This window comes from Knoellia subterranea KCTC 19937 (genome assembly GCF_000768685.1).
GTDB lineage: Bacteria > Actinomycetota > Actinomycetes > Actinomycetales > Dermatophilaceae > Knoellia > Knoellia subterranea.
In genome coordinates, this window is the sequence record NZ_AVPK01000001.1 from 691,591 (window position 1) to 732,109 (window position 40,519).

General features: G+C 68.0%; 54 protein-coding genes (1 of these 54 cut by a window edge). 6 read left to right on the forward strand and 48 right to left on the reverse strand.

The genetic code is table 11. The annotated features are described in order from the left end of the window. Window positions 1-1,315 carry the start of a pullulanase X25 domain-containing protein gene (locus N803_RS03210; RefSeq protein WP_052111658.1) on the reverse strand. 1,772 nt of this gene lie to the left of the window's left edge, so 1,315 of the gene's 3,087 nt are visible here — the first part of the coding sequence; it begins with the start codon at window positions 1,313-1,315; the stop codon falls past the left edge of the window. 166 nt (window positions 1,316-1,481) lie between these two features. Here N803_RS03210 and N803_RS03215 point away from each other — a divergent pair, with 166 nt between their 5' ends. Beyond that, window positions 1,482-2,144 (forward strand): LmeA family phospholipid-binding protein, encoded by a 663-nt coding sequence (locus N803_RS03215; RefSeq protein ID WP_052111659.1) that lies wholly within the window; start codon window positions 1,482-1,484, stop codon window positions 2,142-2,144. Here N803_RS03215 and truA read toward each other — a convergent pair. Further along, window positions 2,134-2,979: a tRNA pseudouridine(38-40) synthase TruA gene (gene truA / locus N803_RS03220; RefSeq protein WP_052111662.1), complete on the reverse strand. Its 846-nt coding sequence runs from the start codon at window positions 2,977-2,979 to the stop codon at window positions 2,134-2,136. The two genes, N803_RS03215 and truA, sit on opposite strands and share 11 nt — an antisense overlap. Before the next feature lie 56 nt (window positions 2,980-3,035). On the opposite strand from truA, the gene N803_RS03225 reads away from it, so the two are divergent. Continuing rightward, entirely contained in the window at window positions 3,036-4,301 is a 1,266-nt protein-coding gene (locus tag N803_RS03225) for an MFS transporter (RefSeq protein ID WP_035902479.1), read from the forward strand. Between the two features lie 311 nt (window positions 4,302-4,612). Continuing rightward, on the forward strand, window positions 4,613-5,479 hold the full coding sequence (locus N803_RS03230; RefSeq protein WP_052111664.1) for a M23 family metallopeptidase: 867 nt from the start codon (window positions 4,613-4,615) through the stop codon (window positions 5,477-5,479). Between the two features lie 182 nt (window positions 5,480-5,661). Here the strand turns inward: N803_RS03230 and rplQ are convergent, their stop codons facing one another. The 7 genes from rplQ to infA all read right to left on the reverse strand — a co-directional run bounded on the left by rplQ (window position 5,662) and on the right by infA (window position 9,787). Then, complete coding sequence (gene rplQ, locus N803_RS03235) at window positions 5,662-6,390, reverse strand: 50S ribosomal protein L17, sunset domain variant (protein ID WP_035902480.1); 729 nt, start codon at window positions 6,388-6,390, stop codon at window positions 5,662-5,664. Between the two features lie 29 nt (window positions 6,391-6,419). Beyond that, window positions 6,420-7,460, reverse strand: a complete 1,041-nt coding sequence (locus N803_RS03240; protein WP_035902481.1) for a DNA-directed RNA polymerase subunit alpha — start codon at window positions 7,458-7,460, stop codon at window positions 6,420-6,422. Window positions 7,461-7,680: 220 nt separating this feature from the next. After that, window positions 7,681-8,289, reverse strand: a complete 609-nt coding sequence (gene rpsD / locus N803_RS03245; RefSeq protein WP_035902482.1) for a 30S ribosomal protein S4 — start codon at window positions 8,287-8,289, stop codon at window positions 7,681-7,683. Between the two features lie 39 nt (window positions 8,290-8,328). Then, window positions 8,329-8,733, reverse strand: a complete 405-nt coding sequence (rpsK, locus tag N803_RS03250) for a 30S ribosomal protein S11 (RefSeq protein WP_035902483.1) — start codon at window positions 8,731-8,733, stop codon at window positions 8,329-8,331. Then, complete coding sequence (rpsM, locus tag N803_RS03255; protein WP_035902486.1) at window positions 8,733-9,110, reverse strand: 30S ribosomal protein S13; 378 nt, start codon at window positions 9,108-9,110, stop codon at window positions 8,733-8,735. Before rpsM ends, rpsK begins: the two co-directional genes overlap by 1 nt. 246 nt (window positions 9,111-9,356) lie before the next feature. Continuing rightward, on the reverse strand, window positions 9,357-9,470 hold the full coding sequence (rpmJ, locus tag N803_RS03260) for a 50S ribosomal protein L36 (protein WP_009775928.1): 114 nt from the start codon (window positions 9,468-9,470) through the stop codon (window positions 9,357-9,359). Window positions 9,471-9,565: 95 nt separating this feature from the next. Next, window positions 9,566-9,787: a translation initiation factor IF-1 gene (gene infA, locus N803_RS03265; protein ID WP_006946284.1), complete on the reverse strand. Its 222-nt coding sequence runs from the start codon at window positions 9,785-9,787 to the stop codon at window positions 9,566-9,568. A 291-nt stretch (window positions 9,788-10,078) separates the two neighbouring features. Here infA and N803_RS03270 point away from each other — a divergent pair, with 291 nt between their 5' ends. Further along, window positions 10,079-11,332, forward strand: coding sequence for a CPBP family intramembrane glutamic endopeptidase (locus tag N803_RS03270; RefSeq protein ID WP_052111667.1), 1,254 nt, complete (start codon window positions 10,079-10,081; stop codon window positions 11,330-11,332). A gap of 110 nt (window positions 11,333-11,442) precedes the next feature. On the opposite strand, the gene meaB is transcribed toward N803_RS03270, so the two are convergent. The 4 genes from meaB to N803_RS03290 all read right to left on the reverse strand — a co-directional run bounded on the left by meaB (window position 11,443) and on the right by N803_RS03290 (window position 16,962). Then, window positions 11,443-12,426: a methylmalonyl Co-A mutase-associated GTPase MeaB gene (gene meaB, locus N803_RS03275; RefSeq protein WP_035902490.1), complete on the reverse strand. Its 984-nt coding sequence runs from the start codon at window positions 12,424-12,426 to the stop codon at window positions 11,443-11,445. Next, window positions 12,423-14,633: a methylmalonyl-CoA mutase gene (scpA, locus tag N803_RS03280; RefSeq protein WP_035902491.1), complete on the reverse strand. Its 2,211-nt coding sequence runs from the start codon at window positions 14,631-14,633 to the stop codon at window positions 12,423-12,425. Before scpA ends, meaB begins: the two co-directional genes overlap by 4 nt. Further along, window positions 14,630-16,342, reverse strand: coding sequence for a methylmalonyl-CoA mutase subunit beta (locus N803_RS03285; protein WP_035902492.1), 1,713 nt, complete (start codon window positions 16,340-16,342; stop codon window positions 14,630-14,632). The genes scpA and N803_RS03285 overlap by 4 nt, the downstream gene beginning before the upstream one ends. A 110-nt stretch (window positions 16,343-16,452) precedes the next feature. Next, window positions 16,453-16,962, reverse strand: coding sequence for a winged helix-turn-helix transcriptional regulator (locus tag N803_RS03290; protein ID WP_035902493.1), 510 nt, complete (start codon window positions 16,960-16,962; stop codon window positions 16,453-16,455). 112 nt (window positions 16,963-17,074) lie between these two features. Here N803_RS03290 and N803_RS03295 point away from each other — a divergent pair, with 112 nt between their 5' ends. Both N803_RS03295 and N803_RS03300 read left to right on the forward strand, forming a co-directional pair. Beyond that, window positions 17,075-17,722 carry a dihydrofolate reductase family protein gene (locus N803_RS03295; protein WP_035902494.1) on the forward strand — a complete coding sequence of 216 codons (648 nt, stop codon included), beginning with the start codon at window positions 17,075-17,077 and terminating at the stop codon, window positions 17,720-17,722. Next, the gene (locus N803_RS03300) at window positions 17,722-18,285 is read left to right on the forward strand and encodes a dihydrofolate reductase family protein (protein ID WP_035902496.1); all 564 of its coding nucleotides are present in this window, start codon (window positions 17,722-17,724) and stop codon (window positions 18,283-18,285) included. Before N803_RS03295 ends, N803_RS03300 begins: the two co-directional genes overlap by 1 nt. Before the next feature lie 63 nt (window positions 18,286-18,348). Here N803_RS03300 and map read toward each other — a convergent pair whose 3' ends face one another. From map to N803_RS03475, 35 genes are all read right to left on the reverse strand, one after another. Then, window positions 18,349-19,197 carry a type I methionyl aminopeptidase gene (gene map / locus N803_RS03305; protein WP_035902497.1) on the reverse strand — a complete coding sequence of 283 codons (849 nt, stop codon included), beginning with the start codon at window positions 19,195-19,197 and terminating at the stop codon, window positions 18,349-18,351. A gap of 67 nt (window positions 19,198-19,264) precedes the next feature. Further along, window positions 19,265-19,825: an NADPH-dependent FMN reductase gene (locus N803_RS03310; RefSeq protein ID WP_035902498.1), complete on the reverse strand. Its 561-nt coding sequence runs from the start codon at window positions 19,823-19,825 to the stop codon at window positions 19,265-19,267. A 146-nt stretch (window positions 19,826-19,971) separates the two neighbouring features. Further along, window positions 19,972-20,565 carry an adenylate kinase gene (locus tag N803_RS03315; protein WP_035902499.1) on the reverse strand — a complete coding sequence of 198 codons (594 nt, stop codon included), beginning with the start codon at window positions 20,563-20,565 and terminating at the stop codon, window positions 19,972-19,974. After that, entirely contained in the window at window positions 20,565-21,881 is a 1,317-nt protein-coding gene (gene secY / locus N803_RS03320; protein WP_035902500.1) for a preprotein translocase subunit SecY, read from the reverse strand. The genes N803_RS03315 and secY overlap by 1 nt, the downstream gene beginning before the upstream one ends. 191 nt (window positions 21,882-22,072) lie before the next feature. After that, entirely contained in the window at window positions 22,073-22,561 is a 489-nt protein-coding gene (rplO, locus tag N803_RS03325) for a 50S ribosomal protein L15 (RefSeq protein ID WP_052111669.1), read from the reverse strand. 2 nt (window positions 22,562-22,563) lie between these two features. After that, window positions 22,564-22,746, reverse strand: a complete 183-nt coding sequence (gene rpmD, locus N803_RS03330; protein ID WP_035902503.1) for a 50S ribosomal protein L30 — start codon at window positions 22,744-22,746, stop codon at window positions 22,564-22,566. Next, a complete protein-coding gene (gene rpsE, locus N803_RS03335) occupies window positions 22,746-23,417 on the reverse strand; it encodes a 30S ribosomal protein S5 (protein WP_035902504.1) in 672 nt (223 codons plus the stop codon). Before rpsE ends, rpmD begins: the two co-directional genes overlap by 1 nt. A 43-nt stretch (window positions 23,418-23,460) precedes the next feature. Continuing rightward, window positions 23,461-23,835: a 50S ribosomal protein L18 gene (gene rplR / locus N803_RS03340; RefSeq protein WP_035902506.1), complete on the reverse strand. Its 375-nt coding sequence runs from the start codon at window positions 23,833-23,835 to the stop codon at window positions 23,461-23,463. 3 nt (window positions 23,836-23,838) lie between these two features. Continuing rightward, window positions 23,839-24,375: a 50S ribosomal protein L6 gene (rplF, locus tag N803_RS03345; protein ID WP_035902507.1), complete on the reverse strand. Its 537-nt coding sequence runs from the start codon at window positions 24,373-24,375 to the stop codon at window positions 23,839-23,841. Window positions 24,376-24,386: 11 nt separating this feature from the next. Next, the gene (gene rpsH / locus N803_RS03350; protein WP_035902509.1) at window positions 24,387-24,785 is read right to left on the reverse strand and encodes a 30S ribosomal protein S8; all 399 of its coding nucleotides are present in this window, start codon (window positions 24,783-24,785) and stop codon (window positions 24,387-24,389) included. Between the two features lie 156 nt (window positions 24,786-24,941). Then, the gene (locus N803_RS03355; protein ID WP_035902511.1) at window positions 24,942-25,127 is read right to left on the reverse strand and encodes a type Z 30S ribosomal protein S14; all 186 of its coding nucleotides are present in this window, start codon (window positions 25,125-25,127) and stop codon (window positions 24,942-24,944) included. A gap of 1 nt (window position 25,128) precedes the next feature. Further along, window positions 25,129-25,689 (reverse strand): 50S ribosomal protein L5, encoded by a 561-nt coding sequence (gene rplE / locus N803_RS03360; RefSeq protein WP_035902755.1) that lies wholly within the window; start codon window positions 25,687-25,689, stop codon window positions 25,129-25,131. A gap of 5 nt (window positions 25,690-25,694) precedes the next feature. Beyond that, a complete protein-coding gene (gene rplX / locus N803_RS03365) occupies window positions 25,695-26,042 on the reverse strand; it encodes a 50S ribosomal protein L24 (RefSeq protein WP_035902512.1) in 348 nt (115 codons plus the stop codon). 2 nt (window positions 26,043-26,044) lie between these two features. Next, window positions 26,045-26,413: a 50S ribosomal protein L14 gene (gene rplN, locus N803_RS03370; protein ID WP_035902515.1), complete on the reverse strand. Its 369-nt coding sequence runs from the start codon at window positions 26,411-26,413 to the stop codon at window positions 26,045-26,047. Window positions 26,414-26,516: 103 nt separating this feature from the next. Continuing rightward, window positions 26,517-26,810 carry a 30S ribosomal protein S17 gene (gene rpsQ / locus N803_RS03375; protein WP_281174959.1) on the reverse strand — a complete coding sequence of 98 codons (294 nt, stop codon included), beginning with the start codon at window positions 26,808-26,810 and terminating at the stop codon, window positions 26,517-26,519. Then, the gene (gene rpmC, locus N803_RS03380) at window positions 26,807-27,055 is read right to left on the reverse strand and encodes a 50S ribosomal protein L29 (protein ID WP_035902516.1); all 249 of its coding nucleotides are present in this window, start codon (window positions 27,053-27,055) and stop codon (window positions 26,807-26,809) included. The genes rpsQ and rpmC overlap by 4 nt, the downstream gene beginning before the upstream one ends. Continuing rightward, complete coding sequence (gene rplP, locus N803_RS03385; RefSeq protein WP_009775958.1) at window positions 27,055-27,474, reverse strand: 50S ribosomal protein L16; 420 nt, start codon at window positions 27,472-27,474, stop codon at window positions 27,055-27,057. The genes rpmC and rplP overlap by 1 nt, the downstream gene beginning before the upstream one ends. Next, window positions 27,474-28,286 carry a 30S ribosomal protein S3 gene (gene rpsC, locus N803_RS03390; protein WP_035902518.1) on the reverse strand — a complete coding sequence of 271 codons (813 nt, stop codon included), beginning with the start codon at window positions 28,284-28,286 and terminating at the stop codon, window positions 27,474-27,476. The genes rplP and rpsC overlap by 1 nt, the downstream gene beginning before the upstream one ends. After that, a complete protein-coding gene (gene rplV / locus N803_RS03395; protein WP_084763971.1) occupies window positions 28,286-28,660 on the reverse strand; it encodes a 50S ribosomal protein L22 in 375 nt (124 codons plus the stop codon). Before rplV ends, rpsC begins: the two co-directional genes overlap by 1 nt. Window positions 28,661-28,692: 32 nt before the next feature. Next, a complete protein-coding gene (rpsS, locus tag N803_RS03400; protein ID WP_009775961.1) occupies window positions 28,693-28,974 on the reverse strand; it encodes a 30S ribosomal protein S19 in 282 nt (93 codons plus the stop codon). Window positions 28,975-28,992: 18 nt separating this feature from the next. Further along, window positions 28,993-29,829, reverse strand: coding sequence for a 50S ribosomal protein L2 (gene rplB, locus N803_RS03405; protein WP_035902520.1), 837 nt, complete (start codon window positions 29,827-29,829; stop codon window positions 28,993-28,995). A 31-nt stretch (window positions 29,830-29,860) separates the two neighbouring features. Continuing rightward, window positions 29,861-30,169: a 50S ribosomal protein L23 gene (gene rplW, locus N803_RS03410; RefSeq protein ID WP_035902521.1), complete on the reverse strand. Its 309-nt coding sequence runs from the start codon at window positions 30,167-30,169 to the stop codon at window positions 29,861-29,863. Continuing rightward, complete coding sequence (gene rplD / locus N803_RS03415) at window positions 30,166-31,128, reverse strand: 50S ribosomal protein L4, sunset domain variant (protein ID WP_035902523.1); 963 nt, start codon at window positions 31,126-31,128, stop codon at window positions 30,166-30,168. The genes rplW and rplD overlap by 4 nt, the downstream gene beginning before the upstream one ends. After that, a complete protein-coding gene (gene rplC / locus N803_RS03420; RefSeq protein ID WP_035902524.1) occupies window positions 31,125-31,781 on the reverse strand; it encodes a 50S ribosomal protein L3 in 657 nt (218 codons plus the stop codon). Before rplC ends, rplD begins: the two co-directional genes overlap by 4 nt. A gap of 10 nt (window positions 31,782-31,791) precedes the next feature. Next, window positions 31,792-32,100, reverse strand: a complete 309-nt coding sequence (rpsJ, locus tag N803_RS03425; RefSeq protein WP_009775966.1) for a 30S ribosomal protein S10 — start codon at window positions 32,098-32,100, stop codon at window positions 31,792-31,794. A 461-nt stretch (window positions 32,101-32,561) separates the two neighbouring features. Next, a complete protein-coding gene (locus N803_RS03430; protein ID WP_035902525.1) occupies window positions 32,562-33,152 on the reverse strand; it encodes a hypothetical protein in 591 nt (196 codons plus the stop codon). Between the two features lie 152 nt (window positions 33,153-33,304). After that, complete coding sequence (locus N803_RS03435; RefSeq protein WP_156969634.1) at window positions 33,305-33,649, reverse strand: hypothetical protein; 345 nt, start codon at window positions 33,647-33,649, stop codon at window positions 33,305-33,307. Between the two features lie 193 nt (window positions 33,650-33,842). Next, on the reverse strand, window positions 33,843-35,039 hold the full coding sequence (gene tuf, locus N803_RS03440; RefSeq protein ID WP_035902527.1) for an elongation factor Tu: 1,197 nt from the start codon (window positions 35,037-35,039) through the stop codon (window positions 33,843-33,845). A gap of 143 nt (window positions 35,040-35,182) precedes the next feature. Next, a complete protein-coding gene (gene fusA, locus N803_RS03445) occupies window positions 35,183-37,300 on the reverse strand; it encodes an elongation factor G (protein WP_035902757.1) in 2,118 nt (705 codons plus the stop codon). 135 nt (window positions 37,301-37,435) lie between these two features. Further along, on the reverse strand, window positions 37,436-37,906 hold the full coding sequence (gene rpsG, locus N803_RS03450) for a 30S ribosomal protein S7 (RefSeq protein ID WP_035902529.1): 471 nt from the start codon (window positions 37,904-37,906) through the stop codon (window positions 37,436-37,438). Next, the gene (gene rpsL, locus N803_RS03455; protein ID WP_035902530.1) at window positions 37,906-38,280 is read right to left on the reverse strand and encodes a 30S ribosomal protein S12; all 375 of its coding nucleotides are present in this window, start codon (window positions 38,278-38,280) and stop codon (window positions 37,906-37,908) included. Before rpsL ends, rpsG begins: the two co-directional genes overlap by 1 nt. Before the next feature lie 333 nt (window positions 38,281-38,613). Then, window positions 38,614-38,886, reverse strand: coding sequence for a choice-of-anchor P family protein (locus N803_RS03460; RefSeq protein ID WP_281174960.1), 273 nt, complete (start codon window positions 38,884-38,886; stop codon window positions 38,614-38,616). Further along, window positions 38,862-39,428: a choice-of-anchor P family protein gene (locus N803_RS03465; RefSeq protein WP_281174963.1), complete on the reverse strand. Its 567-nt coding sequence runs from the start codon at window positions 39,426-39,428 to the stop codon at window positions 38,862-38,864. The genes N803_RS03460 and N803_RS03465 overlap by 25 nt, the downstream gene beginning before the upstream one ends. A gap of 6 nt (window positions 39,429-39,434) precedes the next feature. Beyond that, entirely contained in the window at window positions 39,435-39,650 is a 216-nt protein-coding gene (locus tag N803_RS03470; RefSeq protein ID WP_035902533.1) for a hypothetical protein, read from the reverse strand. Between the two features lie 162 nt (window positions 39,651-39,812). After that, complete coding sequence (locus N803_RS03475) at window positions 39,813-40,346, reverse strand: GNAT family N-acetyltransferase (RefSeq protein WP_156969636.1); 534 nt, start codon at window positions 40,344-40,346, stop codon at window positions 39,813-39,815. Window positions 40,347-40,519: the final 173 nt, after the last annotated feature.

Sequence of the window (40,519 nt, forward strand, 5' to 3'; positions counted from 1 at the left end):
AGTCGTCGTTCTTCGTGGCCGCGTGCTCGAGCAGGTCGGGCATGAACTTCTGCCAGAACTCGAGGTTGACGTGCTTGACCGTGTCGATCCGGAAGCCGTCGATGCCGAAGTCGACCCACTGCTTGTAGATGTCACCCATCCCGTCGACGACCTCGGGCCGCTCGGTGAAGAGGTCGTCGAGCCCGATGAAGTCGCCGTAGGTCGAGGACTCGCCGGCGAAGGTCGAGTCTCCGCGGTTGTGATACATCAACGGGTCGTTGAGCCACGCCGGGGTCTTGGCGTCCTCGTCGCCCTCGTGGAAGAACGGCGTGTAGGGGAACGACGTGGCCGGGTCCATCTCGGGGAAGGTCGTGTTGACGAAGTCGCGGTCGTCGAAGGTCGCACCCGACGCGTCTTCATAGGGCGAGGACTTCTTCGACTTGTAGGTGTAGGTGCCCTCGCGGTAGTCGATGACGTCGGCCGTGTGGTTGGTGATGATGTCGAAGAAGACCTTCATCCCCTTCTTGTGCGCCGCCGCGATGAGCGCCTTCATCTCCTCGTTGGTCCCGAGGTGCGGGTCGATCTGGGTGAAGTCCGTGATCCAGTAGCCGTGGTAGCCCGCGCTCTCCTCCCCCGGCTTGCCCTGCACCGGCTTGTTCTTGAAGCTCGGCGTGAGCCAGATGGCGGTCGTCCCGAGCCCCTTGATGTAGTCGAGTTTCCGCGTCACGCCGGCCAGGTCGCCACCGTGGTAGAACGCCTTGTCGGTCGGGTCGAACCCGGTCTGGAGGCGCCCGCCGGTCAGTCCGCCGGTGTCGTTGTCGGTGCGTCCGTTGGCGAACCGGTCGGCCATGAGGAAGTAGAACCGCTCGCGAGTCAGCGGCGAGCGCAGCGAGTCCTTCGCGAGCGGGGCATCGGCCGGCGTGGTCCCGCCCCCGACTCCCTGGGGCGTGAAGCTCACGAGGTGCGACACGTCGTCATAGGTGAATTCCAGCGTCGCCGGCCCCTCGAGCACGAGCGGGATGTTCGCGCCGTCGAACGCTCCCCCCGCACCGTAGTTCTCGTCCCACGAGTCGTTGAGCGCCACCTTGAACTCGTAGCTCCCTGCCGGGAGCGAAAAGACCTTCGTGTATGCCGTGGAGTCGCCGACGCGCGTGAGTTCCGTTGCGCTGCAGTCGGGTTGCCAGTCGGCCGGGCATCCGAGCTCGGACTGGAGCGAGCCGACGAGGGCGACGGACTCGGTCTCGGCGGCGGCGGGAGCAACGGCTCCCACGAGGGGAGCTGCGGCGAGAGCGGCAGCTGCGGCGACGGCATACAGGCGTCTGGTGTGTCTCGGCATCGTTGCTCCTCCAGAAACGCCGCGGCACCCCCGTTGGCACCCCGGCTGCTCGATCTGCCGAGGGACGCTACTGGTGTAAACGTTTTCATTCAACCCCCACACCGGCCTTGTGTGTATGAGGCCACGCTCCAGCGTGGGCTCATACACACAAGGCAGGATGGGGCGGGTGAAGCAGTTCGTGCTCGGAGCCGTCACCGCCCTCGTCGCGCTCGTGGTTGCCCTGCTCTTCCTGGTGTGGTCCGTCGGGAGCCCCGGCAGCGGCTCTGACCGACCCGTCCCCGCAGCAAGCCCCACGGCCTCGGCGAGCGCGCCGACCGACCTGGCCCGGGGCGAGACGTGGCTCGGCGACGTGAACCTCACGAGCAACCAGGTCGTCACCGGCGACGGTGGACTCGAGGACGTCACGGCGGTCGGGTCGGGCGTCACGCTCACCGGCGACGGGTTGCGCGCCGCCCGACTCGACCTCGACGCCGTCATCCCGTTTGCGACGGCGGCCGAGCAGATCGGCGGTGGCGTCACCCTGCGCGCCGCTCCGAACGGCCGGGCTGGACTGACACGCCGGGTGAGTGTCCTCGGGCAGGACGTCGAGGTCCGCGCGACGGGCCGCGTGAGCGCCGAGGCCGGCCAACTCCTCATCGAGCCGGAGACGATTGATCTCGACGGACCGGACTGGTTCGACAGCGCCGCGTCGGCCATCGTCCGTCAACTCGTGACGATCCGCCACACTGTCGAGGGCGTCCCGGCAGGAATGGCCCTGACGTCAGTTTCGGTGCAGGACAACGGTTTTCGCGCTCATCTGCGCGGCGAGAACGTCGCCATCACTCGCTGAGTGATCGGGTGGCACGTGCCTCCTCGGCGCGCGCCGCGAGGTCGGCGTCGGCCGGATAAGTGACCTCCTCGAGCGAGAGCCCGTGCGCAGGCATGACCTTGACGCGCGGATCCCGTTGCCGAGCGACCAGCACCGACCGCGGGAAGTCGACCTCAGCCCTCCCCTGCCCCACGGGCACGACCGAACCCACGAGGGCGCGAACCATGCTGTGGCAGAACGCATCCGCGACAACAGTCGCCGCCAGCACACCGTCATCGCTCCGTGTCCACGAGTAGTCCAGGAGCGTCCGCACCGTCGTCGCCCCCTCCCGCTTCTTGCAGAAGGCCGCAAAGTCGTTGAGCCCCAACAGATTTCGCGCCGCGGCGTCCATCGCGGCGACGTCCAGAGCCTCCTTGACGACGATCGTGTCGCGTCGCCGCAACGGGTCGACAGTCCCCGGGCGGTCACAGATCCGATAGAGGTAGCGACGCTGGAGCGCCGAGAACCGCGCGTCGAACCCCTCAGGTGCCCGCCGCACCGACCGCACGACGATGTCGCCGGGGAGTATGCCGGCCAGCCGGGTTCGCGCCGCCTCCTCCGGTGAGCGGTCCGACCGACCGGGCACCCGGGCATACAGGTCGGCATCGATGTCTGCGTGGGCAACCTGACCGCGGGCGTGGACGCCGGCGTCGGTGCGCCCGGCAACGGTGAGCCGCACCGGTTCCGGCGCACGCAGCAGCGTGGTGAGCGCGGCCGACAACTCGCCCTCGACCGTGCGCCGCCCCGGCTGCGCCGCCCAGCCCGAGAAGTCCGTCCCGTCGTAGGCGAGGTCGATCCGCACCCGCAACACCGTCATGAGATGGCAGCCTAGGACACCCACGGACGGCGACCACGCGGCATACGCTGCGGTTCGTGAACCTGCGCTCCTCCCGAGCCGCCATCGGTGCGGCGTTCCTCGTCCAGGGTCTGCTCTTCATCTCGCTCACGACGCGGATGCCGGTCATCGCCGACCTGTTCGACCTCGGCGAACTCGCCCTCTCCGGACTCATGCTCATGATGGTGCTGCTCGCCGGCGTCGGATCGGTCGCCGCGGAATCCTGGGCACGCCGACTCGGTTCGGCCCACGCGCTGCGCGCCGCCCTCGTCCTCCTCGCCACCGGCTTCGCCGTCATGGGCTGGTCGGTTCGCGAAACCGGCACCTTCGGTCTCTTCGTCGTCGGCCTCGCCCTCTATGGCCTCGCTCTCGGCGCCGTCGATGCGACCACCAACATGCAGGCCGTCGCCCTCGAGCACCGGCTCGCCCGTCCGGTCCTGCCGAGCTTCCACGCCTGGTGGACCCTGGGTGGCATCCTCGCCACCCTGTTCACGCTCGGCCTCGGCGACCGGTTGGGGTCCGGACCGTGGGGAGCCTGGCTGCTGGCTGTCCCCGTGGTGGCGGCCGCCTCTGGTCCCCTGCTCGCACAGGAGCCCCCGGACGCCGCCGCGAACGACACGTCCACCGAGTCGCTCGGAATCCCTTGGCGCGCCATCGTTTTCGTCGGTCTCGCGCTGATCGTCTTCTACATGGTCGACACCGCGACGACGGCGTGGGGGCCGCTCTACCTGTCGAGCGACACGGTGTTCGCCGAGCCCGCCCACGACGCCTCCCTCTTCGCCCTGGCCTCGCTCCCCTACCTGATCGCGACGCTCGCTGCACGTCTCGTCGGCGACAGGAGCACGGCCAGGTTCGGGGCACGGAGCATGGTCCGCGCGGGTGCGGTGGTCGCCTTCGTGGGTCTGGTCGCGGTCGTCTTCGCACCCACGTGGCCGGTCGCCGTCATTGGCTTCTTCGTCGTCGGACTCGGCATGGCCGTCGTCGCACCACTGTCCTTCTCCGCAGCGGCCCGCCTCGCGGGTGACGAATCCAATCCGCTGCTGCGCCGCCGCCGGGTCGATGCGGCCATCGCCCGCTTCAACCAGTTCAATTACGTCGGGGCACTTCTCGGTGCTGTCCTCACCGGAGCGATCGGGGCGGGCAACCTGCGGATCGGGTATGCCGTCCCCATGGTTCTCGTCCTCGCTCTCGTTCCGCTGGCCCGCCACTTCTCGGGTGCGCCGGGCGCTCCCGAGGACACTGTGGCTCACGAGGTCCCGGTCGCCCCCGAGAACTCGCTGGCGACCGGCGAGGCGGCTACCTAGTCTCGACGGCATGGACCGCCCTGCCCTGAGCGCCGCCCTCGCCAACCGTGATGTCGTCCTGCGTGCCGGAGGCACCACGGACCTCGGCTGAGCCCGAGCCCTGAGCACGGAACCGGCTCGCGAGCCCCTCCTAGACTCCCGAGCCGCATTGATCAGGCTCGAGAGGCGACATCCGGCTCCCGAGCCGCGTTCCGGAGCTCCCACATGGGGAGTTCTCCCCCACTCCTCCGATTGCGAGCCCTCCCTCCCTGCGCCAGCCTTGAAAGGCGCGCCGGCGACCGGCCGGTGGCACACACGAGGGGTGGACAAGCATGAAGCACATCTCGACCCGACTCCTGGCGGGCCTCGCGCTCGTGGTGGGTTATGTCTTTGCCGGGGCGCCCTCGGCGCACGCGGCCATCAACCACGAGGTCCCGTTCCCGTGCGGTCAGACCTGGTCCGGCCAGACCCGCACGAACCACAGTCCGCAGCGGGCCATCGACTTTAACCGGACCAACGACACCGGGGACGCCGTCGCTGCCAGCGCCGCCGGCACGGTCGTGCACCGCGGCTCCATGGCAGGAACGTCCTACGGCAACCTCGTCGTCATCCGACACTCCGACGGCACCGCGACCTACTACGCGCACCTGAGCGGCTTCAACGTGAGCAACGGCCAGTCGGTCAGCCAGGGACAGGTCATCGGCTACGTCGGTGGGACCGGCTTCCCCAAGACACCGGGAGGCTTCGGCGCCCACCTGCACTACGAACAGCGGACGTCGTTCGGCGGATCCGCCGTCTCCATCAGGTTCGACGGGGTCACCGCCCGCTACTACGGCACGAAGAACTACACGAGCAGCAACCGCTGCGGCGGAGCAAGCAACCCCTACACCCCGGCCAAGGTCTGCGGCTCCGGCTACGCGGTCATCGACTCGGCAGCGATCGGCACCAAGGGCAGGACCTACCTGCTCTACAACTCGGGCAACGGCAACAACTGCGTCGTCACCCTGAAGTCGAGCGGATTCACGGCCAGCTCGATGACGGCCTTCCTCGAGGTGCAAGGACAGTCGCGGGTCACCGACTCGGGGAGCTACACGTATTACGCCGGCCCGGTCCGCAAGGCCGCACCCGGGACCTGCGTGAAGTGGGGCGGCGCGATCACCGGCACCGGCTACACCAGTCCGTTCGAGCACTGCGGCTGAGAACCGGCTCGCGAGCCGACTCTCGCGTCCCGAGCCGCATCGATGAGGCTCACGAGGAGGCACCCGGCTCGCGAGCCGGGTCTCTGAGCAACAGGCACGCGGACGGCATACACAAAAGCAAGCGGGCCGCTCACCACGAAGGTGAGCGGCCCGCCTGTCTGAGCAGAGTGGCTATGAGCCGATCAGGACTCGTCCTCGACCTGCTGCTTGGCCTCGCCACCGGCCGGCTCGAAGCCAGCGGCCTTGGCGTCGTCCGCCGAGGCGAACCAGAACTCGGCCTCGGTGACGTCGTACCACTGCGAACCGGGCACGTGGTACTTGCCCGAGTCGGCGTTGCCCTTGACGGCGTAACCCTCGGGAGCGGAGCCGTCCTCGTTGGAGGCGACGGCACCCTTCGGCAGCTCGACGGCGGCAGCAGCCTCGGTGGCCTCGGTCTCGGTGGCCTCAGCCTCGACGACCTCGGTCTCGACGACCTCAGCCTCGGCGGCCTTGGCCTCCTTGGCGGCACGCTTGGTCGCGCCCTCGGCCTCCTTGACGGTGGCCTTCTTGGCGACGGGCTCGCGGACGAGCTCGATGACCGCCATGGGGGCGTTGTCGCCCTTGCGGGGACCGATCTTCGTGATGCGGGTGTAGCCACCCTGGCGCTCGGCCATGTCCGGCGCGACCTCGACGAAGAGGCGGTGGACGACACCCTTGTCACGGACGACCGTCATGACCCGGCGACGGGCGTGAAGGTCACCGCGCTTGGCGAACGTGATGAGACGCTCGGCCAGCGGGCGAAGGCGCTTGGCCTTGGCCTCGGTGGTGGTGATCGAGTCGTGCTCGAACAGCGACGTCACGAGGTTCGCCAGGATGTGGCGCTCGTGAGCCGGTCCGCCTCCGAGACGGGGACCCTTGGTGGGCGTAGGCATGTCTGTATCTCCTAGGGGTTAAGTCAGCGTCAGAGCTGCTCGTCCTCGGCGAACGACGCGTCCTCGGCGTCGTCGGCGTCGGAGAAGCTGAACTCGTCGTCGTAGGAAGCGATCTGGCTCGGGTCGAAGCCGGCGGGGCTGTCCTTGAGCGCCAGGCCCATGCCGTGCAGCTTGGCCTTGACCTCGTCGATGGACTTCTGACCGAAGTTGCGGATGTCGAGCAGGTCCGCCTCGCTGCGACCGACGAGCTCACCCACGGTGTGGATGCCCTCGCGCTTGAGGCAGTTGTAGGAACGGACCGTGAGGTCGAGGTCCTCGATCGGCAGTGCCAGGTCAGCGGCAAGCGCCGCGTCCGTCGGCGACGGGCCCATGTCGATGCCCTCGGCCTCGACGTTGAGCTCCCGGGCGAGGCCGAAGAGCTCGACGAGGGTCTTGCCGGCAGAGGCGAGCGCGTCACGCGGGGTGACGGCCTGCTTGGTCTCGACGTCGAGGACGAGGCTGTTGAAGTCGGTGCGCTGCTCGACTCGGGTCAGCTCGACCTTGTAGGTGACGTTGAGGACGGGGCTGTAGATGGAGTCGACCGGGATACGGCCGATCTCCTGGTCACCGGACTTGTTCTGGGCGGCGGAGACGTAGCCGCGACCGCGCTCGACGGTCAGCTCCATCTCGATGCTGCCCTTGTCGTTGAGCGTCGCGATGTGCAGGTCGGGGTTGATGACCTCGACACCGGCCGGCGGAGCGATGTCCGCGGCGGTGACGGCGCCAGAACCCTGCTTGCGGAGGTACATCACCACGGGCTCGTCGTGCTCCGAGGAGACGACCAGGCCCTTGATGTTGAGGATGATCTCGGTGACGTCTTCCTTGACACCGGGGATCGTGGAGAACTCGTGGAGGACTCCGTCGATGCGGATGCTCGTGACGGCGGCACCGGGGATGCTCGAGAGCAGGGTGCGGCGGAGCGAGTTCCCGAGCGTGTAGCCGAAGCCGGGCTCGAGGGGCTCGATGACGAAACGGCTCCGGTTCTCGGAGATGACGTCCTCGGTGAGGATCGGACGCTGTGCGATGAGCACGGTGATTTCCTTCCCACGGGCGACCGCTATATGACGCCTCGTGAAGCTGCCGGGTCCAGCCCGGCGCCCCGGTCACCTCTGTCCGTGACCGAAACAAGCACTGCAACAAACACTTCGGTATGCCGGGTGCGCACCTTCGTGCGTCCGGCTCCGACTTCTTGCCCGTGTGGGACAACTCGCTGGAGCTCGTCGTCCCACACGGGCAAGAAGTCGGTTGGGCTCAGTTCTTCGAGTAGAACTCGACGATGAGCTGCTCGGTCAGGATCGAGTCGATCTGCGCACGCACCGGAAGCGAGTGGATCAGGATCTGCAGCGAACCCGGGACGACCTGGAGCCAGGCCGGGGTCGGGCGCTCGCCGAAGGTCTCACGCGCCAGCTGGAACGGGAACGTCTCCACCGACTGCTTGCGTACGGTGATGATGTCGTACTGCTCCACGCGGTAGGACGGAACGTCCACGCGCACGCCGTTGACCTCGAAGTGGCCGTGCGTCACGAGCTGACGAGCGGCACGACGGGTGCGGGCCAGGCCCGCGCGGTAGATGACGTTGTCGAGTCGCGACTCGAGGATCGTCAGGATGTTCTCACCGGTCTTGCCGGGGCGGTTCGCCGCTTCCTTGTAGTAGCGACGGAACTGCTTCTCCATGACGCCGTAGGTGAAGCGGGCCTTCTGCTTCTCCTGGAGCTGGGTGAGGTATTCCTTCTCCTGCATCCGGCGACGACCGTGCTGGCCGGGCGGGAAGGGACGCAGGTCGAAGTTCTTGTCGCCGCCGACGAGGTCGACCTTGAGGCGACGCGACTTCTTGGTGATGGGGCCGGTGTAACGAGCCATGATTAAAGGTCTCCGTCTTCTGTATCTCTAGACCAGCGCTCAGACGCGGCGGCGCTTGGGCGGGCGGACACCGTTGTGCGGCGAAGGCGTGACGTCCTGAATCGAGCCGACCTCGAGACCGGCAGCGGTCAGCGAGCGGATCGCGGTCTCGCGGCCGGAGCCGGGACCCTTGACGAAGACGTCGACCTTGCGCATGCCGTGGTCCATGGCGCGACGGGCAGCGGCCTCAGCGGCGGTCTGCGCGGCGAACGGGGTGGACTTGCGCGAACCCTTGAAGCCGACCTGGCCGGCCGAGGCCCAGCTGATGACGGCACCGGTGGGGTCGGTGATCGAGATGATCGTGTTGTTGAACGTCGACTTGATGTGGGCCTGGCCCACGGCGATGTTCTTCTTCTCCTTGCGGCGCACCTTCTTGGCGCCGGCCAAACGGCCCTTGGGAGGCATTACTTACCAACCTTCTTCTTGCCGGCGACGGTGCGCTTCGGACCCTTGCGGGTGCGCGCGTTGGTCTTGGTCCGCTGACCGCGAACGGGGAGGCCCTGACGGTGACGACGGCCCTCGTACGAACCGATCTCGACCTTGCGGCGGATGTCGGCTGCGACCTCACGGCGGAGGTCACCCTCGACCTTGAGGTTCTCGTCGATCCAGTCGCGCAGGGCGACCAGGTCGGCGTCGGTCAGGTCCTTGACGCGGGTGTTGGCGTCGACGCCGGTGGCGGCGAGAGCCTTCTGGGAGCTGGAGCGGCCCACACCGAAGATGTAGGTCAGTGCGATCTCGACGCGCTTCTCGCGCGGGAGGTCGACTCCTTGGAGACGTGCCATCTGTTGATGGTTCCTGTTCTGTGTTTCCGGAGGTCTGGTGCAACGCCGGTCCGGGGATTCGTCCACGACTCGGATGTCGTGGTCCTCGGTCCTCGGCCTCCGGGCCGAGGGTGACGTCCCGGGCTCACCTCTTCAGGTGACGCACACGGGGGTCGGGCGCTGCGTTCTCATTCGTTTGTGCGTGTGCTCGAAGGCTGTGCTTCGTGCAGGGTTCCTCGCCTCTCGGCTCGGATGGTGATGCTGCAATCAGCCCTGGCGCTGCTTGTGGCGCGGGTTCTCGCAGATGACCATGACCCGACCGTTGCGGCGGATCACCTTGCACTTGTCACAGATCTTCTTGACGCTCGGCTGAACCTTCATGTCGCCTTTGCTGTCGTGATCGATCCGTCCCGGGCCAGTGGTCTGTCCCGGGTGTTGCTGGTGTTGCGTGTGCTGCTGCTGGTGGGCGAACCCGGTCAGCGGTAGCGGAAGACGATGCGGCCTCGGGTCAGGTCGTAGGGGCTGAGCTCCACCACCACGCGGTCCTCGGGGAGGATCCGGATGTAGTGCTGTCGCATCTTCCCGGAGATGTGTGCGAGCACCTTGTGACCGTTGGTGAGCTCCACGCGGAACATCGCGTTGGGGAGCGCCTCAACGATGGTGCCCTCGATCTCGATGACGCCGTCCTTCTTGGCCATACCCTCTCAATCCGTTGCTGGCCCCACCCTGGGCGTGGCGCAAAGGCCACCAGTGGAACCATGGGAGATGCGATCGCGCATGCGTGAGCACACGAGACCGACGCTCCATCCTACGGGAGGGCGCGCTGAGCACGAAATCGACGGAGTATGCCGTCCGCCGGCCTCGCGCCCGCTCGCCCCCGTCCCGTTGCGTGTCTGTCCGCCCGCCTCCGGCCGTCCTACTCAGGTCGGACACCGTCAGCGCCCCCGGGATGACGCCTGCGTGGCCGCGGGCTTGTGAGACTGGTGCACATGACCGTGAACATCGCCGTCGTCGGGGACCCCGCCCTCCCGGACGACCGTGACGCCCTGACCCGTGCTCGAGCCCTCTCGCGCGAGGCGGCCGCCGACCTCGAGTGGTGGCCACTCACCGTCCCGGAGGTGGACGAAGGTCGCCTCCTCGGGTTCGACGCGATCTGGTTCATGGCCTGGCCCGAGACTCCCGGAGCCGATGAGGCCCGGCGCGCCGCGTGGGCGGCGTCGCACCAGGGCATCCCCTTCGTCGTCTCCGCCGCCGAGCCACCGGGATGGTTCGTCGGGCAGGCACGCGAGCGGACGGCATACCGGATCCGTGCCGAGCAGCGCGCGACGGAACTCGCCGCGCTCGAGGCGGCCGAACGCGAGCCGCGGTCCTACGTCCACCAGATGCGCGGACCTCGATACCGCTGGTGGCGCCCTCTCGTGGCCCTCGCCGTGGCGACGGTCGTCTTCATCGTGTGCGCGTCGTTCATCTTTGCCGTGCCGGCGGTCACTGGGCTCGTCGGCTCCGAGGACGACTTGGCCAACCCGGTCAGCCCGTGGGGTTCGCTCACGCTCAACCTCGCCCTCGCGGCGCTCATCCCCGCGACGCTGCTCGGGGTGTGGGCCGGGTTCGGTCGGAGCCCGTGGCGGGTCTTCTCGGTCGCGAGGAGGATGCGGTGGGGCTGGCTCGGGTGGTGCTTCCTCGTGCTGCTCCCGTTGTGGGCGGCCTACCTCGCCGTGACGTGGTTCGTCTTCGACCAGGAGGTGCTCGATCGGCCGGAGCACTGGGTGGCACTGCTCGTCATCACGGCCCTGACGACACCACTGCAGGCGGCCGGCGAGGAGGTCGCCTTCCGTGGCGGGCTCGTGCAGGGCGTCGGTGCATGGTTCCGGTCCCCGGTCGTCGCGTTCGTCGTGACGCTCGTGCTCTCCACGGCCCTGTTCGCGGCGGCGCACGGCTCCGCGGACCCGTGGATCGTCATCGAGCTCGGGTGCTTCGCCGTCGCGGGCTGCTGGCTCGCGTGGCGCACGGGCGGGCTCGAGGCCGCGATCGCCCTGCACGTCGTCAACAACCTGCTCATCACGTTCACGGGGATCCTGCTCGGCGGGCTCGATGAGTCCTACGTCGACACGACCAGCACCGGCTCGCCCGTCTCCGCGCTGATGAACGTGGCGGCCACGGCGCTCGTCACCGCGGTGCTGTTGTGGCTCGCCCGTCGTCGCGGAATCGCCCCGCGCGGCTGGCGCACCCCCGCCCTCGGCTGACGGCGGTCGCGGCCCTTTATCGGGTGACCCGACAAAGGGCCGCTCGACCCCGGGTGCCAGCTCGGGTCGAGCGGGCCAAAGTCGGGTCGGGCGAACTGCCCGGCGCGGGGTCAGCCATCCGAACCACCGGGCAGGAAGAGATCGAGGATCTTGGTGGCGGCGTCGACGGCGCTGAGCTCGCCGCTGCGGACGGCGGCCTCGATGGCGTCGCGCTGCTCGCGCACGGCCGGAGCCGAGCGCACGGCGTCCTCGAGGTGGGACTCGACGAGCGCCCACATCCAGTCTTGCTGCTGCTGGGCACGACGAACCTCCAGCGACCCCTCCGACTCGAGGTGGACGCGGTGCTCGAGCACGGCCGCCCAGACCTCGTCGAGCCCGGCGCCGGTCTGGGCCGAACACGTCAGCACCGGAGGGCGACGCACCTCGGCGCCGGGGAGCATGAGCCGCATCGCGGCCGTGAGGTCCTTGGCGGCGGCCCTCGCGGGGAGCTCACCGTCGCCGTCGGCCTTGTTGACCGCGATGACGTCGGCGAGTTCGAGGATGCCGCGCTTGATGCCCTGGAGCTGGTCACCGGAACGCGCGAGCGTCAGCAGGAGGAACGTGTCGACCATCTCGGAGACGGCGATCTCGTTCTGGCCGACGCCGACGGTCTCGACGATGACGACGTCGTGGCCGGCCGCCTCCAGGACGAGCATCGACTCACGCGTCGCACGCGCCACACCCCCGAGGTGACGTCCGCTCGGACTGGGCCGCACGAAGGCGTGGTCGCTCGCGCTGAGCTCGCCCATGCGGGTGCGGTCTCCCAGGATCGAGCCGCCCGTGCGGCGCGAGCTCGGGTCGACGGCAACGACCGCAACCTTGTGCCCGGCCTCGATGAGGCGCAGGCCCATGGCGTTGGTGAAGGTCGACTTCCCGGCTCCCGGCACACCCGAGATCCCCACTCGCACAGCGGAACCCGTGTATGCCGTGAGCTCGGTGAGGAGCGCACGCGCCCGTTCGCGGTGGTCGGGTCGGGACGACTCGACCAGGGTGATCGCGCGCGCGACCGAGGCGCGGTTGCCCGCGCGAACACCCTCGAAGAGCTCGTCGGTCACGCGCCGCTCGCGCTGATGTCGGCACCCGCGGTCGACTCGGTGTCGCCGTGCAGCCGCGTGCGCAGGTCGCCGATGAGGTCGATGGCGGCCGTCGCGATGACGGTGCCGGGCGGGTAGATCGCGTCGGCACCGGCCTTGCGCAGGTCGTCGAAGTCCTGCGTCGGGATGACACCGCCGACGACGATCATGAGGTCCTCACGGCCCAGTGCGTCGAGCTCCTTGCGGAGCGCGGGCACGAGCGTGAGGTGTCCGGCCGCGAGTGAGGACACGCCCACGACGTGCACGTCCGACTCGACGGCCTGCCGGGCGACCTCGCCCGGCGTCTGGAAGAGCGGGCCCACGTCGACGTCGAAGCCGAGGTCGGCGAAGGCGGTCGCGATGACCTTCTGGCCGCGGTCGTGGCCGTCCTGGCCCATCTTGGCGACGAGGATGCGCGGGCGGCGGCCCTCGGCCTCCTCGAACTCGTCGACGAGCGCCTGCGCCTTGCGCACGTTCGCGTCGGAGCCGGCCTCGTCGGAGTACACGCCACCGATCGTACGGATCTGGGCGGTGTAGCGCCCGAAGGCCTCCTCCATCGCACTCGACATCTCACCCACGGTCGCCTTGGCGCGGGCCGCGTCGATGGCGAGGGCGAGGAGGTTGGTCTCGAGGGTGCCGTCGGACCCGGCCTTGGCGGCCTCGGTCAGGCGTGCGAGCGCTGCCTGGGTTGCGGCCTCGTCGCGCTCCGCGCGCAACCGCTCGAGCTTCGCGATCTGCGAAGCGCGCACCGCGGCGTTGTCGACCTTGAGCACCTCGATGGGTTCGTCCTGCTCCGGGATGTAGCGGTTGACGCCGATCACCGGCTGCTGGCCGGAGTCGATGCGGGCCTGTGTGCGCGCCGCGGCCTCCTCGATGCGCATCTTGGGGATGCCGGCCTCGATGGCCTTGGCCATGCCACCGGCGGCCTCGACCTCCTGGATGTGCGCCCAGGCGCGCTCCGCGATGTCGTGGGTGAGGCGCTCGACATACGCCGACCCGGCCCATGGGTCGATGGTGCGGGTCGTGCCCGACTCCTGCTGGATGACGAGCTGGGTGTTGCGGGCGATGCGCGCACTGAAGTCGGTCGGGAGCGCGATGGCCTCGTCGAGGGCGTTGGTGTGCAGGCTCTGCGTGTGGCCCTGCGTCGCGGCCATCGCCTCGATGCAGGTGCGGATGACGTTGTTGAAGACGTCTTGCGCGGTGAGCGACCAGCCCGAGGTCTGGCAGTGGGTGCGCAGGCTGAGCGACTTGGCGTTCTTCGCGCCCTGCTCCTCGACGAGCCGCGCCCAGAGCAGGCGGGCCGCGCGCATCTTGGCGACCTCCATGAAGAAGTTCATGCCGATGGCCCAGAAGAAGGACAGGCGCGGCGCGAACCGGTCGACGTCGAGGCCGACGGCCTTGCCGGCGCGGAGGTACTCGACACCGTCGGCCAGCGTGTAGGCGAGCTCGAGGTCCTGCGTCGCCCCGGCCTCCTGCATGTGGTAGCCCGAGATGGAGATCGAGTTGAACCGCGGCATCTTCTCCGACGTGAACGCGAAGATGTCGCTGATGATCCGCATCGACGGCTCGGGCGGGTAGATGTAGGTGTTGCGGACCATGAACTCCTTGAGGATGTCGTTCTGGATGGTCCCGGAGAGCTGTTCGGGCGCGACGCCCTGCTCCTCCGCGGCGACGACGTAGAGCGCGAGCACGGGGATGACCGCGCCGTTCATCGTCATCGACACCGACATCTGGTCGAGCGGGATGCCGTCGAAGAGGGTGCGCATGTCGTAGATCGAGTCGATCGCCACACCTGCCATGCCGACGTCGCCCTCGACGCGCGGGTGGTCGCTGTCGTAGCCGCGGTGGGTCGCGAGGTCGAAGGCAACGCTGAGGCCCTTCTGACCGGCGGCGAGGTTGCGCCGGTAGAACGCGTTGGACTCCTCGGCGGTGGAGAACCCGGCGTACTGGCGGATCGTCCACGGCTGGTTGACGTACATCGTCGGGTAGGGGCCGCGCAGGTACGGCGGCGCTCCCGGGATGGTCTCGAGGAAGTCGAGCCCGTCGAGGTCCTCGTCGGTGTAGAGCTGCGGCACCTCGATCTGCTCGGGCGTCAGCCAGACATCACCAGTGGGTTCAGGGCTGACCGCGTCGGCGGCGGGGCGCCCGTCGCCGAGGTCGATGCTCGTGAAGTCGGGGATGCTGCTCATGCGGGAGCTCCTGTCTCGTCGAGGAGGCTGGAGAGGAAGGCGACGACGTCCATGCCCTTCGAGACGCCTTCGTATGCCGTGTCGCCGACTCCCAGCGTCGCTTCGGCTTCGGCGTCGGCCGCGACCGCGTCGATGCCGGCCACGGTGAGGAGGTTGACGGCGTCGATGCGTCGGTCGGCGGCGCGCGGAACGTCGAGGGTCGGGACGGCGACACGTGGTGCGTGGCCGTGCTCTGCGGCGAACGCAGCCGAACGGTCGCGAAGCGCCTCGAAAGCAGCCGAATCACGATGTGGGACAAGGGCATTCGCCGCGACTGGCAACTCGGCCCGCGACGCGCGCTCGAGCGGCTGCTCGCCCGCGAGCGGGAACATGCTCACGCCGGTGAGGGGCTTGCTGCGGTTGGCGAGCGCCGTGTCGCGCTCGGCGACTGCGTCCGAGATGCGCTGTGCGACAACGCCATTCGCGAGTGCGTCGACGATCCCGCCGGCACGCTCGACCTCCTGGAAGGCCGTCCAGATCGCCTGCGCCACCTCGTCGGTGAGCGACTCGACGTACCAGGCCCCACCGGCGGGGTCGGTCACCCGAGCAACGTTGGACTCCTCGGCGAGGAGGATCTGCGTATTGCGGGCAATGCGGCGCGAGAAGGTCGTCGGCAGTCCGGAGACCGTGTCGAACGGCAGCACCGAGATGGCGTCGGCACCACCGAGACTGGCACCGAACGTGGCCAGGGTGCTGCGCAGAATGTTGGTCCACGCGTCGTCGCGGGTGAACATGCGGCCGCCGGTCACCGCGTGGATGCGGGCACCACGGTCGGCCTCGGGGACACCGATGGACTCCCCCACCCGTGCCCAGACGCGACGCAGCGCGCGAAGCGAGGCGGCCGTGAGGAACTGGTCGGCGGTGGCGCTGACGCGGAACTCGATGTGGCGGAACGCCTCCGCGACATCGACACCCTCGGACTCGAGGTGGCGCAGGTAGGCAACACCCGTCGCCACCGCGAACGCGAGCTCGTCGGTGGTCGAGGCGCCGGCGTCACCGTGGACGCGCGCGTCGACCGTGACGGCCCGGATTTCTCCGCGATCACTGAGGCGGCGCACGGCGCCGGCCAGGGGCGCGAGGTCGACCTCGCCACCCGTGCGCGACGCGGCACCCACCGGGTCGAGCCCGAGGTTGCCGGAGCTGGCAGCGGAACGGGACAGGACGGCATACAGGGCGTCGGACGCCTCCACCTGCGCATCCCACGACGACACGACAACCGGTGCGAGCTCGAGGCGGACATCCGCGAGCGCCTCTGCGACATCGGCCGGCGCAACGCCGTCGGCGCCCACGTGCAGCCACACGGAGGTGACGCCGTTCTCGAGGTCGGTGAGGACGGCACTGCGCGTCGTCGCGGCGTCCGGGTCGTCATGCAGCTGACGGACGTCCCACGGGACGTCGGCGTCACGCAGCGCCCGCCCACGCGTGAAGGGCATGGCGCCGGGGACACCGAGCGGCGCCGGGTCGGCGGGTCGGGTGTAGAGCGGGTCGACCTCGAGCCCACCCTCGAGAGCGGTCCGCATCGAGGCCACCGCGTCGGCGGCGCCGAGGCCCTGACCCTCGGGTCGGCTCTTGTTGACGACGGCGGCGGCGAGCTCGCGCCACTCGACCTCCGTGCGCTCGGGGAAGTGAGCGGCGAGCGTCATCGCAGGCCGCTTCGGGGCCACCGTCATGCACTTGCTCCTTGTGAGTTGCCGGGTTCGGCGCGCACCTCGGGGAGGTCTGCGCACCGCTCGTCACCCTACCGGCGGGCCGTGAGGCGGCCTAGGAGAGTTTGGGCACATCAGGTGTGCGTTGTCGCACGTTCGGACACGACTTCCTCGTATGCCGTCCGCAGCCTTTCGCTCGCCCGTGGCCCTGCGCTCGGGGCCAGCTCGGCGCCGAGGTGGTGGGCGCGCAGCTCGTCCATGAGCTCGGCGACCATCGCGGGGCCGCCGTCCTCCATGAGCTGCTGACGAATCGTCAGCTCCGGCGTCGTGTCCCGGTGCTCGCGGCCCCAGGTGCCGAGCGCGACGAGGACGGGGAGGGTCTGGATGCCGGCCTCGGTGAGGGTGTAGCGGGCGCGCTGGCCCCGGGCGGCCTCGTCCCGGGTGAGGAGGCCGGCGGCGACGAGTGACTTGAGGCGCGACGAGAGGACGTTGCTCGCGATGCCCTCCTCGCTGCCGGCGAGGAGTTCACGGAAGTAGCGGCGGTCGCCGAACATCATGTCGCGCAGGACGATGAGGCTCCACGGGTCGCCGAGCGCTTCGACGGCCGCGTTGATGGGGCAGCCCGACCGTGGCTCGCTGCGCATGTGTCCCTCCTCCGGGCTGGCGTGTCCGAAATTAGTGGTTGCCAACTGCAATCACTCTACTCTACCGTCGTGAGTGGTTGCTCATCGCAAGCACTCACGACAGGAGCTCGACATGTCCATCGTTCGCGTCGCCGCGTTCAGCATCTCCCTCGACGGCTACGGCACCGGGGAGCCCCAGACCCTCGAGGAGCCGTTCGGCCACGCCGGCCAGCGCCTCCACGACTGGATGTTCCCGCCCGAGACCGGAGGTGAGACCCGCGCCCGCTACGGCCTCGACGGCGCCCTGGCCATGGCGAGCTACGACGACGACACCGTGGGCGCCGAGATCATGGGCCGCCGCAAGTACTGGCCCTACCCCGGCGACTGGACCGACCCCGAGTGGAAGGGCTGGTGGGGAGACAACCCGCCGTTCCACACACCGGTCTTCGTCATGACCCACCATCAGCACGAGTCGATCGAGATGGAGGGCGGCACGACGTTCCACTTCGTGTCCGGCACGCCCGAGGAGGTCCTCGCCCAGGCTCGGGCGGCGGCTGGCGACAAGGACGTCCGCATCGGCGGCGGCCCGACGACGGTGCGCGCCTTCCTGGCGGCCGGCCTCATCGACCACCTGCACCTCGTCGTGGCACCCATCGTGCTGGGACACGGTGAGTCGCTCTGGGAGGGCCTGGAGGGCATCGAGTCGGACTACGACATCCGAGCCACCCCCTCGGATCGCCCGGGCTTCGTGCACCAGTTCTGGCAGCGCAGGGGCCAGTGATGGGACGCCTGCGCTACGGAATGATGGTCTCGCTGGACGGGTACGCCCGCGACGCCTCAGGGTCGTTCGCCTGGGCGATGCCGAGCGACGAACTGCACGGTTGGGTCAATGACCGCGAACGCGACGTGCGCACCGTCGTCTACGGACGCGGCCTGTGGGAGACGATGCGCTACTGGCAGGACCCTCCCGTCGAGGATTTCACCGCACCGGAGCACCATGAGTTCGCCGCCCTGTGGCAGGAGATGGACAAGGTCATCGTGTCCTCCACCCTCGACCCACCCACGGAACCGCGCACGACGCTGTGGCCCGCGCTGGACCTCGACCGGCTCGCCACCCTCGTCCGGGAGAGCCCGACGGACGTGAGTATCGGCGGACCGACCCTGGCCGCAGCGGCACTGGAGGCGGGACTCGTCGACGAGATCACGGCATACGTCATGCCGCACATCGCCGGCGGCGGACTCCCCTGGTTGCCGCCCGGTCTCACCACCGGCCTCGAACTGCGCGAGTCGCGCTCCTTCGACGGAGGCGCCGTGGCGATGATCCACGACGTGCGCCGCGACTGACGCGGGCTCAGGCGCGCCGGCTCAGCCGAGCCGGGTCAGTCGCGCGGGGTCAGGCGAGCGGGTTCAGGCGAGCGGCGCGAACGGTGCGCCGAGCTCCCGCAGCTTCGCCTCGCCACCGTCAACCGCGGTGAGGACCCACAGCCCGGCCGACGTCGCGGCCACGGTGTTCTCCCAGTGGGCGGCGCGCGACCCGTCGTTCGTCACGACGGTCCAGTCGTCCTCGAGGACCTTGTTGGCCTCGTCGCCGAGCGTCACCATCGGCTCGATCGCCACTGTGGTCGCGTCGACGACGAGCGGGCCCTTGCCGCTCACGCGGTAGTTCGGAACCTGCGGGTCCATGTGCATCGACGTGCCGATGCCGTGGCCGACATAGTCCTCGACGATCCCGTATTCACGACCCCGCCGCTCCCCCGCTGCGGTGAGGCTGTCCTCGACAGCCGCGCCGACGGCATACAGGCTCTGGCCAACCGTCAGGGCGGCGATCCCGGCCCACATCGACTCCTCGGAGTCGTCGATGAGCTCGAGGTCCTCGGGACGTCCGGCGTCGCGGCCGCCGACGATGACCGAGATGGCCGCGTCGCCGTGCCAGCCCTCCACGATGGCGCCGCAGTCGATCGAGAGCAGGTCGCCCTCCTCGAGCACGCGGGAGCCGGGGATACCGTGCACGACCTCCTCGTTGACCGAGGCGCACAGGGTGCCGGTGAAGCCGTGGTAGCCGAGGAAGCTCGGGATCCCACCGCCGTCGCGGATGTGTGCCTCGGCGAGGCCGTCGAGCTCCTTGGTCGTCATGCCCGGTCGCACCGACTCGCGCATGAGCTCCAGCGTCTGGCCGACGAGGAGGCCAGCCGCCCGCATGAGCAACACCTGCTCGTGGGTCTTGGCCTCGATGCGCTCACGTCCGAACAGTCCCATGGAGGGCAACCTACCGGCGCGTGCCCCCTCTTCCCCAATTCGTCGAGAGGAGCGGGCGCGGCAGCGATCAGGACTGGGCGGGGACCTCGGCGAGGTCGAGCACCTTGCTGTGGAGGCTGTCGAGCAGCGTGGCGAGCTCGCTGGCGGCGACACCCTCGACGTCGACGACATCGCCCTCGACCGCGAGCTGCTCGGGGAAGCTCAGGCCCAGGTCGCCGACGACATCCGCGGAGACGTGGGTGAGCACCTTGGCCAGGTCGGCGCGCGCGTCACCGGCGCCGGACCAGCCGTAGCCCACGATGCCGATCGGCTTGCTGTCCCACTCGGCGAAGAGGTAGTCGACGGCGTTCTTGATCGGGGCCGGGAAGCTGCGGTTGTACTGCGGCGTCACGACGACGATGGCGTCGGACTCGAAGATCGCGCTCGCCCAGGCCTGCGTGTGCGGCTTGGCGTAGTTGCCGTTCTTCGGCATGTCCTCCTCGTCTAAGAACGGGAGGTCGATGGCCGCGAGGTCCAGGACCGTCACCTGCCACTGCTCGGGGTTGGCCTGCTGGCCGACCCACTCGGTGACCTTGTGGCCGATGCGGCCGGGACGGGTGCTGGAGACAATGATGCTGAGATTGTTCACGATTCAACCAACAGCGTATGCCGTCCGCCCTATTCCCACTGCTCACAAGAAACGGCTCGCGAGCCGATGCGCCACTCGCGAGCCGGATCACTGAGGCTCGGGAGCACACACCCGGCTCGCGAGCCGTGTCTGCGTGCGGGGTTCGGTCAGTCCTGCGACAGCGCAGCGATGATGCGCTCGGTGACGTCGTCCATGTCACCGAGACCGTCGACCTCGACGAGGAGGCCGCGCTCGGCGTAGAGGTCGGTCAGCGGAGCCGTCTCGCGACGGTAGATCGCCTGACGCTCGCGGATGACGTCCTCGGTGTCGTCGGCGCGGCCCTCGATCTCGGCGCGCTTGAGCAGGCGGCTCACGACCGCGTCCTCGTCCACCGTCAGCGCGAGGACCCGGTCGAGACCGAGGTCTTTCTTGCCGAGCATTGCGTCGAGCGCGGCGACCTGGCCCGTCGTGCGGGGGTAGCCGTCGAGGAGGAAGCCCTCGGCAGCGTCGTCCTGCGCAAGCCGGTCCTCGACGATGGCGTTGGTGATCTCATCGGAGACGTAGCCGCCCGCGGCGGTGATCTCCTGGACCTGCCTGCCGAGCTCGGTGCCGTTCTTGATGTTCGCGCGGAAGATGTCGCCCGTGGAAATCGCCGGGATCGCGAAGTGCTCGGCGATGCGAGCGGCCTGCGTGCCCTTCCCGGCGCCGGGAGGTCCGACGATGATGAGTCGGAGCTTGGGGGGTGTCGTGCCCTGGGTCATTATTTGAGGAACCCTTCGTAGTGACGCTGCTGCAACTGCGACTCGATCTGCTTCACGGTCTCCAGACCCACACCGACGATGATGAGGATCGAGGTGCCACCGAACGGGAAGTTCTGGTTGGCGCCGACGAGGACGAGCGCGAGCAGCGGGATGATCGAGATCAGCGCGAGATAGATCGCACCCGGGACGGTGATGCGGGTGAGGACGTACTGCAGGTACTCGGCCGTGGGTCGCCCGGCGCGAATACCCGGGATGAAGCCGCCGTACTTCTTCATGTTGTCGGCGACTTCGGTCGGGTTGAACGTGATCGACACGTAGAAGAACGTGAAGAAGAGGATGAGCGCGGTGTAGGTCAGTCCGTACCAGAGCGTATCGCCACCGGCGAAGTTCGCGTCGATCCAGTTGACCCAGCCGGCCGACGAGCCGTCCGCCTTGCGGTTGAACTGCGCGAGCAGCGTCGGCAGCGCCAGGAGCGAGCTGGCGAAGATGACCGGGATGACGCCGGCCATGTTGACCTTGAGCGGGATGTAGGTCGAGGTGCCGCCGTAGACGCGACGCCCCACCATGCGCTTGGCGTACTGGACCGGGATGCGCCGCTGGCTCTGCTCGACGAAGACGACCAGGGCGATGATCACGAAGCCCATGAGGATGATCCCCAGGAAGATGTCCCAGCGACCCTCCTTCTGCTGGATGGCCCAGAGCGCGCCCGGGAAGGTCGCGGCGATGGACGTGAAGATGAGGATCGACATGCCGTTGCCGACGCCGTGGTCGGTGACGAGCTCACCGAGCCACATGACGAGGCCGGTGCCCGCGGTCATCGTGAGGACCATGATGAGGATCGTGACGATCGAGTGGTCCGTCAGGATGTTGGTGCACGCCGGGTTCGCGAACAGCTGCTGCGGGTTCTGCGCGAAGGTGATGAACGTGGCCGACTGGAGGACGGCGAGCGCGATCGTGAGATAACGCGTGTACTGCGTCATCTTCGCCTGACCGGCCTGCCCCTCCTTCTTGAGGGCCTCGAACTTCGGGATCACCACGGTCAGCAACTGGATGATGATGCTCGCCGTGATGTAGGGCATGATCCCGAGCGCGAAGATCGAGAGCTGGAGCAGCGCTCCACCGCTGAAGAGGTTGGCCAGACCCAGCAGGTCGTTGGCGTCCCCCGCCCCGCGCTGGCAGGCCTCGATGAGCGAGTAGCTCACGCCCGGCGTCGGCACCTGGGCGCCCAAGCGGTACAGGGCGATGATCCCGAGGGTGAACAGAATCTTCCTGCGCAGGTCGGGCGTCTTGAACGCGCGGCCGAAAGCGGTGAGCACAGGTCCTCCAGGTGGGCGGCACGTGCCGCGTCAGTGGTGATCGACGAACAAAGATACCCCGGCTGCGACCACGGTTCGGACCGCGGTCGCGTCAGGGGGTCAAACGACGTATGCCGCAGAGCGAGTTCCCGGATCGCCTCCGGGAACCGCGCCCTGCGGCATACGCACTGCTGAAGTCAGCCGGCGACGACTCAGACCTGAGTCGCGGAGCCGCCTGCCGCCTCGATCTTCTCCTTGGCGGAGGAGGAGAACGCGTTGGCGGAGATGTTGACGGCAACCGAGATCTCGCCGGTGCCGAGCACCTTGACGAGCTGGCCGCCGCGAACGGCACCCTTGGACACGAGGTCCTCGACGGTCACGTCGCCACCCTGCGGGTAGAGAGCGGACAGCTTGTCGAGGTTCACGACCTGGTACTCGGTCTTGAACGGGTTCTTGAAGCCGCGCAGCTTCGGGAGACGCATGTGCAGGGGGGTCGAGCCACCCTCGAAGCGCTCCGGAACCTGGTAGCGAGCCTTGGAGCCCTTGGTACCGCGACCGGCGGTCTTACCCTTGGAGCCCTCACCACGACCAACACGGGTCTTGGCGGTCTTGGCACCGGGGGCAGGACGCAGGTGGTGGACCTTGAGCGCCGAAGCCTTGTCGGCTTCGCCGACTGCGGCCTTCTTGGCGTTGTCAGCCATGATCAGTCAACCTCCTCGACGGCGACGAGGTGGGTCACCGTCTTGACCATCCCGCGGATCTCGGGACGGTCCTCCTTGACGACGACGTCGCCAATGCGCTTGAGACCGAGGCTGCGCAGCGTGTCACGCTGGTTCTGCTTGCCGCCGATCTCCGAACGGGTCTGGGTCACCTTGAGGCGAGCCATCAGGCACCTGCCTTCGCTGCGTCACGAGCCTCGGCGAGACCGGCGGCCTGGGCGCGAAGCATCGCGGCCGGGGCAACCTGGTCGACCGGGAGACCGCGGCGGGCAGCCACGGACTCCGGACGCTCGAGCTCCTTGAGAGCCTGAACGGTGGCGTGGACGATGTTGATCGCGTTGTCCGAGCCGAGGCTCTTGGACAGGACGTCGTGGATGCCGGCGCACTCGAGCACCGCACGCACCGGACCACCGGCGATGACACCGGTACCGGGGCTGGCGGGACGGAGCATGACGACACCGGCCGCGGCCTCACCCTGGACGGGGTGCGGGATCGTGCCCTGGATGCGCGGGACCTTGAAGAACTCCTTCTTGGCCTCCTCGACACCCTTGGCGATCGCGGCGGGAACTTCCTTGGCCTTGCCGTAGCCCACGCCCACGGTGCCGTCGCCGTCACCGACGACGACGAGGGCCGTGAAGCTGAAGCGACGACCACCCTTGACGACCTTGGAGACGCGGTTGATGGTCACAACACGCTCAAGGTACTGGCTCTTCTCGGCCTCGCGGCCGCCGCCACGACGGTCGTCGCCACGGCCACCGCGACGGTCGCCGCCGCGGTTGTCGTTGCGGTCGTTGCCGGCGGACGCGGTACCGGTGCCTCGACGCTGGGGTCCTGGCATCAGATGTTCCTCATTTCAACACTGGTCTTGGTCACGTAGTGGGTCACAGCGACAGCCCACCCTCGCGGGCGCCGTCGGCGATGGCCGCGACGCGACCGTGGTACTTGTTGCCACCGCGGTCGAAAACCACGGCCTCGACGCCAGCAGCCTTGGCACGCTCGGCGACGAGCTCGCCGACCTTCTTGGCCTTGGCGGTCTTGTCGCCGTCGAAGGCACGCACGTCGGCCTCCATGGTCGACGCCGACGCGACGGTCTTGCCGGCGGTGTCGTCGACGACCTGGACGAAGACGTGACGCGAGGAACGCGACACGACGAGGCGCGGACGCGCAGCCGTCCCGGAGACGTGCTTGCGCAGACGAACGTGGCGACGGCCACGCGCGGCGACCTTGCCCTTGGCACGCTTGATGATCATTGCCATGGCTTACTTACCAGCCTTTCCGACCTTGCGGCGGATGTGCTCGCCGGCGTAGCGCACGCCCTTGCCCTTGTAGGGGTCGGGCTTGCGGAGCTTGCGAATGTTGGCGGCAACCTCACCGACGAGCTGCTTGTCGATGCCCTCGACCTGGAACCGGGTGGGGTTCTCGACGGTGAAGGTGATGCCCTTCGGCGGCTCGACCGTGATCGAGTGCGAGTAGCCGAGCGCGAACTCGAGCGAACCGCCCTTGTTCTGCACGCGGTAACCCGTGCCGTGGATCTCGAGCTTCTTGACGTAGCCCTCGGTGACACCGAGAACCATGTTGTTGATGAGCGAGCGGGTCAGGCCGTGGAGCGACCGCGACTCACGCTCGTCGTTGGGACGGGACACCTGGACCTCGCCGTCGGTCTTCTCGACCGTGATCGGCTGGGCCACAGTGTGCGCGAGCTCGCCCTTGGGACCCTTGACCTTGACGGTCTGGCCCTCGACGTTGATCTCGACACCCGCGGGGATGGCAACCGGAAGACGTCCGATGCGCGACATGTCAGATCCCCTTACCAGATGTAGGCGAGGACTTCCCCACCCACACCCTTGTTGGCGGCCTGCTTGTCAGTGAGCAGACCGGACGACGTCGAGATGATGGCCACGCCGAGTCCACCGAGCACCTTGGGCAGGTTGGTCGACTTGGCGTAGACGCGCAGTCCGGGCTTGGACACGCGACGCACACCCGCGATGGAACGCTCGCGGTTGGGGCCGTACTTGAGGTTGATCGTCAAGGTCTGGCCGACCTCGGCGTCCTCGACGGTCCAGCCGGCGATGTAACCCTCGGCCTCGAGGATCTCCGCGATGTGCGACTTGAGCTTGCTGAACGGCATGGCGACCGTGTCCTTGTGCGCCGAGTTGGCGTTCCGGACGCGGGTCAACATGTCCGCGATCGGGTCAGTCATTGTCATTGGGCTTCTCCGCCCTTCTCACCGTGGTTTCATCCGGGGCTGCTGCTCCGGCTGACCTTCGATGTAGATGGTCTTGGGGTATGCCGCGCGATGCGGCGGGTGAGAATGCTGCGGGGCCCAGCCCCGCGGCATACCTCGTGGTGTTGGTCTGTCAGGTCACCAGGACGACTTGGTCACGCCGGGGAGCTCACCGCGGTGAGCCATCTCCCGGAGGCAGATCCGGCACAGGCCGAACTTGCGGTAGACCGAGTGGGGACGGCCGCAGCGCTGGCAGCGCGTGTAGCCACGCACCTTGAACTTCGGCTTCTTGTTCGCCTTGTTGACAAGAGCGGTCTTGGCCATGTCACTTCTCCTTGAACGGGAAGCCGAGCGCCTTGAGCAGCGCGCGTCCCTCGTCGTCGTTCGTCGCGGTGGTGACGATGGTGATGTCCATGCCCCGGACGCGGTCGATCTTGTCCTGGTCGATCTCGTGGAACATCGACTGCTCCGTGAGGCCGAACGTGTAGTTGCCGCGACCGTCGAACTGCGTCGGGCTCATGCCGCGGAAGTCGCGGATGCGGGGCAGCGCGACCGAGATGAGGCGGTCGAGGAACTCCCACATGCGGTCGCCACGCAGCGTGGTGTGCGTGCCGATCGGCATGCCCTCACGCAGCTTGAACTGGGCGATGGACTTGCGCGCCTTGGTGACGACCGGCTTCTGACCGGTGATCGCCGTGAGGTCGCGAACCGCGCCCTCGATGAGCTTGCTGTCCTTGGCCGCGTCGCCGACACCCATGTTGACGACGACCTTGACGACACCCGGGACCTGCATGACGTTGGCGTACCCGAACTGCTCGTGCAGGTTGCCCTTGATCTCGTCGGTGTAGCGCGCCTTGAGGCGGGGCTTCGTAACGGTTTCGGTCATGGTGCTCACAGGTCCTTGCCCGAGCGCACGCCGACGCGGGTGCGGACGGCCTTCTGACGTCCGTCGCGCTCGACGGTCTCGACGCGGGTCTTGGTACGGGTCGGCTTCTTGTCCGACGGGTCGACGACCGCCACGTTGCTCACGTGGATGGGCGCCTCCTGGACGACGAGGCCACCGGTCTGGCTGCCACGGGCAGTCTGGCCGGCCTTGGTGTGGCGGGTGACGCGGTTGACACCCTCGACGAGGACGCGGCTCTTCTCGCGGTCGACGGAGATGACCTTGCCGGTCGAACCCTTGTCCTTGCCGGCGAGCACCTGGACGGTGTCGCCCTTCTTGATGCGAATCTTCGCCATGGTCAGAGCACCTCCGGGGCCAGCGAGATGATTTTCATGAACTTCTTCTCGCGCAGCTCACGGCCGACCGGGCCGAAGATGCGGGTCCCACGCGGGTCACCGTCGGTCTTGAGGATCACGGCGGCGTTCTCGTCGAACTTGATGTAGGAACCGTCGGCGCGACGGCGCTCCTTCTTGGTGCGGACGATGACCGCCTTGACGACGTCGCCCTTCTTGACGTTGCCACCGGGGATGGCGTCCTTGACCGTGGCGACGATCGTGTCGCCGATACCGGCATACCGGCGACCCGAACCACCGAGAACACGAATGCAAAGGATTTCCTTGGCACCAGTGTTGTCGGCGACGCGAACACGCGACTCCTGCTGGATCACTTATCTGTCTCCTATACGTCGTGCTGGTTCTCTGCTGGCCTTGCGGCGGCAGAGCCTGGCCGAACTTCGGGGGGTGCGGAGGGCCGAAGCCCCCCGCGAAGTATTACTTCGCCTTCTCGAGGATCTCGACCACGCGCCAGCGCTTGGTCGCCGAGAGAGGGCGGGTCTCCATGATGAGAACGCGGTCGCCGATGCCGGCAGAGTTCTCCTCGTCGTGCGCCTTCACCTTGTTGGAGCGGCGCATGACCTTGCCGTAGAGCGCGTGCTTGACGCGGTCCTCGACCTCGACGACGACGGTCTTGTCCATCTTGTCGCTGACGACGTAGCCCTGGCGGGTCTTGCGGTAGTTGCGCGCCTGGGTCTCGGTCACGGTCTCGTCCTTCACGTTGTCACTCACTTGCTCTCCTCGGCCTTCGCCGGAGCGGCACCAATGCCGAGCTCGCGCTCACGCATCTCGGTGTAGATCCGCGCGATGTCCTTGCGGACGGCGCGGAGCCGGCCGTGGTTGTCGAGCTGACCGGTCGCGGACTGGAACCGCAGGTTGAACAGCTCCTCCTTGGCCTTGCGCAGCTCGTCGACGAGACGGTCGTCGTCGAACCCACGCAGCTCCTTGGAGATCAGGTCCTTGGAACCGACTGCCATCAGAAGTCACCACCCTCACGCTGGACGAAGCGGCACTTCATCGGCAGCTTGTGCATGGCCAGGCGCATGGCTTCGCGCGCGACCTCTTCGGACACACCGGAGATCTCGAACATGATGCGTCCGGGCTTGACGTTGGCGATCCACCACTCGGGCGAACCCTTACCGGAACCCATGCGGGTCTCAGCCGGCTTCTTGGTCAGCGGGCGGTCGGGGTAGATGTTGATCCACACCTTTCCACCACGCTTCATGTAACGGGTCATCGCAATACGAGCGGACTCGATCTGGCGGTTGGTCACGTAGGCCGGCTCGAGAGCCTGGAGGCCGTAGTCACCGAACGCGATCGTCGTTCCACCCTTGGCAGCGCCCGAGCGACCCGGGTGGTGCTGCTTGCGGTGCTTGACGCGACGGGGAATCAACATCAGCTGGACGCTCCCTCAGTGCTCTCCGCCGAAGCCGGGGCCTCGGAGGTGGTGGCCTGCTGCGGCGCGTCCTGACGGTCACCGCGGCGAGCGCGGGCCGGACGGTCGGCGCCATCGCGGCGGGGGCCGCGGCCCTGGCGCGGCGCGGTGGCCTGCTGGGCAGCGAGCTCACGCGCGGTGAGGTCACCCTTGTAGATCCAGACCTTCACGCCGATACGGCCGAAGGTGGTGCGGGCCTCGTAGAAGCCCACGTCGATGTTCGCGCGGAGGGTGTGCAGCGGCACGCGACCCTCGCGGTAGAACTCGGTGCGGGACATCTCGGCGCCGCCGAGGCGGCCGGAGACCTGGACGCGGATGCCCTTGGCACCGGCGCGGGTCGCCGACTGCATGCTCTTGCGCATGGCGCGACGGAACGAGACGCGAGCAGAGAGCTGCTCGGCCACGCCCTGGGCGACGAGCTGAGCGTCGGTCTCGGGGTTCTTGACCTCGAGGATGTTCAGCTGGACCTGCTTGCCCGTGAGCTTCTCGAGCTCGCCACGGATGCGGTCGGCCTCGGCGCCACGGCGACCGATGACGATGCCCGGACGGGCCGTGTGGATGTCCACGCGGACGCGGTCGCGGGTGCGCTCGATCTCGACCTTGGAGATACCGGCGCGCTCCATGCCCTCGGACATGAGCTTGCGGATGGCGACGTCTTCCTTGACGTAGTCGCGGTAGCGCTGACCCTCCTTGGTGGAGTCAGCGAACCAACGGCTGCGGTGCTCGGACGTGATGCCCAGACGGAAGCCGTGCGGGTTGACCTTCTGACCCATTAGCGGTTGCCTCCCTTGTTGGGCTTGGTCTGGGGCGCGACGACCACGGTGATGTGGCTCGTGCGCTTGTTGATGCGCGAGGCGCGGCCCTGCGCACGCGGACGGAAACGCTTCATCGTCGGACCTTCGTCGACGAACGCCGAGGTGATGACGAGCTCACGCTCGTCGAAACGCTCGGCCGTCTTGTCGGCCTTGACGCGGGCGTTGGCGATGGCGCTCTCGAGCACCTTCAGGATCGGGTCGGACGCCGACTGCGGGGCGAAGCGCAGCGTGGCGATGGCCTCGCTGGCGTTCTTGCCGCGGACGAGGTCGATGACTCGACGCGCCTTCTGCGGGGTCACCCGGACGTGGCGGGCCTGGGCCCGAGCCTCCAGGGTGACGCTCTCGGTCGTGGTGTTGGTGGCCATCAGCGGCGCCGGCCCTTCTTGTCGTCCTTCACGTGACCCTTGAAGGTGCGCGTGGGTGCGAACTCGCCGAGCTTGTGGCCGACCATCGACTCGGTGACGAACACCGGGACGTGCTTGCGGCCGTCGTGGACGGCGAGGGTGTGGCCGAGCATGTCCGGGCTGATGACCGAACGGCGCGACCAGGTCTTGATGACGTTCTTGGTACCCGCTTCGTTCTGGACGTCGACCTTCTTCTGAAGGTGGTCGTCGATGAAGGGGCCCTTCTTCAAGCTACGAGGCATGTGTCAATGGCTCCTATGTCAGCGCTTCTTGCCGGTGCGGCGTCGGCGGACGATCATCTTGTCGCTCGGCTTGCCGGGGCGACGGGTGCGGCCCTCGGCCTTGCCCCAGGGGCTGACCGGGTGGCGTCCACCGGAGGTGCGGCCCTCGCCACCACCGTGCGGGTGGTCGACCGGGTTCATGACGACACCACGGACGGTCGGGCGCTTGCCCTTCCAGCGCATGCGGCCGGCCTTGCCCCAGTTGATGTTGGACTGCTCGGCGTTGCCGACCTCGCCGATCGTCGCGCGGCAGCGCGCGTCGACGTTGCGGATCTCACCGGACGGCATACGCAGCTGGGCGTAGGGGCCGTCCTTGGCGACGAGCTGCACACGGACGCCGGCCGAACGCGCGATCTTCGCGCCGCCACCGGGGCGGAGCTCGACGGCGTGGATGACCGTACCGGTCGGGATGTTGCGCAGCGGCAGGCTGTTACCGGGCTTGATGTCCGCGCCGGGACCGTTCTCGATGCTGGCGCCCTGCTCCAGGCCCTTGGGGGCGAGGATGTAGCGCTTCTCGCCATCGGCGAAGTGCAGCAGCGCGATGCGGGCGGTGCGGTTGGGGTCGTACTCGATGTGAGCGACCTTGGCCGGGATGCCGTCCTTGTCGTGGCGACGGAAGTCGATGAGGCGGTAGGCGCGCTTGTGGCCACCACCGATGTGACGCGTCGTGATGCGACCGTTGTTGTTGCGGCCACCGCTCTTCGTGAGCGGACGCACGAGCGACTTCTCTGGCGTGGAGCGCGTGACCTCGACGAAGTCGGCGACGCTCGAGCCGCGACGGCCAGGCGTCGTCGGCTTGTACTTGCGGATACCCATGTCGTGTTTCCTTAAGTTCCTCAGTCGTCTCTCAGGCGCCAGCGCTGCCGAAGATGTCGATCGTGCCCTCGCGGAGGGTGACGATCGCGCGCTTGGTGTCCTTGCGCTTGCCCAGGCCGAAGCGGGTGCGCCGGGTCTTGCCCTGACGGTTCATCGTGTGGACCGACTCGACCTTGACGCCGAAGATCTCCTCAACGGCGATCTTGATCTCGGTCTTGTTCGAGCGCGGGTCCACCAGGAAGGTGTACTTGCCCTGGTCGAGCAGCCCGTAGGACTTCTCGGAGACAACCGGCGCGAGCAGGATGTCGCGCGGGTCCTTGCGCGTGATGGCGGTGCTCACTTCTCCTCCTCGGAGATCTGCTGGGCGGCCTCGCCACCGGCCGGGACGAACCCGGCAGCCTTGGCGGCGTCCGCAGTGCGGAACCAGACCTCGGCCTCAGTGGCGTCGTACCAGCGCGAACCGGGCACGTGGTACTTCATCGAGTCCTTGTTGCCCTTGACGTCGAACCCCGCAGGAGCGGAGCCGTCCTCGAGAGCAGCGTGGCTGTCGGCGCCGAAGCCACCGTCCGCGGCGGCGTCGGCTGCGGGAGCCTCCGCGACCTTGGCCGGCTTCGTCGCCTTGGCAGCCTTGGCGGGCTTCTCGGCGGCGGCCTCGACAACCTCGACCTCGACCGCGGGGGCCGTGGTGCGGGCGGCGGGACCGGCGACGAACGTGTCGAGCGCGGCCTGGGTGAAGACCACGTCGTCGGCGCAGAGCACGTCGTAGGTGTTGAGCTGGTCAACGGCCAGGACGTGAACGTTGTCGAGGTTGCGGACCGACTTCATCGAGACGATGTCGCTGCGGTCGAGCACGACGAGCAGGTTCTTGCGCTCGGTCAGGCCGGCGAGCAGCGCGGCGGCGTCCTTGGTGGAGGGAACCTCACCCGTGACGAGGGAGGCAACCACGTGGACGCGGTCGTGGCGCGCGCGGTCCGAGAGGGCGCCGCGGAGGGCAGCAGCCTTCATCTTCTTGGGGGTGCGCTGCGCGTAGTCGCGCGGGGTCGGGCCGTGGACGACGCCACCGCCGGTCCAGTGCGGCGCACGGGTCGAGCCCGCACGGGCGCGGCCGGTGCCCTTCTGGCGGTGCGGCTTGCGACCACCACCGCGGACCTCGCCGCGGGTCTTGGTCGAGTGCGTGCCCTGGCGCGCGGCAGCGAGCTGGGCGACGACGACCTGGTGGATCAGCGGCACGTTGGTCTGCACGTCGAAGATCTCGGCGGGCAGCTCGGCGTTCACCGTGTTGGTAGCCACAGTGGTCACGCTCCCTTCACGGCGTTGCGGACGAGCACGACCGCACCGCGAGGACCGGGGACGGCGCCCTTGACGAGCAGCAGACCCTTGTCGGCGTCCACAGCGTGGATCGTGAGGTTCTGGGTGGTCTGACGCACGCCACCCATGCGGCCGGCCATGCGCATGCCCTTGAAGACACGACCCGGGGTGGCGCAGCCACCGATGGAGCCCGGCTTGCGGTGGTTCTTGTGCGCACCGTGGGAGGACGAGACACCGGCGAAGCCGTGACGCTTCATGACACCGGCGAAGCCCTTGCCCTTGGTGGTGCCGGAGATGTCGACGGCCTGACCGGCCTCGAACGTCTCGGCGGTGAGCTCCTGGCCCAGCGAGTACTCGGCAGCGTCCGCGGTGCGGAGCTCGACGAGGTGGCGGCGCGGCGTGACGCCGGCCTTCTCGAAGTGGCCGGTGAGCGGCTTGGTCACCTTGCGCGGGTCGATCGCACCGAAGGCGATCTGGACGGCGCTGTAGCCATCGGTCTCGGCGTTGCGCACCTGCGTGACGACGCAGGGGCCGGCCTCGATGACGGTGACGGGGACGAGCCGGTTCTCGGCGTCCCACACCTGGGTCATGCCGAGCTTCTTGCCCAGCACACCCTTCACGGTCTTGGTTGCAATGTCAGTCATCAGTCAACCCTCAGAGCTTGATCTCGATGTTGACGTCAGCCGGCAGATCGAGTCGCATCAGCGAGTCGACGGCCTTGGGCGTCGGGTCGATGATGTCGATGAGGCGCTTGTGGGTGCGCATCTCGAAGTGCTCGCGGCTGTCCTTGTACTTGTGCGGCGAACGGATGACCACGAAGACGTTCTTCTCCGTGGGCAGCGGCACAGGGCCGACCACCGTCGCGCCGGCACGGGTCACCGTGTCGACGATCTTCCGCGCCGAGTTGTCGATGACCTCGTGGTCATACGACTTCAAGCGGATGCGGATCTTCTGTCCCGCCATCTTGGCTTCCGTCTCTCTCTCGCCGTCTTCTTACTTCTGTCGTGTGCCGGTTCCGGCTCCGACCCCCGCGGTCGGGCGTGTCGCCCTCGCTCCGCGACCCGACGGCATACGCAATCTCTGCGTGAACCTTCGGAAGGATCGATTCCCCGGATAACCGGGGCTGCTCTGGCCTGCTGTGTGTCGCCCCGGCCGAGCCGGTTCGATGCGTTGTCACAGTCAGGGGCTACGTCGCGCCGCCTCCGAACGGTCGGAGACAGCACGTCCTGCACCAAGCAACCTGACAAGTGTGCCAGAGGCGGCCGCGACCTACCAAATCGAGGCCGGAGCCGACCGCATCCGGGCGCGGATGGCGCGTCGCGCGGCCCCTGAGCATGGGAAACGGGTCCGGAACAAGAGAACAGTTCCCTTGCTCCGGACCCGTTTAGCGGGTGCCCCGTAAAAGGTGAGGCAGGTGGGGTGGGTCAGCGGGGGCCGCCGCCGAGCACGCCGGCGTCAAACGCCTTGAGCACGGACGCCTTGTCCGCGGCCGTGAGTTTGCCCGCCGTGACGGCCTCGTCGAGGCGGGACGACATCTGCATGCGACGCTCGGCCTCGTGGTCGGCACGGACCGAATCGAGCGCTGCGGTGAGCTTGTCGGCGCTCACCCCGAGTTCCTTGGCCAAAGCCGCAATGTATGCCGTCCGCCTGGCTTCGCGGTCCGTGTCGCTCGGCTTGGTGCCCTCGGCCGGCTTCTCGGTGGGCTTGGTTGCCTCGCGCACCTTCTCGATGGCGGCGGTGACCTTGGCCTCGTCGAGGCCGAGCGCCTCGGCCAGCGCCGACGCGTCCGCGCCGCGCATCCCGCCCGGGCCGTGACCACGACCGCCGGGGCCGCGGTCGCCGGGGGCGCTGTCGCCCTGCTCCCCCGACCCGTTGGCCGACGCCGATGCGGAAGCGGACGAGCTGGGCGACGGTGAGGTTTCGGCCAGCGCCGCGTTGGCGCCAAACCCGGCGAGGGTGACGGCTGCCGCGCCGGCCACTCCGGCCAGCGCCGAGGTCTTGGTGATCCTGGGCATGAGAGGTGTCCTTCCGTGTCGGCCGACCCGAGTGGCCGACCGTGTTCCCTCCACGGTGGACTTCTCATCTGGAGTGACCGTAGGTCCGACCTGTCACGAACCTGTCAGACGGCGCCCGAACCTGTGATGGCGCAGTCTCGCTTCTCACATCGTCAGCAGCCGGGGAACGTCGACAGCATGGCCGCCGGCTCCACGGTCTGGGCCCCCTCGACGTTGAGCAGAACTGCGGCGACGACGTCGGCGCTGCCACCCACGAAGCTGGCGTGAACATCGATGTCATACCCGACGAGCCAGTCGCGCGAGATCGGCCAGAAGAGGTTGGGGACATGTCGCCAGAGCAATCCGGGGGCAACCTCAAGGGCACACAGGTCATCGGGCTCAGCCTCGAAGACGTGATACCCCCGGTGCGGGAGTTCCAACCTGGGGGCCGCCATCACGACGGGGGCCAGGACGTCGGGATCGCGCTGCCACTCGCCGTCGACCATCGTGCTCCTCACCGCCCCAGCCGGGGCGCGAACCACGCACCGTCGGATGCGGGCGCTGGCGACAGATCGGACCAGGTGCGCAACGGCATACCGCACCTGTCGTGTACGGGACCGGCCCCGCCCGAATATGCGGGAAGGGCCCCGCCTGCCGAAGCAGACGGGGCCCTTCTCGAGTGCGTCAGTGACGCAGTCGGTCAACCAGTGATCACTTGGTGATCTTGGTGACGCGACCGGCGCCGACGGTCCGGCCACCCTCACGGATGGCGAACTTGAGGCCCTCTTCCATGGCGATCGGCTGGATGAGCTCGACCGACATCTCGGTGTTGTCACCGGGCATGACCATCTCGGTGCCCTCGGGCAGGGAGACGACGCCGGTGACGTCCGTGGTGCGGAAGTAGAACTGCGGGCGGTAGTTGTCGTAGAACGGCGTGTGACGGCCACCCTCGTCCTTGGAAAGGATGACGACGTTCGCCTCGAAGTTCGTGTGCGGGGTGATCGAGCCGGGCTTGACGATGACCTGGCCGCGCTCGACGTCCTCGCGCTTGATACCACGGATGAGGAGACCGACGTTCTCGCCAGCGCGACCCTCGTCGAGGAGCTTGCGGAACATCTCGATGCCGGTGACCGTGGTCTTGGTGGCCGGGCCCTCGTGGATGCCGACGATCTCGACGTCCTCGTTGACGTTCAGGACGCCACGCTCGATACGACCGGTGACGACGGTGCCACGACCGGTGATCGTGAAGACGTCCTCGACGGGCATGAGGAACGGCTTGTCGATGTCGCGCTCGGGCTCCGGGATCGACTCGTCGACCGCGTCCATGAGCTCGATGACCGACTGGCCCCACTCGGCGTCGCCCTCGAGCGCCTTGAGCGCCGAGACCTTGACCACGGGGACGTCGTCGCCCGGGAACTCGTAGGCCGAGAGAAGCTCACGGACCTCCATCTCGACGAGCTCGAGGATCTCCTCGTCGTCGACCATGTCGGCCTTGTTGAGCGCCACGACGATGTAGGGGACACCAACCTGGCGGGCCAGGATGATGTGCTCCTTCGTCTGCGGCATCGGGCCGTCGGTGGCGGCGACGACGAGAATCGCACCGTCCATCTGGGCCGCACCGGTGATCATGTTCTTGACGTAGTCCGCGTGACCGGGGCAGTCAACGTGCGCGTAGTGACGCTTCTCGGTCTGGTACTCGATGTGCGCGATGGAGATGGTGATACCGCGCTGCTTCTCCTCGGGCGCCTTGTCGATGTCGTCGAACGCGAACTGCGGGTTCAGGTCCGGGTACTTGTCGTGCAGGACCTTGGAGATCGCAGCCGTCAGCGTCGTCTTACCGTGGTCGATGTGACCAATGGTGCCGATGTTGACGTGCGGCTTGGTCCGCTCGAACTTTGCCTTCGCCACTTGATGTCCTCCTCAGGACTCTTCTTGGTGAAACGCCTCACGACCGGGCAGGACGTGGCGTCGTACTTGGGGGTTGGTTGTTCTGGTTGTGGCCGACGGTGTCGACCGATTGCCCAGATCCGGACCAGCGACCAGTCTAGCGGTCACTCGCCCCGGGTCTTGGCGATGATCTCCTCGGCCACCGACTTGGGAACCTCGGCGTAGGAGTCGAACTCCATCGAGTAGTTCGCCCGGCCCTGCGTCTTGGACCGGAGGTCACCGACGTAGCCGAACATCTCGGACAGCGGGACGAGGCCCTTGACGACCTTGGCGCCGCTGATGTCCTCCATGGCCTGGATGTGGCCACGGCGCGAGTTGATGTCGCCGATGACGTCGCCCATGTACTCCTCGGGCGTACGGACCTCGACGGCCATCATCGGCTCGAGGAGCACGGGGTCGGCCTTGCGGACGGCCTCCTTGAGCGCCATGGAGCCGGCGATCTTGAACGCCATTTCGGAGGAGTCGACATCGTGGTACGCACCGTCGAGGAGCGTCGCCTTGATGCCCACGAGCGGGTAGCCGGCGAGCACGCCGTACTGCATCGCGTCCTGGATACCGGCGTCGACCGACGGGATGTACTCGCGCGGGACGCGGCCACCGGTGACGGCGTTCTCGAACTCGTACAGCTCGCCGCCCTCCGTGGTGTCCAGCGCCTCGAGCTTGATCTGGATCTTGGCGAACTGGCCCGATCCACCCGTCTGCTTCTTGTGGGTGTAGTCGTGCTTCTCGACCGTCTTGCGGATGGTCTCGCGGTAGGCGACCTGCGGCTTGCCGACGTTGGCCTCGACCTTGAACTCGCGCTTCATGCGGTCGACGAGGATGTCGAGGTGAAGCTCGCCCATACCGGCGATGATCGTCTGGCCCGTGTCCTCGTCGAGGTGGACCTGGAAGGTCGGGTCTTCGGCCGAGAGCTTCTGGATGGCCGTGGAGAGCTTCTCCTGGTCACCCTTGGTCTTCGGCTCGATGGCGACCTGGATGACCGGGTCGGGGAAGGACATCGACTCGAGGACGATCTGGTGGTCCGGGTCGCTCAGGGTGTCACCGGTGGTGGTGTCCTTGAGGCCGATCGCGGCGTAGATGTGACCCGCCAGCGCCTCCTCGACCGGGTTCTCCTTGTTGGCGTGCATCTGGAAGAGCTTGCCAACGCGCTCCTTGCGGCCCTTGGTCGTGTTGACGACCGGCGAGCCGGCGGCGATGCGACCGGAGTAGACGCGGATGAAGGTGAGCGTGCCGAAGAACGGGTGCGCCGCGACCTTGAACGCGAGAGCCGAGAAGGGCTCGTCCTTGGACGGCTTGCGGGTCATCTCGACGCTCTCGTCGCCGGGCTTGTGACCCACCATGGGGGGCACGTCGAGCGGGGACGGGAGGTAGTCGACGACCGCGTCGAGCATCGGCTGGACGCCACGGTTCTTGAACGCCGAGCCACAGAGGATCGGGTACAGCTCCGAGGTGACGGTGAGCTTGCGGATGCCGGCCTTGATCTCGGCGACCGTGAGCTCCTCGCCGCCGAGGTACTTCTCCATGAGGTCGTCGTCGGACTCGGCGACGCGCTCGATGAGGTGGTGGCGGTACTCCTCGGCCTTGGCCTGGAGGTCCGCGGGGATCTCCTGGACCTCGTACTTGGCGCCCATGGTGACGTCACCCTTGGCGTCGCCGGGCCACACGAGGGCGCGCATCTCGACGAGGTCGATGACACCGATGAAGTCGTTCTCGGCGCCGATCGGCAGCTGGATGACGAGCGGCTCCGCACCGAGGCGGTCCTTGATCGTCTGGACGGTGAAGTAGAAGTCCGCGCCCAGCTTGTCCATCTTGTTGACGAACGCGATGCGGGGGACGTCGTACTTGTCGGCCTGACGCCACACGGTCTCGGACTGGGGCTCGACGCCCTCCTTGCCGTCGAAGACGGCGACGGCACCGTCGAGGACGCGGAGCGAACGCTCCACCTCAACCGTGAAGTCGACGTGACCGGGGGTGTCGATGATGTTGACCTGGTTGTTGTTCCAGAAGGACGTCACGGCGGCAGACGTGATCGTGATGCCGCGCTCCTTCTCCTGCTCCATCCAGTCGGTCGTCGAGGCGCCGTCGTGGGTCTCGCCGATCTTGTGGTTGACGCCGGTGTAGAAGAGGATGCGCTCCGTCGTCGTCGTCTTGCCGGCGTCGATGTGCGCCATGATGCCGATGTTGCGGACCTTGGTCAGGTCCGTCAGGACGTCGAGTGCCACTCGTATCTCATCTCGCTCGTTGCGGAAGTTCTGCGTGCTGTTGCGGTGCAGCGTTGCTGCGGTCGTGCGGTGCGGTCTGACGACCGCGGTTCGGTATGCCGGGTGCGCGACTCGCGCACCCGGCATACCGGGAAATCACCAGCGGTAGTGCGCGAAGGCCCGGTTGGACTCGGCCATCTTGTGCGTGTCCTCGCGACGCTTGACAGCAGCGCCGAGGCCGTTGGAGGCGTCGAGGATCTCGTTCATGAGGCGCTCGGTCATCGTCTTCTCACGACGCTGACGCGAGTAGCCGACGAGCCAGCGCAGCGACAGGGTCGTGGCACGGTTCGGCTTGACCTCGATCGGGACCTGGTAGGTCGCACCGCCGACGCGGCGGGACTTGACCTCGAGGGTCGGCTTGATGTTGTCGAGCGCACGCTTGAGCGTGAGCACGGGGTCGGTGCCGGTCTTCTCGCGGCAGCCCTCGAGGGCGCCGTAGACGATCGTCTCGGCGATGGACTTCTTGCCGTCGAGGAGGATCTTGTTGACCAGCTGGGTGACCAGCGGGCTCTGGTAGACCGGGTCGACGTGCAGCGGGCGCTTCGGAGCGGGGCCCTTACGAGGCATTACTTCTTCTCCTTCTTGGCGCCGTAGCGGCTGCGAGCCTGCTTGCGGTTCTTGACACCCTGGGTGTCGAGCGAGCCACGGATGATCTTGTAGCGGACACCCGGGAGGTCCTTCACACGGCCACCACGGACGAGCACGATCGAGTGCTCCTGGAGGTTGTGACCCTCACCGGGGATGTAGGCCGTGACCTCGATGCCGGAGGTCAGCTTGACGCGCGCGACCTTGCGGAGCGCGGAGTTCGGCTTCTTGGGGGTGGTGGTGTACACGCGCGTGCACACGCCGCGGCGCTGCGGGGAGCCCTTGAGAGCAGGCGTGGTCGTCTTCGTGACCTTGTCCTGCCGGCCCTTGCGCACCAGCTGGTTGATGGTAGGCAACCTGGATCCTTTGTCTGTCTGGTCGTTGTCACGACGGATGTCATGACTCCTTGAGGTGTCCGGCGCTCGACCCCCGCGTTCGGGTGTGTCGCACCGGGTGCTCTCCCCTGCACTCCCCTCCACAGGCCTCATCGACGTGGTCGAATCGGTGGTGGTGTGGGGCGCCCGGCAAGAGGTGGGCGGCCGAGTTCTCCGGGCGCTGCGCGCCCCGGTTCCCGGCCAACGTCTGGTCCTAGCCAGACACGGTTCTCAACGATACCGGTATGCCGGGTGCCCACCAAATCGCCGAGGACGCCCGGAGCGCGTGGCCCCGGGCGCCCGTCGGCGCGCGTCTCAGCCGCGGACGGCCGCGTTCGCTCCGGCGACCTGGACGAGCGTGCCCGTGGGCAGCCCGGCGATGGTCTTGGCGAGCCTGATCTCGAGCATGACGACCTCGAGGCCCCGGGTCGTGCGGACACTCTTGTGGAACGTCACGCTGGCGACCCCGAGGATCTCGATCGTGGCGTTTGGAGCCACGGTCGAGGTGATGACGGGGAAGCCGGCGACCTTGAGCCCGACGAACTTGGACCGATCGGCGACAGTCACGGTCCCGTTGGACTGACCCACCGCCTGGGTGTCGGCGACGACGGCATCGGCGGTGATGAGCCCGCCGAGGAGTCGTGGCGGCCGGCGTGGGCGGCACTGATGTAGATGACGGTCGAACCGGGGAGGCCGAACGGGTTGCCGGCGAGGAGGCTGATGACGATGCCGCGCGTGTAGGAGCGGTAGACGCCGTCCCGGGTGCCCTTGCTCTGCTGGTTGAGGGTGACGGTTCCGACGCGCTTGCCGGCCACGTCGAGGGCGACCTGGGTGTTCGGCGCGACGTTGACGGCGATGGATCGGCCGAGGATCTTGAGCCCGGCGAACGTGGTGGCGCCCGTGCCGGATCCGACGCCGGAGGTGCTCTTGGCCGAGGAGTAGACGCTCACGGCGTCGGCCACGACCGCTCCCCCGAGGAGATTGATGCCTGCCGTCCTGGCCGAGGCGGTCGTCGAGGTCGTCCCCGTGGTGACCTTGCTGCTGACGGCGCCGACCTTGCCCACGACCGGGAGGGTGACGGTCGCGACCGAGTTCGTCCGGGTCTGGCCGGTCGCGGAGGTGCACGAGATCGCCGACTAGCTCGTGGGCCCGGACTTGATGGTCTTGTCGATCGCGGTGACGTTGGTGCCCCAGGCGTTGGATTGGAAGCCCAACTTCGGAGTGGTCGCGGCAGCCACGCTCGCGGTGGCAGCCGCCGGGACGGACGGGACGGTGGCCGATGCCGGAGGGCCGACCAAGGCCACGCCCGAGATGGCGGCCACCGCCGGTAGGACGAATCGAGACACACGCATGGTGGATTCAGCTCCCCTCGCTCTCGTGCGACGGGGCGTGTCCCCGAGTCACGCACTGAGCCACCGGGAACGCTAGTGCCAACGGGCCATGTGTGACTAGCCCCAATGCACCGCCTGATCTGCGGATTCTGCCCAGAGTGACTAGGGCGCGAGTATCCAGGTTCAGGCGTCGAGGCGCTCGAATGCCGGGGCGTAGCGGAACGGCCCGGCCAGCTCGGGCCGCCAGGCTCGCAGCGTCTTCGCCTGGAAGTACTTCGCGTCCCACGGACCCGGCGAACCGATGCCGAGCCCTGCCGCCTCGACGAACCCGAAGTGGCCGTAGTAGTCGGGGTCCCCCAGCAGAACGATCGCCGCATCACCACGCTGCTCGGCCGACGCGATGACCGAGGCCATCAGGGCCGCACCAATCCCCTGCCGTTGCAGCGCCGGGGTGACGGCGATCGGGCCGAGGCCGACCGAGGGCCCCTCCCCCATCGTTGCGGCAGAGCAGAGGACGTGCCCGACGACCTCACCGTCGAGTTCGGCGACGAAGGTCAGGTCCTCGATGACGTCGCCGTCGCCGCGGAGCTCGTCGACGAGGCTCGACTCCATCGACCGCGCGGCGCCCTCGACGCGGGTGAAGGCGTCGTCGTGCAGGGCCGCGATCGCGGCGTGGTCGTCGGCAGTCTCGCGCCGGATGATCATGTCGTCACGCATGCGCCCAGCCTCTCACCCCGCCTCGTGTGTATGAGACCACGCTGGGGCGTGGCGCCATACACACAAGGCAACGTGAGTGACAGACGACGAAGGGCGGGTATGCCGTGTGGTGGCCACACGGCATACCCGCCCTTGCGTTTGGTGCTCAGTTCAGAGCGTCAGCCTCAGAGGCG

Bases quoted from the DNA above. Each gene is read 5' to 3' on its own strand.
- rplF (WP_035902507.1), bottom strand. From the start codon at position 24,375: ATGTCGCGCATCGGACGTCTTCCGGTTGCCATCCCCGCGGGTGTCGAG.
- rplX (WP_035902512.1), bottom strand. From the start codon at position 26,042: ATGGCGAAGATTCGCATCAAGAAGGGCGACACCGTCCAGGTGCTCGCC.
- rplR (WP_035902506.1), bottom strand. From the start codon at position 23,835: ATGGCAATGATCATCAAGCGTGCCAAGGGCAAGGTCGCCGCGCGTGGC.
- infA (WP_006946284.1), bottom strand. From the start codon at position 9,787: ATGGCCAAGAAGGACGGCGTCATCGAGATCGAGGGCACCATCGTTGAG.
- rplE (WP_035902755.1), bottom strand. From the start codon at position 25,689: ATGACCGAAACCGTTACGAAGCCCCGCCTCAAGGCGCGCTACACCGAC.
- N803_RS03300 (WP_035902496.1), top strand. From the start codon at position 17,722: ATGGGACGCCTGCGCTACGGAATGATGGTCTCGCTGGACGGGTACGCC.
- truA (WP_052111662.1), bottom strand. From the start codon at position 2,979: ATGACGGTGTTGCGGGTGCGGATCGACCTCGCCTACGACGGGACGGAC.
- rplC (WP_035902524.1), bottom strand. From the start codon at position 31,781: ATGACTGACATTGCAACCAAGACCGTGAAGGGTGTGCTGGGCAAGAAG.
- N803_RS03295 (WP_035902494.1), top strand. From the start codon at position 17,075: ATGTCCATCGTTCGCGTCGCCGCGTTCAGCATCTCCCTCGACGGCTAC.
- rpsH (WP_035902509.1), bottom strand. From the start codon at position 24,785: ATGACAATGACTGACCCGATCGCGGACATGTTGACCCGCGTCCGGAAC.
- rpmD (WP_035902503.1), bottom strand. From the start codon at position 22,746: ATGGCTCGCCTCAAGGTGACCCAGACCCGTTCGGAGATCGGCGGCAAG.
- rplB (WP_035902520.1), bottom strand. From the start codon at position 29,829: ATGGGTATCCGCAAGTACAAGCCGACGACGCCTGGCCGTCGCGGCTCG.
- rplQ (WP_035902480.1), bottom strand. From the start codon at position 6,390: ATGCCTACGCCCACCAAGGGTCCCCGTCTCGGAGGCGGACCGGCTCAC.
- scpA (WP_035902491.1), bottom strand. From the start codon at position 14,633: ATGAGCAGCATCCCCGACTTCACGAGCATCGACCTCGGCGACGGGCGC.
- N803_RS03430 (WP_035902525.1), bottom strand. From the start codon at position 33,152: ATGCCCAGGATCACCAAGACCTCGGCGCTGGCCGGAGTGGCCGGCGCG.
- rpsJ (WP_009775966.1), bottom strand. From the start codon at position 32,100: ATGGCGGGACAGAAGATCCGCATCCGCTTGAAGTCGTATGACCACGAG.
- rplO (WP_052111669.1), bottom strand. From the start codon at position 22,561: ATGGCTGACAACGCCAAGAAGGCCGCAGTCGGCGAAGCCGACAAGGCT.
- rpsS (WP_009775961.1), bottom strand. From the start codon at position 28,974: ATGCCTCGTAGCTTGAAGAAGGGCCCCTTCATCGACGACCACCTTCAG.
- rpsD (WP_035902482.1), bottom strand. From the start codon at position 8,289: ATGGCTCGTTACACCGGCCCCATCACCAAGAAGTCGCGTCGCCTCAAG.
- rpsM (WP_035902486.1), bottom strand. From the start codon at position 9,110: ATGGCACGTCTCCAAGGAGTCGACCTCCCGCGCGAGAAGCGCGTCGAG.
- N803_RS03355 (WP_035902511.1), bottom strand. From the start codon at position 25,127: ATGGCCAAGACCGCTCTTGTCAACAAGGCGAACAAGAAGCCGAAGTTC.
- rpsK (WP_035902483.1), bottom strand. From the start codon at position 8,733: ATGCCTCCCAAGGGCCGTTTGGCCGGCGCCAAGAAGGTGCGCCGCAAG.
- rpmJ (WP_009775928.1), bottom strand. From the start codon at position 9,470: ATGAAGGTTCAGCCGAGCGTCAAGAAGATCTGTGACAAGTGCAAGGTG.
- rpsC (WP_035902518.1), bottom strand. From the start codon at position 28,286: ATGGGTCAGAAGGTCAACCCGCACGGCTTCCGTCTGGGCATCACGTCC.
- rplP (WP_009775958.1), bottom strand. From the start codon at position 27,474: ATGTTGATTCCCCGTCGCGTCAAGCACCGCAAGCAGCACCACCCGGGT.
- N803_RS03470 (WP_035902533.1), bottom strand. From the start codon at position 39,650: ATGCGTGTGTCTCGATTCGTCCTACCGGCGGTGGCCGCCATCTCGGGC.
- N803_RS03285 (WP_035902492.1), bottom strand. From the start codon at position 16,342: ATGACGGTGGCCCCGAAGCGGCCTGCGATGACGCTCGCCGCTCACTTC.
- N803_RS03270 (WP_052111667.1), top strand. From the start codon at position 10,079: ATGACCGTGAACATCGCCGTCGTCGGGGACCCCGCCCTCCCGGACGAC.
- rpmC (WP_035902516.1), bottom strand. From the start codon at position 27,055: ATGGCAGTCGGTTCCAAGGACCTGATCTCCAAGGAGCTGCGTGGGTTC.
- N803_RS03315 (WP_035902499.1), bottom strand. From the start codon at position 20,565: ATGACCCAGGGCACGACACCCCCCAAGCTCCGACTCATCATCGTCGGA.
- map (WP_035902497.1), bottom strand. From the start codon at position 19,197: ATGGGACTGTTCGGACGTGAGCGCATCGAGGCCAAGACCCACGAGCAG.
- rpsE (WP_035902504.1), bottom strand. From the start codon at position 23,417: ATGCCAGGACCCCAGCGTCGAGGCACCGGTACCGCGTCCGCCGGCAAC.
- rpsG (WP_035902529.1), bottom strand. From the start codon at position 37,906: ATGCCTCGTAAGGGCCCCGCTCCGAAGCGCCCGCTGCACGTCGACCCG.
- N803_RS03230 (WP_052111664.1), top strand. From the start codon at position 4,613: ATGAAGCACATCTCGACCCGACTCCTGGCGGGCCTCGCGCTCGTGGTG.
- N803_RS03290 (WP_035902493.1), bottom strand. From the start codon at position 16,962: ATGCGCAGCGAGCCACGGTCGGGCTGCCCCATCAACGCGGCCGTCGAA.
- N803_RS03475 (WP_156969636.1), bottom strand. From the start codon at position 40,346: ATGCGTGACGACATGATCATCCGGCGCGAGACTGCCGACGACCACGCC.